Here is a 55054-nt window from a genome sequence, read left to right as displayed (position 1 = left end):
TTGAATCGATTCGGACGGCGCGCACGAACGGCGCGCCGATGGGATCCGCGCGCAGCAATCGCGCGCCGCGGATCAGAAGCGGAAGACCGACGCGCCCCAGGTGAAGCCGCCGCCGACGCCTTCGATCAGCACGTGCTGACCACGCTGGATGCGACCGTCGCGCACCGCGGTGTCGAGCGCCAGCGGGATCGACGCAGCCGACGTATTGCCGTGCTGGTCGACCGTCACGACCATGCGCTCCTGCGGCAGGCCGAGCTTGCGGCAGGTGCTGGTCATGATGCGGATGTTGGCCTGGTGCGGAATCAGCCAGTCGATCTGCTCGGGCGCGAGATTCGCCTTCGCGAGCGCCTCGATCGCGACCTTTTCGAGCACGTTGACGGCGAGCTTGAACACGGCCTGCCCGTCCATGTACAGGAACGCGCTGCCTTCGATCACGCCGCGATTGACGTTGCCCGGCGTGCAGAGGATGTGCGAATAGCTGCCGTCCGCGTGCAGCGCGCTGCCGAGGATGCCCGGCTCGTCCGACGCGGACAGGATCACCGCCCCCGCGCCGTCGCCGAACAGCACGCAGGTCGTGCGGTCCTTGAAGTCGAGAATGCGCGAGAACGTCTCCGCGCCGACCACGAGCGCCGTACGGTGCTGGCCGCTGCGGATGAAGCTGTCGGCCGTCGCCATCGCGTACGCAAAGCCCGAACACACGGCCTGCACGTCGAATGCCGCGCCGCCGTTCTTGATGCCGAGCTTGTTCTGCAGCAGGCACGCGGTGCTCGGGAACACGAAATCGGGGGTCGAAGTCGCGACGATGATCAGGTCGATCGACTGCGGATCGATGCCGGCCGCTTCGATCGCACGACGCGACGCCTCGAGCGCGAGATCGCTCGTCGTGACGTCCGGTGCGGCGAAATGGCGCGCATGGATGCCCGTGCGCGCAACGATCCACTCATCGCTCGTCTCGATGCCTTCCTTCGCAAGGCGATCGGTCAACTGCTGGTTCGTGACGCGGTCGGGCGGCAGATAGCTGCCCGTGCCGAGCACGCGGGAATAGAGAGTCGATTGGGCCATTTATGCTTTAGAGGATTGCGCAGCGGAAGGTTCGGCGTGATGGCCTGCGGCGGGGCTTGCATGACCCGCGCCGCCCGCGTTGTGTTCGCCATCGCCGAGCGACACCGAATTATCCGCCATCGCACGCGTGAGGCGCTCCAGCACGCCGTTTTTGACGGCATCATACCCGCGTTTGATTGCCCACTCAAACGCGTAGGCATCGGCCGAACCATGGCTTTTGATCACGAGGCTCTTCAGCCCCAGCAGCGCCGCGCCGTTGTACTGGCGGTGGTCGACGCGCTTCTTGAAACGCATCAGCACCGGCAGCGCGAGCAGCGCCATCAGCTTCGACATCAGCGAACGGCCGAACTCCTCGCGGATGATGTCGGACAGCATCTGCGCGAGCCCTTCCGACGTCTTCAGCGCGACATTGCCGACGAAGCCGTCGCACACGATCACGTCGACGGTGCCCTTGTAGATGTCGTTGCCTTCCACGTTGCCGCGGAAATTGAGCGTGCTCGCACGCAGCAGTTCACCTGCGCGCTTGATCGTCTCGTTGCCCTTGATGACCTCTTCGCCGATGTTCAGCAGGCCGATCGTCGGGCGCTCCTTGCCTTCGAGCGCGGCCACGAGGGCGTGCCCCATCTCCGCGAACTGCAGCAGGTGCTGCGGTTCGCAGTCGACGTTCGCGCCGAGGTCCAGCATCATCGTGTAGCCGGTCGGATTCGGCAGCGCGAACGCGATCGCGGGCCGCTCGATGCCGGGCAGCGTCTTGAGTACGTAACGGGAAACGGCCATCAGCGCGCCGGTGTTGCCGGCGGAGATACAGGCCTGCGCCGCGCCTTCCTTGACGTGGTTGAGCGCGACACGCATCGAAGAATCCTTCTTCTTGCGCAGCGCCACTTCGACAGGGTCGTCCATCGCCACGACTTCGGTGGCGGGAACGATGGTCAGCGCGGGATCGTCGAGGGCTTTCAGCTTCTTCAGCTGAGCGCGGATCGCGCTTTCGATGCCGACGAGCATCAGGTGCGCATCGGGATGCGCGCGGACGAACTTGACTGCTGCGGGAACGGTCACGGACGGGCCGTGGTCGCCTCCCATGCAATCGATAGTGAGCTTTACGGTCATGGAATGCGACGAATTTCAGGCACAAAAAAGCGGCAGTTGAATGCCGCCTTTTTGTTGCGCCAGGAAAGTGTCAAGCGACCAGTTGTCACGCGAACGACGAGCGTAGCGCGCAACGCGTGACTTGACGCTTAGTCGTTCTTCGTCTTGACGACTTTCTTGCCGCGATAGTAGCCGTTCGGGCTGACGTGGTGACGCAGATGCACTTCACCCGTGCTCGGCTCGACTGCCAGCGGCGCTGCCGTCAGGAAATCGTGCGAACGATGCATGCCGCGCTTCGACGGCGACTTCTTGTTTTGCTGGACTGCCATGACTAACTCCTAAATAATTTTCCGGATTCTAACACAGCCCGATCCGACGCTTAACTACCCTGGCCCAAAGCCCTTACGCCTTCCCGCGCCACAACTGCTTAGTGTTTCTTGGTGCCGTCACCGTCCTTCTTCAGCGCTTCCAGCGCTGCGAACGGATTCGGCCGTTTGCCTTCGTCCCCGGCTTCCTCGGACTCCTCGTCCGTCTCTTCCGTGGGACCGCTCGCACCCGACACGAGGCTTTCGTGGACTGCCGGGCAAACCTCGTGCTTGGGCACGAGCGGCAACGAAAGCAGCAACTCCTCTTCGATCAAGTCGACGAGATCGAACTGGCGTGAGCCCACGATCACATCGGCTTCATCGTCGTCGAGCGGAAATTCTTCAGCTTCTTCTTCGGTCGCGACGACACGGTACGTCATGTCGACGTCGAACGTCTGGTCGTACGGGGTCACGCAGCGCTGGCACGTGAGCCACGCATGGCCATGCACCGCGAGGCGCAGATACGGCTGCTGCCCATCGGCGCCGTCGTCCTGCAATTCCTTCTGCGTGAACCCTTCCGCCTGCCAAGTGAAGACCGTGTCGCGATCTGGCGCGTCCGCCGGCACTTCGTTTAACATGCGCGGCAGTAGCGAAAGGTGCACCGCTCCTGCTGCCTGCCGCCCGCTGCGGGCGAACTCGAACAGGTCGACCGCATGCGGATCAAGCGCCGCCGCAGGTTTGCCAGAAGAAGTGTTCATGTGCGCTCCTGCCTACAGGCTGACTTGCGAATCCGGCTTGGCACCGCTCGCGTACGGCTCATCCGCGGATGACGTACTTTACTTCCGAAGACCCGGCAGGCGCCACCACAACAGAAGCCTGCCGACGAAAAGCGGGAAAGCATACCTGTTTTACCTTTTGCGGTCAATCACTTAAGCTTGCGTCCGCGCAACGCCGCGCCACACCTGACGACTCACCGATCCAACCGACCATGCCGGATACCGTTTGCCGCCCGCCGCGGCTGATTCTCGCCTCCAGTTCCCGCTACCGCCGCGCGCTCCTCGAGCGCCTCGGCGTGCCGTTCGACGTCGTGTCGCCCGACCTCGACGAAACCCCGCTCGACGGCGAAACGCCGGCTGCGACCGCGCTGCGCCTCGCCGACGCGAAAGCACGCGCCGTCGCCGCGACGATCGACGCGCCCGACGGCGTGCTCGTGATCGGGTCGGACCAGGTCGCGACCTTCGACGGGCGCCAGATCGGCAAGCCCGGCACGCACGAGCGCGCACTCGCGCAGCTCCTGTCGATGCAGGGCCGCGCCGTCGAATTCCACAGCGCGCTTTGCCTGTACGACAGCCGGACGGGCGAAGCGCAGGTCGAGGACATCGTCACGCACGTGCGCTTCCGCTCGCTGCCGGAGGCCGAGCTCGACGCCTACCTGCGCGCGGAAACGCCGTACGACGTCGCCGGCAGCGCGAAATCCGAAGGGCTCGGCATCGCGCTGCTCGACGCGATCGATTCCGACGACCCGACCGCGCTCGTCGGCCTGCCGCTGATCGCGCTCACGCGGATGCTGCGCGCCGCCGAATACCCGCTGTTTGCAACCACCCGTGGAGACCGCGCATGACCGCCGGCACGCTTTACCTCGTCCCGAACACGCTTGGCGAAGGCGACGAATCGATGCTCGCCGCGGTGCTGCCCGCGGCCGTCCAGGCGCGCGCCGGCACGCTCGGCTATTACATCGGCGAGAACGCGAAAACGACGCGCGCGTTTCTGAAGAAGATCGGCACGACACGCCCGATCCAGGAAATCGAAATCAGCGAACTGAACGTCAATACGCCGGCTGGCGCGATCGACCGGCTGCTCGCGCCCATACTGGCCGGCGCGGACGCCGGCTTGGTGTCGGAGGCCGGCTGCCCGGCCGTCGCCGATCCCGGCGCGCTGCTGGTGCGCCGCGCGCACGAGCGCGGCGTGAAGGTCGTGCCGCTCGTCGGGCCGAGTTCGATCCTGCTCGCGCTGATGGCGTCGGGCCTGAACGGCCAGAGCTTCGCGTTCAACGGCTACCTGCCGGTCGATGCGGCCGCGCGTGCGAAGCGCTTGCGCGAACTTGAGCAGCTGTCACGCAAGGCGCGCCAGACGCAGATCTTCATTGAAACGCCGTACCGGAATCAGGCGATGCTCGACACGCTGGTCGCGACCTGCGCGCCGTCGACGCAGATTTGCGTCGCGGCCGACCTGACCCTCGCGACCGAGACGATCGCGAGCCGCACCGTGGCCGACTGGAAAAAGGCGCCTGCGCCGAACCTGCACAAGCGACCCGCGATCTTCCTGCTGCTCGCGAACTGACGCCACGATCGGCGATCAGCCACCTGCAAGGCGGGCCATCGCGGCCCGCCGCCGGCCTGTCAGCGCAGGCTGACCGACGCGGCGCCAGCCGTCAGCGCCTTCATCGCGGCGCCGCCGACGGCCGCGCCGAACTTGCGCGCGACACGGTTCGTCAGGCTTTCCTTCACCGTGTAATCGACGAGATCCGGCGCCTTCAGCACGTCGCGCGCGACCGTGTCGGTCGTGCCGTAACCGTCGGCGAGCCCGAGCTCGACGCTCTTCTCGCCCGTCCAGAACAGGCCCGAGAACATGTCGGGCGTCTCGTGCAGCCGCTTGCCGCGGCCATCCTTCACGGCCTTGATGAACTGCGCGTGCACCTGATCGAGCAGCGCCTGCGCGTGCGCATCCATCTTCGGCGTCTCCGGCGAGAACGGATCGTAGAAGCCCTTGTTTTCACCCGACGTATGCAGGCGGCGCTCGACGCCGAGCTTGCCCATCAGCCCGGTGAAACCGAAACTGTCCATCAGCACGCCGATCGACCCGACGATGCTCGCCTTGTCGACGAAGATCTTGTCGGCCGCGGCCGCGATGTAATAGCCGCCCGATGCGCACATGTCGGTCACGACGACGTACAGCGGCTTGTCCGGATGCTTCGCACGCAACCGCCGGATCTCGTCGTAGACCATCCCGGCCTGCACGGGGCTGCCGCCCGGGCTGTTGATCCGCAGCACCACGCCGGCCGTGCCATCGTCGTCGAATGCGGCGTCGAGCGCCGTATTGATGTCGTCGGCGTTCGCATTGACGCCGGCCGCGATCTCGCCGTCGATCGTCACGAGCGCCGTGTGCCGCCCGCTCGACGAAAACTTCGAATCGCTCGAGAAATCGATCAGCGCGAACGCGAACAGCACGAACACGCCGAGGAACGCGAAGCGGAAGAAGATCTTCCAGCGCCGCGCCGCACGCTGCTCCTTGACGGCCGCGAGCGCGATCCGTTCGAGCGCCGCGCGCTCCCAGTTCGGTTCACGGCTGTCGGGACGGGAGGAGGATTCCGGGGAATTCGGTTGGTCGGCCATGCAGTGGTGTCGTCAGTCGGTCGTGGCGGGAGTGGCAGGATGCAGGTCGGCATCCGGCACCCAGAATACCGCACGGCCGTCGGGCGTGTCGCGCTCGTCGACCTCGACCGGCCGCAGGCGGCCGCCGCGGCACGGGCCGCCGACGCACTTGCCGGTATCCGGCGCATAGATCGCGCCGTGCGTCGCGCACATCAGATAGAGGCCCGACGACTCGAAGAACTGCCCCTCGGCCCAGTCGAGCTCCATCGGCACATGCGCGCAACGATTCAGGTAGCCGTAGGCACGGCCGTCGTAGCGCACGAAGAACACGACGGCCTGCTCGCCGCGCAGCGTCGCGTCGACGCGCACGCCGGCGCCGCCGTCGGTCAGCGCGTCCGATGCGCACACGCGCACGGCGTCCGGCGCCGTGCTCATGCGTACTCCCTCAGCCATTCGGCCAGCGCACCGACATCGGGCGCGACGAAGCGCGGCGCGAGCGCCGCCAGCGCATCGGCCGTGTGCGCGCCATACGCGACCCCGACGCCGGCCGCACCGGCGCTCGCGGCCATCTGCAGGTCGTGTGTGGTGTCGCCGATCATCACGGTGCGCGACAGGTCCTGCCCCAATTCCCGCGATAATTCGTGCAGCATCGCCGGGTGCGGTTTCGAGAACGTCTCGTCCGCGCAGCGCGTCGCATCGAACACGCTCGTCAGCTTCGACTGGTCGAGCACGCGGTTCAGCCCCACCCGCCCCTTGCCGGTCGCCACCGCGAGCAAATAGCCCGTGTCGCGCAGCTCGGCGAGCAGTTCGCGCACGCCGGCGAACAGCTCGATGCGCTGGTCGTCGAGCAGATAGTGATAGCGGTAACGCTCGGCGAGTCTCGAGTACTCGGACGGATCGAGGGTCGGAGCCGTAATCTGCAGCGCATCGCGCAGGCCGAGGCCGATCACGTAGCGCGACGCCTCGTCGGACGGCGTGGGCAGTCCGAGATCGCGGCATGCGGCCTGGATGCTGTGCGCGATGTGCGCAGTCGAATCCATCAGCGTGCCGTCCCAGTCGAAGACGATCAGGTCAAATTGCTGTCGAGCCATGCGGTTCAGGCGGTATCGCGCAATGCGCTGAGTTGATCGAGGAAACGCTGGCAGTCATCCGGCAGCGGCGCGTCGAACTGCAGCGCCTCGCCGGTCAGCGGATGGGCAAGCCGCAGCCGGTACGCATGCAGGAACATCCGCTTCAGCGACGGTTGCGCGTTCGCGCGCGCCAGCGCCTTGTTCAGTGCGAAATCGCCATACTTGGCGTCGCCGGCGATCGGCAGGCCGAGATGCGCGAGGTGCACGCGGATCTGATGGGTCCGACCCGTTTTGAGTTCCGCTTCGACGAGCACGTAGTCGGACCAGCTGTCGACGAGGTTGAACACCGTATGCGACGGCTGCCCGTCGTCCTGCACGCGCACGCGGCGCTCCCCTTCCGGGGTCGAATACTTGAACAGCGGCACCTTCACCGCGCGGCGGCGGCCCCAGTCGGGCTGCCATTCGCCGTGCGCACACGCGAAGTAGCGCTTGTCCATCCGGTTCTCGCGGATCTGTTCGTGCAGGCCGACCAGCGCCGTGCGCTTCTTCGCGAGCATCAGGATCCCGGACGTCTCGCGATCGAGCCGGTGCACGAGTTCGAGGAATTTCGCGCGCGGGCGCGCCTGGCGCATCTGCTCGATCACGCCAAACGCGACGCCGCTGCCGCCGTGCACGGCGACGCCGGCCGGCTTGTCGATGACGAGCATCGCGTCGTCCTCGTACAGCACGTTGAAATTCGCGGGCGGCACGATGGGCGTGTCGGCGCGTGCGAGGTCCGCCGCCGCCACACGCACGGGCGGCACGCGGACAACGTCGCCCAGGGCCAGGCGATACTGCGCATCGATCCGGCCCTTGTTCACACGCACTTCGCCGCTGCGGAGGATCCGGTAAATATGGCTTTTCGGCACGCCTTTACAGACGCGCAACAGGAAGTTGTCGATCCGCTGACCGGCCGAGTTTTCGTCGATCTCGATCATCGATACCTGGCCGCTTGCGACTGAATTCTGGGATATTTTGCCTAACTCATTCATACTGAATATAATTTTGCCCAGCCTGACGTTGAGGGTGGCCTGACCGGCCGGCCCCGACCGAGTCGGGCAAGGCGCAAGCGGAAACCGTTATTTTACTTGCGCCGGGGGTCTACTGCTCGCCCCTAATCAAAGAGATGCAGCAAGTTGCACGCACGGCGCTGCCCGTCGGCAAGGATCGCGCCCACAGGCGGATTCGGTCGGCAAGGCGCCGCGGTAACGGAAAGTTGGTTGAAAAGAATTTGATCGGCAGCCCGACGGCGCGAAGTGCGTCCGCAGGCTGCCGGTTGCGAAAATTACGGCGTTGCGCCCGATTTGGTCCCGCGAAGCGTGCGGGACTTGGCGACGTCAAACCAGGGAAGTACACCCCAAGCGGGAAAGTCGGGCTGGATTCGATACTCCCCGCTGCGGCCCAAGCCGCAGCATCTGCCGCCCGTCGGCGCGCGCGACGCATTGCGCGCGCCCGTGGCAATGCCCGGACTCAGGCTTAGCGCGCTTTTGCAGCGTGCGGTGTGTGAACGCCGTGCTTTGAAACCGTATTCGCAGGTGCCCTACGGCCGCCGGCCCCGTCTTTCGGGCCCAAGCGCCTCTTCAGGCAATTCTCCCCGCCATCGTTCCCGCTCCAGCGTGCTTGTGACAACACAACAAGGTGCGGCCTGCCGTCGTTCCCGCCTTCGCGACTGACAACCGCGAGGCGCCGGCAGCGGAGCCGCCTGGAGTCGTTCATGAAACGCATGCTGTTCAATGCGACGCAGCAGGAGGAGCTGCGCGTCGCCATCGTTGACGGGCAGAAGCTCATCGACATCGACATCGAGACAGCCGGGCGCGAACAGCGCAAAGGCAATATCTACAAAGGTGTCATTACCCGCATCGAGCCGTCGCTCGAAGCGTGCTTCGTCAACTACGGCGAAGACCGCCACGGCTTCCTGCCGTTCAAGGAAGTCGCCCGCCAGTACTTCAAGGAAGGCATCGACATGCGCTCCGCGCGCATCCAGGATGCCCTGCGCGAAGGCCAGGAGCTGATCGTCCAGGTCGAGAAGGAAGAGCGTGGCAACAAGGGCGCCGCCCTCACCACCTTCATCTCGCTCGCCGGCCGTTACCTCGTGCTGATGCCGAACAACCCGCGCGGCGGCGGCGTGTCGCGCCGGATCGAAGGCGACGAGCGCCAGGAACTGCGCGAAACGATGGCGCAGCTGCAGATTCCGGACGGCATGAGCATGATCGCCCGTACCGCGGGCATCGGCCGCAGCGCCGAAGAACTGCAGTGGGACCTGAACTACCTGCTGCAACTGTGGCGCGCGATCGAAGCGGCATCGCAAAGCGGCAACGCCGGCCAGCCGATGCTGATCTATCTGGAATCGAGCCTCGTGATCCGCGCGATCCGGGACTATTTCCAGCCCGATATCGGCGAAATCCTGATCGACACGAACGAAATCCACGATCAGGCCCGCGCCTTCATGGATATCGTGATGCCGGACAACGTCGCGAAGGTGAAGCGCTACCACGACGACGTGCCGCTGTTCTCCCGCTTCCAGATCGAGCACCAGATCGAGACCGCATACTCGCGCACGGTGCCGCTGCCGTCGGGCGGCGCGATCGTGATCGACCACACCGAAGCGCTCGTCGCGATCGACGTGAACTCGGCGCGCGCGACCAAGGGCGCGGACATCGAGGAAACGGCGACCCGCACGAACCTCGAAGCGGCCGACGAAGTCGCCCGCCAGCTCCGCCTGCGCGACCTCGGCGGCCTGATCGTGATCGATTTCATCGACATGGAATCGGCGAAGAGCCAGCGCGAAGTCGAGCAGCGCCTGAAAGACGCGCTCAAGCACGACCGCGCGCGCGTGCAGATGGGCAAGATTTCCCGTTTCGGCCTGATGGAACTGTCGCGCCAGCGCCTGCGTCCGGCCCTGTCGGAAGGCAGCCACGTGACCTGCCCGCGCTGTAACGGCACCGGCCACATCCGCGATACCGAATCGTCCGCGCTGCAGGTCCTGCGGATCATTCAGGAAGAAGCGATGAAGGAAAACACCGCGGCGATCCACTGCCAGGTGCCGGTCGAGGTGACCGCCTTCCTGCTCAACGAAAAGCGTCAGGAAATCAACAAGATCGAGTCGCGCTTCAAGGTCGGCATCGTGCTGATCCCGAACAAGCACCTCGATACGCCGCATTACAAGCTCGAGCGCCTGCGTCATGACGATGCGCGCCTCGACGATCCGCGCGCGTCGTGGAAGATGGCCGAGGAAGCGGCCCGCGAACTCGAGTCGGAAACCGGCTACAGCAAGCGCGCAGCGGAAGTGAAGCCGAAGCAGGAAGCCGCGGTCAAGGGCATCACGCCCGAGCGTCCGGCCCCGAGCCCGGCACCGCAGCGTCCGGTCGAACCGGTTGCCGCGCCCGCCCCTGTCGTCGCGGCAAGCGGCGGCTTCATCGGCTGGCTGAAGGGCCTGTTCGGCGTGTCGGCGGCACCGGCACCCGCACCGGTTGCTCCGGCACCGGCCAAGGAACAGGCAGCCCGTCCGGCCCGCGAGCGGACCGAGAAGAGCGAGCAACGCGGCGGCGACCGCAATCGCAACCGTCGTGGCGGCGCGCAGCAGGCGCAAGGCGGCCGCGACCAGGCAGCAGCAGGCCGTGGCCAGCCGCAACGCCAGGAACGCGAAGGCAAGGAAGTGCGCGAACCGCGTGAAGGCCGTGAGCCGCGTGAAGGCCGTGAGCCGCGCGAGGGTCGCGAGCCGCGTGAAGGTCGCGAAAACCGCGAAGGTCGTGAGGGCCGCGAAGGTCGCGAGGGCCGTGGCCCGCGCGAACCGCGCGAGCCGCGTGAAAGCCGTGAACCGCGTGAACCGCGTGAACCGCGCGAGAACCGCGAACCGCGCGAGCGTACCGAGCAGCCGGAAGCCGTCGAGGCAACCGGCCGTGGCGAGCGCCAGGAACGCGGCGAGCGTCGCGAGCGCGGCGAGCGCCGCAAGCCGACCCAGCATGCGGCCACGCTCGAGACCGTCAACCGCGGTGAAAACCATCCGGAACCGGAAGACGACAAGGCCGTTGCAGAGGCCCTGCCCGGCGCCGACCTGGCAGCCGATGCGGAAGCCGGCGCGCGTGACGGCGAAGAACGCCGCCGCCGCCGCCGCGGCCGCCGCGGTGGTCGTCGCGAGCGTGACGAAGACGGTGCAGTCATCGACCAGGCCGAGCAAGGCGCGGATGGCGAAGCGGCCGTGCAAGCCGTGACGCCGGAAGCACCGGCTGCTGTCGAACCGGCCCACACGGCCGCACCGGCAGTCGTCGCGGCCGTGGCAAGCGCCGTCGTCGTGGAAGCAGTCGTCGAGCAGCATGCTGCACCGGCCGCTGTCGAGGCCCAGCCGGCACCGGCACCCGCCGAAGCTGCTCCGGTCGAGCCGGCCGTCGCCGTCCAGGCAGTGGAGGCGGCACCGGTTGCACCGGCCGTCGTCACCGAAGCCGGCCCGGCTCCGGTCGAGGTTTCGCCGACCGACGCGTTCGAAGTACCGGCAGTCCCGGCCGCGGCCCCGACCGTTGTCGAGGCACCGCAGTCCGCGATCGTCGAGCAAGCCGCACCGGCCGTTGCGATCGAAGCCGCTCCGGTGGCTGTCGAGCCGGCACCGGTCGAAGTTGCGCCAGTCGAGGCCGTCGCAGCACCGGCAGCAGCCCCCGCGCAACCGGCAGCCGCGCCCGCTTCGGCGAGCCTGGATGTCGTGCTGGAGCAAGCCGGCCTCGTCTGGGTGAACACGGACGCCAACAAGTTCGCCGCAGCGCAGGAAGCCGCGTCGCAACTCCCGCGTCCGTCCCGCGTGCCGCGTGAACGCAAGGTGCTGCCGCCGGCCGATACGGCCCCGATGCAGCAGGTCGAAACGACGCACCACTAAAACGGCGCATCGCCTGACCAGGAAAAGCCCGCCTCCGGCGGGCTTTTTCATGTCCGCGCTGCGGGTTTCCGCCCACCGGACCAGTCGGCCGCTTGCGGCTAAAATAGAGGTCTGGTTCGCACTTCTTTCAACATGTCCCGACGCAACATTCCTCTCGCCGACGTCAGCGGGATGCCGGACGTCTCCGGCGTCGCGCATGCCCCTGACGGCACGCTGGCCGACACGTTCGCCAGGCCGCTGCGCGACCTGCGCATTTCGGTGACGGATCGCTGCAACTTCCGTTGCGTGTACTGCATGCCGCGCGCGGTCTTCGACAAGGACTACCCGTTCCTGCCGCACAGCGCGCTGCTCACGCACGAGGAAATCGAGCGCGTGGCGCGACTCTTTGTCGCACATGGCGTCGAGAAGATCCGCATCACCGGCGGCGAGCCACTGCTGCGCAAGAATCTCGAATTCCTGATCGAGCGCCTCGCGCGCCTGACGACGCATGCCGGCCGCCCGCTCGACCTGACGCTGACGACCAACGGCTCGCTGCTTGCGCGCAAGGCGCGCGCACTGAAGGACGCCGGGCTCACGCGCGTGACGGTCAGCCTCGATGCCCTCGACGATGCGCTGTTCAAGCGCATGAACGATGCCGAGTTCGCGAGCGCCGACGTGCTCGACGGCATCTTCGCCGCACAGGCCGTGGGCCTCGCGCCGGTCAAGGTCAACATGGTCGTGAAGCGCGGCACCAACGACAGCGAGATCCTGCCGATGGCCGAGCGTTTCCGCGGCACCGGCGTGGTCCTGCGCTTCATCGAATACATGGATGTCGGCACGTCGAACGGCTGGAACATGACCGAGGTGCTGCCGTCGGCCGACGTCGTCGCGCGGATCGCCGAACATTTCCCGCTCGTGCCGCTCGAGCCGCACACGGCGGCCGAGACCGCGCAACGCTGGGGCTATGCGGACGGCAGCGGCGAGATCGGTGTGATCTCGAGCGTCACGCAAGCGTTCTGCGGCGACTGTACGCGCGCACGGCTGTCGACCGAAGGCAAGCTGTACCTGTGCCTGTTCGCGTCGACGGGCCACGACTTGCGCGCGCTCGTGCGCGGCGGTGCGACCGACGCCGAGATCGCGACCGCGATTGCCCGCATCTGGCAGGCCCGCACCGACCGCTATTCGCAGCTGCGTGGCAGCGCGTCGGCCGAAGCCATGCCCGATGGCACCGGCAAGCGTGTCGAAATGTCGTATATCGGCGGCTGACGCACGCCGGCTCTTTCCGCTTTCGCACGATGCCCGTTTCCGCCTCCCCCTCGATCGCCGGCCTGCTGCTCGCAGGCGGGCGCGCCACACGCATGGACGGCGTCGACAAGGGCCTGCAGTTGCTCGACGGCACGCCGCTCGCGCTGCACGTGCTGCGCCGGCTTTCGCCGCAGGTCGACGAGACGCTGATCAGCGCGAATCGTCACGCCGATCGCTATGTGGAGCTCGGTGCACCGTTCGGTGCGCGCATCGTCGCGGACGAAACACCCGACTTCCCCGGCCCGCTTGCGGGCCTGCTCGCCGGCATGCGGGCGGCGCGCGCACCGCTCGTCGCGTGCTCGCCCTGCGATACGCCCTACCTGCCCGACGACCTCGTCGCGCGGCTGCACGCGGCCCTCGACGCGCAACAGGCCGACATCGCGATGGCCGTGACCGTCGATGCGCTGCAGGCGCGCTCGCCGCAGCCGACGTTCGCGCTGCTGCGCACGTCGCTGGCCGACGATCTGGCCGCCCGGCTCGCGGCCGGCGACCGCAAGGTGCGTGCGTGGTACGCACGCCACAAGACGGTCGAAGTCGAGTTTCGCGACGAGCGTGCGTTTTACAATGCCAACTCCTGGCAGGAACTCGCCGCGCTGGCCCGCCGCTGACGGCACACGCGCCGTTCCCGCCCGGCGCCTGCCGCACGCGAAACCCGCGCCCAGGCACCCTCCTCGCGCCACCGGCCACGAACCCGATACGCCTTGCGGCGCAGTCCGACTGATGATCACGCAATCCTCGCCCGCCTCCCGAACCGATTCCGATGCCGCGCTGTCGCTCGCCGACGCACAGGCACTCGCGTGCCGTTTCGCGGCGCCGGTCGACGCGTGCGACACGGTGACGCTGCGCGATGCGCTCGACCGCGTGCTCGCGGCCGACGTGAACGCGCCGTTCGACATCCCCGCGTATGACAACTCGGCGATGGACGGTTATGCATTCGACGGCAGCGCCGGCATGCCCGCGTCGCCGCAGGGTGACATCGGGATGACGGTCGCCGGCACCGCGTTCGCGGGCCACCCGTTCGACGGCGTCGTGGCAGCCGGCTCATGCGTGCGCATCATGACGGGCGCGCCGATGCCGGCCGGATGCGACACGGTGATTCCGCAGGAACGCGTGCGCGTCGACGGCGACACGATCCATTTCGCCGCGCACGACGTCGCACGCGGTGCAAACTGCCGCAAGGCCGGCGAGGATCTCGCGCGCGGCGCCTGCGCGCTCGCCGCGGGCCGCATCCTGCGCCCGTCCGATCTCGGCCTGCTCGCATCGTTCGGTTTCACCGACGTCACGGTGCGCCGCCGCGTGCGCGTCGCCGTGTTCTCGACCGGCGACGAACTGCGCGAGCCCGGCGAACCGCTCGATCGCGGCGCGCTGTACGACAGCAATCGCGGCATGCTGATCGCGATGCTGGAAAGACTGAATGTCGACGCGATCGATCTCGGGATCGTCCGCGACGACCCGGCCGCGCTCGAAGCCGCGTTGCGCGACGCGGTCGCCGCGCAGGCCGACGCGGTGATCACGTCGGGCGGCGTCTCGGTCGGCGAAGCCGACTTCACGCGCGACGTGATGGCAAAGCTCGGCGACGTGACGTTCGCGAGCCTCGCGCTGCGGCCCGGCCGGCCGCTCGCCTGCGGCACGCTCGCACGCGCGACAGGCGGCGCCGGTCACGCGCTGTTTTTCGGGCTGCCCGGCAATCCGGTCGCGTCGGCCGTCACTTTCTACGCGATCGTGCGCCCTGCACTGCTGACGCTGGCCGGCGCGCAAACGCCACCGCCGGCGATGTACCCGGCGCTCAGCACGCTGGCATTGAAGAAGCGCCCCGGCCGCACCGAATACCTGCGCGGCATCGCGACTCGCGCCGCCGACGGCCGCTGGCAGGTCACGCCGGCCGGTTCGCAGAGTTCCGCATCGTTGAGCGGCCTAGCGGCCGCCAACTGTTTCATCGTCCTGGGCCACGATACCGCGGCAGTCGACGCGGGCACCCCGGTCGACATCCTGCCGCTCGACGGCCTGATCTGAATTCCACTATTGGTATATCTCTACGGGGGCAATCCGCACATGAAGAAACAAATCTCGTCGATCGCCGCGGGGCAGACCGCGAAGGCGCTGATCCTCGTCTACCTGACGTTCAGCGTGCCGATCGTGCTGCTCGGCATTCTCGTCGCTTACATCCGCTACGGGATGGTCGAACTGAGCACGATCCTGAGCGCGCTGCTGCTGAACGCGATCCTCGGTTTCGTGCTGCTGTGGATCGCCTGCCACGCGTACAACTGGGTCGCGTCGCGCTTTGGCGGCATCGAGATCGTGCTGTCCGATCCGCCGGAGGAAGCGTGAGCGGCACGCCGCTGATCCGCGCGGCCGAAACACGCGACGTCGGCGCGATCCTCGCGCTGATGCGCGAGCTGGCCGAGTTCGAGAAGCTCACGGATCTGTTCGTCGCGACTGAAGCCGATCTCGCCGACGCGCTGTTCGGCGCACACCCCGCCGCCGAAGCACGGGTGGCCGAGCATGACGGCGCGATCGTCGCGTATGCGCTGTTCTTCCACAACTATTCGACGTTCCTCGGCCGCCGCGGCCTCTATCTCGAGGATCTGTACGTGCAACCGTCGCAGCGCGGCACGGGCCTCGGCACTGCGATGCTGCGTCACCTCGCGGCACTGGCCGTCGAGCGCCGCTGCGGGCGCTTCGAATGGTCGGTCCTCGACTGGAACCAGCCGGCGATCGATTTCTACGAGAAGATGGGCGCCACCGTGCTGCCCGACTGGCGCATCGTCCGCGTGACGGGCGACGCGCTGGACACGCTCGCCGGACATTGAGCGCACGGCGGCCGCACCGGCGGTCGCTTCATGAAAAAACGGGCGCCGCGGCGCCCGTTTTCGTTCCGGCCGGTGCGGCCGCGCGCGTCACGCGTCGTCCGCATCGGCGCCGTCGCTACCTTCCGCGCCGAGCAGCCCGGCCGCCGCGTCGCCCGGCAGCGCCTCGACCTGCTTCAGCTTGCGGCTCATCACGCGCGTACGCTGCTCGGCGGACTCGATCGAGCGCGTGACCGTTTCGAGCTGCGCCTTCGTGCGCGCGAGCACGTCGCCGAACTTGCCGAATTCCGTTTTTACCGCGCCGAGCACCTGCCACACCTCGCTCGACCGCTGCTCGATCGCGAGCGTGCGGAAGCCCATCTGCAGGCTGTTCAGCAGCGCGGTGAGCGTCGTCGGCCCCGCGACCGTCACACGATAGTCGCGCTGCAGCAGGTCGGTCAGCCCCGGCCGGCGCAGGATCTCCGCATAGAGCCCCTCGGTCGGCAGGAACAGCAGCGCGAAATCGGTCGTGTGCGGCGGCGCGACGTATTTCTCGGCAATCGTGCGCGCCTCCAGCCGCACGCGCGCTTCGAGTGCGCGGGCCGCTTCCTCGACCGCCGGCGCATCGGCACGCTCCTGCGCATCGATCAGCCGCTCGTAGTCTTCGCGCGGGAATTTCGCGTCGATCGGCAACCACACCGGCGGTGCGTCGCGCGTGCCCGCATCGCGCCCCGGCAACCGGATCGCGAACTCGACGCGCTCGGTGCTCTTCGGCACCGTCGCGACGTTCTTCGCGTACTGTTCGGGCGTCAGCATCTGTTCGAGCAGCGCCTCGAGCTGGACTTCGCCCCAGGTGCCGCGCGTCTTCACGTTGGTCAGCACTTTCTTCAGATCGCCGACGCCGGCCGCGAGCGTCTGCATCTCGCCGAGCCCGCGATGGACCTGCTCGAGCCGGTCCGACACGAGCTTGAACGATTCGCCGAGTCGCTGCTCGAGCGTCGCGTGCAGTTTCTCGTCCACGGTACGGCGCATTTCCTCGAGCTTCGCCGCGTTGTTGGTCTCGATTTCCTTCAGCCGCTGTTCGAGCGTCGCACGTACCTCGCCGATCCGGCGGTCGTTCGACTCGGTCAGTTGCGTGAGCTGCCGGTTCAACGTGTCGCCGAACAGCCGGAGCGCGCCGGTCTGCTCTTCGCGCGCCTGCTGCGCCTGGCGCTGCACGCTCTCGCGCATCGCGTCGAACTGCTGCGCATTGCCGGCGACGAGCTTGCCGAGCTGCTGCGCGAAGCCCTCGATCTGGCTGTTCTGCACGGTCGCCACGCTGGTCAGCTGTGCGGCGAGCGTCTGCTGAAGCTGCGCGAAGCTGCCGGCCAGCTCGGTGCGCGAACCGCGCGCGTTCTCGACGATCTCGCCGCGCAATTCGCGTTCGAGCCGCTCGACCGCGCGCGCCTGCGCGTGCGCGGCGTCCTCGATCTGGTCGCCGAGTACGGCCGCATCGTCGTGGCGTCCACCGCCGCGCACGAGCGCGACGATTGCCACCGCGAGCGCGACGGCCAGCACGACGACCGCCGCAAGCAACAACGTCATCGTCATGCGCGCGGCTTCCCGATCACGTCAGAGTTGATCGGATTCGGCGGCTGCCCGGCGCGCGGCCCCTCGCCCAGTGCGGCGATCAGGTTGTCGGCGGCAAGGTTCGCCATCGCGCGGCGCGTCTTTTCGGTCGCGCTCGCGATATGCGGCGTCAGCACGACGTTCGGCACCTCGAGCAGCGCCGGATGCACGGCCGGCTCGCCCTCGTACACGTCGAGGCCGGCCGCGGCGATCGTCCCGTCGCGCAGCGCGGCGGCCAGCGCCGCGTCGTCGACGATCCCGCCGCGCGCGATGTTGGTCAGCGTCGCGGTGGATTTCATCTTCGCGAGTTCGGCCGCGCCGATCGTGTGATGGTTCTCCTTCGTGTACGGCAGCACGAGCACGACGTGATCGGCACGCGCGAGCAGTGCATCCTTCGACACGTACTCGGCACTCAGCTCCGCCTCGATCTCGGGCGCGACCCGCGAACGGTTGTGATAGATCACCTGCATCCCGAAGCCGCGTGCGCGGCGCGCGAGCGCCTGGCCGATGCGGCCCATCCCGATGACGCCAAGCGTCGAGCCGTAGATGTCGGAGCCGAGGAAACCGTCGTACGCCCACTTCTGCCAGTGACCGGCACGCAGCCAGTGCTCGGATTCGGCGATCCGGCGCGCGGCGGCCATCATCAGCGCCCAGCCGAAATCGGCGGTCGACTCGTTCAGCACGTCGGGCGTGTTGGTGCCGAGCACGTTCGCCGCGTTGAACGCGGCCATGTCGAAGTTGTTGTAGCCGACCGCCATGTTCGCCACGACGCGCAAGCGCGGGGCCGCCGCAAGCGCCGCCGCGCCGACCGGGTCGCCAGCCGTCAGCGCACCGTCCTTGTCGGCGAGACGCGCGGCGAGCGCATCGGGCGCGAGCGCGTCGCCGTTGTTCCAGTCGACTTCGAAATACTGCTCGAGCCGTTCGATCACGTCCGGAAAGATCGGACGCGCGACCAGGATCTTCTGCATCGCCATCTCCGTATGCCGCGAGCCAATCGCGGTGCGCGCCGCGCCGCCGGGATCGCCCGCGCTGGGTTGAAAGTTGCCCGGTTACGCCGGGAAGAAGATCAGCGACGTCAGCAGGAACACAGGGACCAATATCACGAGTGCCCAGCCGAGGTACGCGAAGAAGCTCGGCATCTTCACGCCGCGCGACTCCGCGATCGCCTTCACCATGAAGTTCGGCGCGTTGCCGATATAGCTGTTCGCGCCCATGAACACCGCGCCCGCGGAAATCGCGGCGAGCGTCGATGCCCCCGTCGTCATCAGCGCCTGCGCGTCGCCGCCCGCGAGGTTGAAGAACACCAGATAGGTCGGCGCGTTGTCGAGGAACGACGACAGGATGCCCGTCGCCCAGAAGTACATCGCGTCGATCGGCTTGCCGTCCGGCCCCGTGACGAGATGGACGATCTGCGCGAACGCACCGTCCGCGCCCGCGCGCAGGATCACGATCACCGGCGCGATCGTCACGAAGATCCCCGCGAACAGTTTCGCGACTTCCTCGATCGGCGCCCAGTTGAATGCATTGCCCTCACGCGCGGAACGCGGCGTCAGCGCGAGCGACGCGAGCGTCACGCCCACGAGCGCGACGTCGCGCACGAGATTCTGCAGTGCCACGTGCGTGCCCCACACGTCGAACGTGATGCCCGGCTTCCACACGCCGCTCATCAGCACGAGGCCGATCACGGCTGCGAGCAGCACGAAATTGATCTTGCCGTCGATGGACAGCGCCGCGCCGTCGGGTGTCGGGTCGAGCGCGGCCGGCCGCTCCTCGCCTCCCTTCCGGTAGAAGTACGTATCGAGCACGAAGAACAACGCCAGCAACACGACGCAGATGAACAGCATCGGCAGCGCGAGATGCGTGGTGGTCCAGAAGAAGCTCACGCCGTTCAGGAAGCCGAGGAACAGCGGCGGATCACCGAGCGGCGACAGCGAGCCGCCCGCGTTCGCGACGAGGAAGATGAAGAAGATCACGACGTGCACGACATGCTTGCGGTTGTCGTTCGCGCGCAAGAGCGGCCGGATCAGCAGCATCGCGGCGCCGGTCGTGCCCATCACGCTCGCGAGCAGCGTGCCGAGCGCGAGGATCGCGGTGTTCAGCTTCGGCGAGCCGTGCAGGTTGCCGTTCACGCAGATGCCGCCCGCGACCGTATAGAGCGCGGTGAGCAGCACGATGAACGGGATGTATTCCTCGAGCAGCGCATGCACGAGCGTGCCGAACGCGGTGCCCGCGCCGAACGCGAACGCGAACGGAATCAGGAACATGACCGCCCAGCCGGCCGCGATCTTGCCGAAGTGGTGATGCCAGAACACGGGCGCGACGAGCGGGAACAGCGCGATCGACAGCAGGATACCGGCGAACGGGATACCCCAGAGTGCGGACAGCGTGGCACCGTCGAGCGTGGCGGCCGATGCGAGCGCGGGAGCCGCGCCAAGCGCGATTCCCGACGCCATGCCCGCCCAGGCGGCATGTCGTTTCATGCAGAACTTCCTTGTTCGAGTGGTAGTGGATGCAGCGGGCGCGTCATGCGCCGCGTACGACGATCGCGTGCACGCGGTACGGGCCGTGCGCGCCCAGTACGATGGTCTGCTCGATGTCGCCCGTGCGCGACGGGCCCGACACGAAATTGACCGCACGCGGCAATTCGCCGCGCTCCGCACGGATCAGCGCGAACGCGTCTTCATGCCCGGCGACGATCCGCGAAGCCGGTACGATCGCAATGTGCGTTTCCGGCAGCAGGCCGGCCGAAGCATAGGTGTCCGGGCCCGACAGCAGCACCAGCGACCCCGTTTCGGCGGTCGCGCAGAAGCAGCCGGTGAGGCCGACGAGATCGCCGTCGCGCGGCTTGCGGCACTCGACCGACAGGCCGGCGCCGGCCCAGTCGAGATCGGCCAGCGTGCGCCACGCGACGGCCTGCGCCGGCAGGCCATGAGCGGAAAGATAGCGGGCGGCGGCGGCAGGCGCGTCGGCCAGCGTCGCGACTTCGTCGACCGTGGTCGACAGGCGCGCGGCCTCGTCGACGAACGCGGCGACGAGGTCGGCCGGCACCGGCGGGCGCGGGCCCTGCGGATGCTGCGCGAGATAGTCGGCGACGCCGTCGCGCTCCGCTGCCTCGGGTTCGGCCGGGCGCCCCTGCGCCGCGCGGATGCGCGCGAGGATCTGGCGACGGGCAGCGGAAGTGTCCATGAACGGTCCTCGTGACGTTGGCGTGCAATACCGTCGGATTATACCGGCCGCCCCTGCCGCCACGCACCTTCGGCCGAACGGCCGGCGCTCACTTCGACGCGCTTTCCTCGACCGGCTGCGCGATGCCGAACACCTGGCGCAGGTACGCGAGATACGCCTTGTCGTCGCACATGCTCTTGCCCGGCGAATCCGACAGCTTCGCGACCGGCTGGCCGTTGCAGCGGACCATCTTGATCACGATCTGCAGCGGCACGTAGCCGAGATCGTTGGTGAGGTTCGTGCCGACGCCGAACGCAAGCTTGCAGCGGCCGCGGAACCGTTCGTACAACTGCATGACCTTCGGGATGTCGAGCGCGTCCGAGAACACGAGCACCTTGGTGCGCGGGTCGCAGCGGTTCGCCTCGTAGTGGCGCAGCATCCGCTCGCCCCATTCGAACGGATCGCCCGAATCGTGGCGCGCACCGTCGAACAGCTTGCAGAAGTACATGTCGAAGTCGTTCAGGAACGCATCCATCCCGTAGACGTCCGACAGCGCGATCCCGAGGTCGCCGCGATATTCCTTCGCCCACATCTCGAACCCGTAGATCTGCGAATCGCGCAGCCGCGGGCCGAGCGCCTGGCACGCCTGCAGGTACTCGTGCGCCATCGTGCCAAGCGGCGTGATGTCGTGCTTCATCGCGTACAGCACGTTGCTCGTGCCCGCGAACTGCGGGCCGAGCCCGTCGCGCAGCGTGAGCGCGACTTCCTCGTGCCAGACCTTCGAGAAGCGCCGGCGCGTGCCGTAGTCGGCGATCTTGCAGTCGGCGAACTCGGGCTTCGCGCCGAGCAGCTTGATCTTCTCGCGCAGCCGCTCGCGGCCCTCGCGATAGTCGGGCTCGCGCTGCGTGTTGCGGAAATAGACTTCATTGACGATCGCGAGCACCGGGATCTCGAACAGGATCGTGTGCAGCCACGGCCCCTCGATCACGATGTCGATCTCGCCATTGCCCCTCGGCGACGGCGTGATCGAGATGTATTTCTCGTTCAGGTGGAACAGCGCGAGGAAGTCGACGAAATCGCTCTTGATGAAGCGCATCCGCCGCAGGTAGTCGAGTTCGACGTCCGAAAAGCGCAGCGCGCACAGGCCGCGCACCTCGTCGCGGATCTCGTCGATGTACGGCACGAGATCGACGCCCGCCGTGCGGCACCGGAAACGGTATTCGACGCTTGCGGCGGGGAAGTGATGCAGGACGACCTGCATCATCGTGAACTTGTAGAGATCCGTGTCGAGCAGCGAAGTGATGATCATGATTGCGGCACCGCCAATATCGTGACAAGGCCCCGGCGCACCGCGCGCCGCCCGGTCTGTCGGCCATGTTACCCGAATGCGGGCCCGACCATCGTGAAACCGCCTGCCGCCCTGCTCCCGTCGCGCCGGCGCGCCATGCGCAGGGTCCCGTCCCGCGCACCCCATAAACTAATCACGAAACGATATAAGCCGGATAGCCGACCACGCCATGCGGGTTTTGCGCTTCAGTTACAATGCCGCTTTTGGCGCAAACGCCACCCCATATATACCGCCAAGCAGGAGCGTTTTAATGACTCACGTTGTGACCGAAGGCTGCATCAAGTGCAAATACACGGACTGCGTGGATGTGTGCCCGGTGGATTGCTTCCGTGAAGGTCCCAACTTTCTCGTCATCGATCCGGACGAGTGCATCGACTGCGCCGTGTGCGTCGCCGAGTGCCCGACCAATGCGATCTATGCCGAAGAAGACGTTCCGGGCGACCAGCAGCAGTTCACCGAGCTGAATGCCGAGCTGGCAAAGGGCTGGCCGTCGATCACGAAGACCAAGCCGGCACCGGCCGACGCGGACGAGTGGAAGGACGTGCAGGAAAAGCTGCACCTGCTCGAGCGCTGATCGCGCGGCGGCCGCAGAAATTTTTTGTGCGTCGCGGCCCAAAAGTATTGACAGGCTAGCGATCACTCCATACAATCTCGTTTCTCTGCTGTTGTTGTTTGTTCCCCGATAGCTCAGTCGGTAGAGCGCCGGACTGTTAATCCGTAGGTCCCTGGTTCGAGCCCAGGTCGGGGAGCCAAAAACACAAAAGCCCGTTGAAAGTGGACGGGTTTTTTGTTGGAACGAACACACGCAGATATACCGATTTATTCCCCGATAGCTCAGTCGGTAGAGCGCCGGACTGTTAATCCGTAGGTCCCTGGTTCGAGCCCAGGTCGGGGAGCCAGACAGCGAAAGGCCCGTCAATCGACGGGCCTTTTGTTTTTCCGGCCGCCCGCTCGCTGTTCCGCCTTTCGTCGCCCGCTCACGCGCATGCTAGAGTCTCTGTCCCGCATTCGCCTCCGGTTTCGTCGATGAAGCATCGCCTCCTCCGCTCCGCCCCGTTCGCCCTCCTGTTTTCCGCATTCGCCGCGGCACCGCTCGCGCACGCGGAGGAAGTCGGCAGCGTCAACACCCATTTCCGCGTCACGGGCTCCGATCGCGTGGTCGTCGAAGCGTATGACGATCCGGTCGTGAACGGCGTGACTTGCTACGTATCTCGCGCGCGCACCGGCGGGATCAAGGGCACGCTCGGCGTCGCCGAGGATCCGAGCGAAGCGTCGATCGCCTGCCGGCAGGTCGGCCCGATCAGCTTCAAGGAACCGCTCAAGCAGCAGACCGACGTGTTCAGCGAGCGCATGTCGTTCATCTTCAAGACGCTGCACGTCGTGCGCGTGGTCGACAAGAAGCGCAACACGATCGTCTACCTGACCTACAGCGACCGCATCGTCAGCGGCAGCCCGAAGAACGCGGTCACCGCGGTACCGATGCCCGCCGGCACGACGATTCCGGTCAAGTAACGCGCACACCGGCCGGGCGCGCGAGCGATACACTGTCGGTTCGACCGCTCCCGCGCCCGATCATGTCCGCCTCCCGCCTTCCCGACGCCGCACGCTACTGGCGCACGCCGCTGCTGCCGGAGGCGGATCTCGTCACGGCGACCTATCGCGACCACACGTTCGCGCCGCACTGGCACGACGCGTACACGATCCCCGTGATTCTCGAAGGCGCGGAGCGCTTCACCTATCGCGGCAACGGCTATGTCGCCGAAACGGGCACCGTGCCCGTGATCAATCCCGGTGAAGTGCATACGGGCTCGCGCGCGGCCGACGAAGGCTGGTGCTATCGCGTCAGCTACATGCCGGTCGAATTCATCCGTGAACTCACGAGCACGATCGCCGGCCGCCCGCAGGATGCGCCGTGGTTTGCCCCCGACGTGATTCGCGATGCCGATCTCGCGGCACGGCTCACACTTGCACACCGGATGATGGAAGCCGGCAGCGAGCGCGCCCTGTCGTCGAATGCGCACGGGCAGCCGGCCAGCGATACGGTGATCGACGCACCGCGCATCTACGATCCGCTCGCCGCCGAAACGGCGATGCTCGACGCGCTGTCGACGCTGATCGTGCGCCATGCCGACGCGCTGCCGCGACCGGCACCGCTCGCGGCGGACGAACCGCGCGTCGACGCGATGCGCGAGCGGCTCGCGGCCGATCTCATGTGCGCGGTGACGCTCGACGACATCGCGCAGGCGGCCGGCCTGTCGCCGTTCCACGCGGCGCGCCTGTTCACGCGCACGACCGGCATGCCGCCGCATGCGTGGCGCAACCAGTTGCGGCTGCAGCGCGCGCTGGCGCCGCTGCGCGCGGGCGTGCCCGTCGCCGACGTCGCGGCGGCCAGCGGCTTCGTCGACCAGAGCCACTTCACGCGCCATTTCAAACGGATGTTCGGCGTGCCGCCCGGACGCTGGCAGGCGAGCTGACGCGGCCGCCTCCGATTCTGCGAGCGCAAGAACATACAAGCCGCCCCGCCACCGGCCCGCTATCCTCCCATCCATGGAGGAAACCCTTTGAACCCGACACCCGCATCGCCCCCTCGCCGCCCGCTCAACGAATGGCTCGACGGCGCGCGCGACACGATTCCGATGATGATCGGCGCCGCACCGTTCGGCGTGATTTTCGGCACGCTGGTCGGCGGCGGCCCGCTCGCTGCATGGCATGGCGCGCTGATGTCGCTCGCCGTGTTCGCGGGCTCCGCGCAGTTCATCGCGCTCGGCCTGATCGCCGGCAGCGCGAGCTTCGTCGTCGTGCTCGCGACCACGCTGATCGTGAACCTGCGCCACCTGCTGTACAGCGCGACGCTCGCGCCCTATGTCGCACACCTGCCGCTGCGCTGGCGCGCGACGCTCGGCGCGCTGATGACCGACGAGGTGTTCGCGGTCGCCTATGCGCACTACCGGCACTTCGCGCCCGGTACGATCGGCCCCCACTACTTCTTCGGCTCCGGGCTCGCGATGTACCTGAACTGGCAGGTCTGGACGCTCGCGGGTATCGGCTTCGGCGCGGCGTTCCCGGGCCTGCAGTCGCTCGGCCTCGATTTCGCGATGGCGGCCACCTTCATCGCGATCGTCGTCCCGCAGCTCGGCACGCTGCGCTATTTCGCGGCGGCCGCGACGGCCGGCACCCTCGCGTACTTCTGGCAGGGCTGGCCGTACAAGCTCGGGCTGCTCGGCGCGGTCGCCGCGGGCGTCGCGATCGGCGTCGCGCTCACGCTGCTGCACGAACGCACGCGCGCCGGCTCGCGCACGGAGGCCGCATCGTGAACTACGCGCTCCTGATCCTCGGGATGGCCGTCATCACGTACGCGATCCGCTCGACGCTGTTCCTGTTCGGCGAACGGCTGACCTTCCCGCCGCTCGTGCGGACCGCGCTCGGCTTCGTGCCCGTCACCGTGCTGACGGCGATCATCGTGCCGATGACCGTCTCCCCGCACGGCGGCACGGCCGAGCTGACCTGGCGCAATCCGCAGCTCGTCGGCGCGCTCGCCGCCGTGCTCGTGTCGGCGGCCACCCGTCGCCCGCTCGTGACGATCGCCGCGGGGCTCGCGGTGTTCTTCCTCTGGCAAGGGGTCGTGATCCCGCACTGGCTGCCCGCCTGAGCGGACGCTCTACCCGCGTGCGCTCAAGTTTTCGCCCGGCGCGCCGATATAGGGAATGAAGACCCGCCACCGGCCTCTGCGCGCACCGGTCAGTCGACACTGCGCCCGCTCCGGTGCGCCGTGCCGGCCGTCGGCTTGCGCGGGCCGCCATCGAGACGATTCATGGGCCAGATCACCCTTTCCCTCAAGGACGACACGCTCGAGTCCCTGCGCAAGGACTACGACGCGTTCGTTCGCGTGTCGCTGAAACTCGACCCGCAGTTCGCGACGCCGTCGTTCGAGGATTTCCTGCGCGCCAAGCTGCTCGACAACATGGTGCCGCTGACCGAACACGCGGTGCAGCGGATGCTGCAGGGCGGCCAGTACGCGTGGGCCAAGCGCACGCTCGACAAGGAATTTCCGGACGTCGTCGCGATCCTGATGCGACAGGCCGGCGAATTCGGCTTCGGCTTCGCATCGCGCTCCGAATGGACCCCCGACGAACTCGCGAAAGCGTGCCGCGACTGGGCGAAGGCGATCGTCGCCGAAGCGCAGGGCGACCCGTCGCTGATCGACCCGCTCGCGTCGCAGATCAAGGGCGCGGCGCAGGACATCCAGACGCTCGAGGAACTGATGCAGACGCCCGCGTGGCGGCTCGCCGAATCGTTGCGCCAGCGCATTTACGAGGCCAAGCTCGCGTGCGAGATGAGCGTCGGCAGCACCGCGCGCGACAAGCTCGGCGAACTGCGCGGGCTGCTGCGGCTCGGGCTCGCGCACGGCTCGTTCCAGAAGCAGGAAGCGCAGCAGATCATGGAATACCTGCGGCTGCTGAAGCCGGAGATCTTCGTCGAGGAACCGTACGACGTCTTCGCGCGGCTTGCCGCGTGGCTGCGCAGCGTGTTCACGCCGGCCGCCGTGCGACCGGCGCAGGGACAACCGGGACAGGGGCAAGGACAGCACCGGCCTTGACCGCGCGCCCATCCCGCTGAAAGCATGAACCCATGAAAACGGCCCGGTTCGCACGCAGCGGACCGGGCCGTCGTACTGCCGCCGGCGCAACGCCCGGGGGGCGGGCGTCACGCGGTGCCAGGCACCGCTTACTGCGCGGCGCCCTGGGCCGATGCACCGCCTTCCACGCCGACCGATGCGCCGCCTTCGGTCGCTTCGCCGGCCTTCGCCTTGGCTGCGCCGACATGGCCCTTGGCCGACTTCGCGGCATGCTTCGTGTGCTTCTTGGCCGAATGGACGGCCGACGTCGCCGAGTCCTTCGCGCCGTCGGCTGCCGCGCCGACCGCATCGGTTGCACCGCCGACCGCGTTGCCCGACGCGTTCGCGCCGGCACTGCCCTGCACGCCTGCGCCGACGCCTGCCGCCGGAGTCTGCGCCTGCACGCCGGCACCGGCTGCACCCTGCGCCGCCGTGCCCGTCTGGGCAAATGCGGCCGAAGTGGCGAACGCCGTCAGCGCGGCACCGATCAGCATCGTACGAATCTTGGACATGGCAATTCTCCTCAATAAGTTGTGAGCCCGAACCGCAGCGATGCGGTCCGTCGCGTCCCCCGCCGCAACACGCAGCAGGTACGACAAAAGACCCGCGGCGCGCCCGGCCGGTTCTCGAATCTCTCAGACTGTTACCCACCGTTTCATTTGCTGACGAATCGCTCACAGTCCTTAACAACTGCATGCCGCGGCGGCCCGCGCTCGCGCGCCGGCCCGCGGTGCCGTATGATGCGGAGCGTTTCCTCCCGCGCCTTGCGCACCTTCTTCGTCATGCCCAACCTGGATTTCACGCTGACCGGCGAATACGTCGAGCTGCACAACCTTCTCAAGATCACCGGCCTCGCGGACAGCGGCGGCACTGCGAAGCTGATCGTCGCGTCCGGCGCGGTGAAAGTCGACGGCGCGGTCGAGCTGCGCAAGACCTGCAAGATCCGCGCGGGCCAGGTCGTGCTGCTCGGCGACACGCGCATCGCCGTGCGCGAGGCCTAGCACCCGCGTCGTTCCCCCTGTCCGCGACATGGCCTTCGGCGCACGCGTTCGACACGGTTTGAATAAAGCCGTAAGCTGAGCGTCTCTCAAAATAAATACATATAGCGCGGGCCCGCACCCGCGCGAGCGCCCATTCCATGTCGCATTCCGGTCTTACGCGGACGGTCGCTGCGCCGCCGTCGCTATCCAGTCACGCCGCCGATACCGCGCGCCTCGCCGCGCCGCTCGCGATCGCGCAACTTTCGCAGATGGCGATGAGCGTCACCGACACGGTGCTGCTCGGTTCGCTCGGCCCCGATTCGCTCGCGGCGGGCGGGCTCGGCGCGAACTTCTTCTTCGTCATCGTGACCATCCTGCAGGGCGTGCTGTCGTCGGTCAGCGTGAGCGTCGCGCACGCGCGCGGCGCGCAGGCCGAGCACCGCGTGCCGCACATCTACTGGACGGGCTTCGCGCTGTCCGTGCTGCTCGCGATTCCCGCGATCGTCGCGCTGTCGCTGTCCGAACCGATCCTGCTGATGTTCCACGAGCCGCCGCTGCTCGCGCATCACGTCGGCGAATACACGGGCATCCTGCGCTACGCGGCGCTCGGCAGCCTGATCGGCGTCGGGCTGATGCGCGCGTTCCTGCCGGCGATCGGCGCGGCGCGGCGGCTGTTGTGGGTGTCGGTCGGCGGCGTCGGCGTCAATGCCGTGCTGAACTACGGGCTGATCCACGGCGCGTTCGGGCTGCCGCGCCTCGGCTTCCTCGGTTCCGCGGTCGCGACGACGATCACGATCTGGCTCACCGCGCTCGCGCTGATCTGGCTGCTGCACGGCCGGCAACGCTTCCGCCATTTCGTCACCGCCGCGCGCCCGAAGCTGCCCATGATGGGCGAACTGATCGGCATCGGCTGGCCGGTGGCGATCACGTACGGGGTCGAGTCGACGCTGTTCCTCGCAACCGGCCTGACCATCGGCGTGCTCGGTGCGACGTCGCTGGCCGCGCACCAGATCGCGCTGAACGTCGCGTCGGTGGCGTTCATGGTACCGCTCGCGATCGGCCAGGCCGCCAACGTGCGGGTCGGCTACTGGGTCGGCGCCGGGGCGCCCGTCGCCGCGCGGCATGCGGGCTTCGTCGCACTCGGCCTCGGTGTCGCGTTCATGACGCTGTCGGGCATCGTGCTGATCGTCGCGCCGCATGCGATCGTCGGCCTGTACCTGAACCTCGACGATCCGTCGAACGCGGCCACCGTGTCGCTCGCCGCGTCGCTGCTCGGCATCGCCGCGGTGTTCCAGATCGTCGACGGCGCGCAAACCGTCGCGTCGGGCGCGTTGCGCGGCCTGAAGGACACGCGCATCCCGATGCTCGCGGCGACCCTCGGCTACTGGGGCATCGGTTTTCCGACCGGCTACTGGTTCGCGTTCCACGTGGGCCTCGGTGCCCGGGGCCTCTGGTGGGGGCTCGCGGCCGGCCTTGCCAGCGTGGCCGTGCTGATGGCGTGGCGCTTTCATCTGAAGAGCGCGTCACTTGCGACGTCGCCGCGCTGAGCGCGACACGACGCGAAATCGCGGCCGGCGCTATGCTTGTCGGTTGTACACCTCGAGACGCCGCGCGAGCGGCGCGACTGCCTCACGATACGTCTGATGCCGCGCGACGACGCGCGGCCTTTCCCCTTTCCAGGAGGAGTGCATCATGAACGAAGCAGTTCGGATGGAACGCGACACGTTCGGCGAAATCGCCGTGCCGGCCGACCGACTTTGGGGCGCGCAAACCGAGCGCTCGCTGCAGAATTTCCGGATCTCGACCGAGAAGCAGTCGCCCGAGCTGATCCACGCGCTGGCGATCGTCAAGCGTGCGGCGGCGGCCGTGAACCAGTCGCTCGGCGTGCTCGCCGACGACAAGGCTCGCGCGATCATCGACGCGGCCGACGAGATCATCGCCGGCAAGCATCCGCGCGAATTCCCGCTCGCCGTGTGGCAGACGGGCTCCGGCACGCAGACCAACATGAACCTCAACGAGGTGATCGCGAATCGCGCGAGCGAACTGATGGGCGGCGAGCGCGGCGAAGCGCGCAAGGTTCACCCGAACGACGACGTGAACCGCGGCCAGTCGTCGAACGACGTGTTCCCGACCGCGATGCACGTCGCGGCCGCCTACGCGATCGTCAACCACCTGCTGCCGGCGTTGCGCACGCTGCGCGCGACGCTCGACGCGAAGTCGAAGGCGTTCGCCGACATCGTGAAGATCGGCCGCACGCACCTGCAGGACGCCACCCCGCTCACGCTCGGCCAGGAGTTTTCCGGTTACGTCGCGCAGCTCGACCAAAGCATCCGTCACGTCGAATCAGCGCTGCCGCACCTGTACGAACTCGCGCTCGGCGGCACCGCGGTCGGCACCGGGCTGAATGCGCATCCGGAGTTCGCGGTACGCGTCGCCGACGAAATCGGCCGGCTCGCAAAGCTGCCGTTCGTGACGGCGCCGAGCAAGTTCGAGGTGATGGCGGCCGCCGATGCGCTGGTGTTCGCGCACGGTGCGCTGAAGACGGTCGCGGCCGGCCTGATGAAGATCGCGAACGACGTCCGCTGGCTCGCGAGCGGCCCGCGCTGCGGGCTCGGCGAACTGTCGATTCCGGAGAACGAGCCGGGCAGCTCGATCATGCCGGGCAAGGTGAACCCGACGCAGTCGGAAGCCGTGACGATGCTGTGCTGCCAGGTGTTCGGCAACGACGTCGCGGTCAACGTCGGTGGTGCGAGCGGCAATTTCGAGCTGAACGTGTTCCGGCCGATGATCGCGCACAACGTGCTGCAGTCGGTGCGGCTGCTCGCCGACGGCGCGCAGAGCTTCAACGATCACTGCGCGGTGGGCATCGAGCCGAACCGTTCACGGATCGACATGTTGCTGAACGAATCGCTGATGCTCGTGACGGCGCTCAATCCGCACATCGGCTACGACAAGTCCGCGCAGATTGCAAAGAAGGCGCACAAGGAAGGCACGACGCTGAAGGCGGCCGCGCTCGCGCTCGGCTATCTGACCGAGGCGGAATTCGATGCGTGGGTACGCCCCGAGCAGATGATCGGGACGCGGTAAAGGCAGGATGGCGGGCGCGGCGCGTCGAGCGCGGCGCCCGTCGCGGTCAGACCGCGCCCTTCGCGACTTCTTCCGGTTTCATCTCGACGATCTTGTCGAGCGCGGCACGCACGTCGGCCGCATATTTCGCGAGCACCTTCTGCTCGTCGGTCTCGGGCACGAACGGCGGCACCGGCACCGGGTTGCCGTTCTCGTCGACCGCGACGAACACGACGAGGCAATCGGTCGTCTGGCGCAGCACGCCGCCCTTCGGGTCCCCTGCGTGCACGGACACATGGATGTGCATGCTGGTGCGGCCCGTCGCCACGACGCGCGCTTTCAGCTCGACCAGATTGCCGACCAGGATCGGACGCTGGAAACGGATGTTGCCGACGCTGACCGTCACGCAATAGCGGCTCGACCAGACGGCCGCGCACGCATACGCGACCTCGTCGATCCACTTCATCAGCGCGCCGCCATGCACCTTGCCGCCGAAGTTCACGGACGAAGGCTCGGCGAGGAAGCGGAATACGGTTTCGGTGCGGTCGAGGGCGGCCGGCACGGGGGACGGTTGGGACATCTTTTGGCTCCAGGCGGCAGGGGCGCTGTAATCGGGCCATTATACGTTGCGCTGCGGCAACGCGTCGCGGCAAGCCCCGTATGACGCGGCTGCGGCGGCCATACCGGGCAAGGCCGCGGATCGGCGCCGGTCAGCGGCGCACCGTGATGCCCTGGTCGATCGTCCCGTACATCTCGATACTGCCGCCCTGCCCGCCGGCGGCGCCCGCGCCGCCCTGCGCACAGGCCGCGCAGACGAGCGCGGCGGCCAGCATACAGAAAATCGTCTTCATCATTGCGTCGAGTCACATGCGGCGGCCCGCTGCCGCCGCGTCCGGCCATTCTACGCGCGCGCCGCAACGGGCCGCAGTCGTGCCTGCCGACGGAACGCCGCCGCATCCGACATTTCATCCAGATGCGAAACATCGAATGCCCCGCACCCACTACACTGCAACTCATCCCGCCTGACGAGAGACGACGATGACCGATCAAGACGACCACCACTTTCCGGGCCTGAGCCGCATCGGCGCACTGATCGCGGACCCCGGGCGTGCCGCGATGCTGTGGGTGCTGATGGACGGCAGCGCACGACCTGCCGGTGAACTGACGATGATCGCGGGGCTGTCGCCGTCGGCGGCAAGCGCGCACCTCGCGCGGCTGACCGAAGGTGGCCTGCTCGCGCTCGACGTGCGCGGCCGGCACCGCTACTACCGCATCGCGTCGGCCGACATCGCAGCGTCGCTCGAAGCGCTCGCAAACGTCGCCCGCGCGGCCGCGCCGCACCGCCCGGTTCCGCCGCCGACGCGCACGGTACCGGCCGAACTGCGCTACGCGCGCACCTGCTACGACCACATGGCCGGCGAACTTGCCGTCCGCATTTTCGACGGGCTCACCGCGCGCGGCTGGCTGCTCGCGGACGGCGACGCGATCGAGACCACCGAGCTCGGCACGCAGGCGCTGGCCCAATGGGGCATCGACGTCGCGCAGCAGCGCACGCGCCGGCGCCGCTTCGCATGCGGCTGCCTCGACTGGAGCGAGCGGCGCTCGCATCTCGGTGGCGCGCTCGGCGCGGCGCTGCTCGAGAGCTTCTGTGCGAACGGCTGGATCGAACGTTCCGCGCGACCGCGCGTGTTGCGCGTGACCGTGCCCGGCCAGCAGGTTTTCGACGGGTGGCTTACGTCTGCTTGACGCCTGGATTGCGTCTGCACGACAACGGCGCGCGATGGACAGGTTTTGTTACATCGCGTGCCATCCGACTTACAAAACATGGGGCATTGAAACAGGCCAAGCGGATATTGTGAACTCATCGGCACGAATCGACGCGCCGCGATAACGACGATGACGCTCACCATGGCCACCCTGTTCACGCTCAAGCGAACCGCCCGCTACACGTTGCTCGCGTTCGCCGCGCTCGCGGCACTGCCGCCCGCATTCGCGCAATCGGCCGATGCGCCGCCGTACGCGGCCGCCGCGCGGCAACCGGGCGGCGACCCGCCCGGCCGCGTCGCGCGGCTCAACTACCTGTCGGGCGCCGTGACGACCGAGCCGGCCGGCACCGATACGTGGTCGTACGCGGCGGTGAACCGGCCGCTGACGACCGGCGACCAGCTCTGGAACGATGCCGGCGCCCGCTCGGAGCTGCACATCGGCTCGACCGCGGTACGGCTCGGCGATTCGACGAGCCTGTCGGTGCTGAATCTCGACGACACGACGACGCAGTTGAAGGTCGGCCTCGGCACCGTATCGACGCACGTGCGCGATCTGCCGCATGGCGGATCGTACGAAATCGACACGCCGAACCTCGCGCTCGGCATCACCGGCCCCGGCGACTATCGCGTCGATGTCGCGCCGAACGGCGCGAGCACGACGGTCACGATGCGCAACGGCAGCGCGACCGTCTACGGCAGCAACGGGCAGTATCCGCTGTCGCCCGGGCAGCAGGTCGTGTTCACGGGCACCGACCTGCAGGTCGCGCAGCAATCGGCGGCACCGGGCCCCGACCCGCTCGACCAGTGGGCCGCCAGCCGCGACGCGGCCGAGGAGCGTTCGGTGTCGGCCCGCTATGTGTCGCGTGACGTTCCCGGCTACCAGGATCTCGACGCGAACGGCACGTGGCGTGAAACGCCGAATTACGGCTCAGTCTGGGTACCGAACGACACGCCGGCCGACTGGGCGCCGTATCACGACGGCCACTGGATCTGGCAGGCACCGTGGGGCTGGACGTGGGTCGATGATGCACCGTGGGGCTTCGCGCCGTATCACTACGGCCGCTGGGCGTACGTGGACGACAGCTGGGCATGGGTGCCCGGCCCGATGGTCGTCAGCCAGCCGCCGGTCTATGCGCCGGCGCTCGTCGCGTTCGTCGGCGGTGGCGGCGGTCCCGACTGGAGCGTCGCGCTCACGGTCGGCGGCGTCGCCGCGGCCGGCTGCGCATGGTTCGCGCTCGGCCCCGGCGAACCCTGGCATCCGGGCTGGGGTGGCTGGAGCCCGCACTACTACGACCGCGTGAACCGCAACGTCGTGGTGAACAACGTCAACGTCAACGTGAACGTGAACAAGACCGTGAACGTGACGAACATCACCAATATCACCAACATCAACAAGACGTACGTGAACTTCCGTGCGCCGCACGCGATTACGGCCGTGCCGGCCTCTGCGTTCGTACATGGCCAGCCGGTCGCGCACTTCTCGCAGCACGTCGATCCGCAGCAATGGCGCAACGCGCACGTCACGCCGGGCACGCCCGGCATCGCGCCGGTGCGGCAGAGCTTTACCGGCGGGCTGCGCAATGCCAGCTACCGTCCGCCCGCGGTGGTCGCGCAGCATCCGTACGTCGCAACGCGCAACCCTGCGGTGCCGGCCGCCTATCGCGACCAGGCAGCCGCCCATCTCGCCCAGCAAGGCGGGCGCGTGCCGGGCGCAGGCGCGCCGGTCGTGAAGACGAGCGTGCCGGCCGATTACCGGGCCCGCCCGGTCCGCGTGCCGGGTAACCCGAGCGGCGGCGCGTGGGCGATGCACAACGTGCAGCTCGTGAATCCGCATGGCCCCGTCGTGCAGCCGTCACGCGCGCCGCGCGAAAGCCAGCCTCCCGCGGTGCAGGCCGGACGGACGGGTGCACCGGGTGCGCCGGTGCCGGGCGGGCCGATTGCCGGGCGGCCGGCGAATGGCGAACCGCCCAACGCACCGCATTTCGCCAACGGCGGCATGCCGCAGGCACCCGGCAACGCGACGCCGCATCAGGCCTTCGGGCCCGGCAACGGTGTCCCGCATCCGCCGGTCGCAAGCAACACGCCGCTGGGCATCGGCAGCGCACACGCAGCCGAGACGCCGTCACCCGCGTGGATGCAGCCGCACACACCGATGGAACGTCAGCGCACCACCCCGCCGACCGCGCTTCACGCGGCGGGCCAGAATGCGCTGCCGCCCGTGCGCAGCGCAGCCGTGCCGCGTCCGGAAGGCGTACTGACGCCGCAAGGCATGCAGCCCGGCGGCCGGAACGAAGCGCCACGAGCGCTGCCGCAACCGAGGATCGACAACACGGCGCAGATTTCGCAGCCGCGACCGCGCCCCGATTTCCAGACGCCGGGCCAGCACGCGCAGCCGCAACCGGAACGGGCCGCCCCGACGCCGCAACCGCGCCCCGAATTCGCGCAACCGGCGCCGCACCGCGACATCGCACCGCCGCGCGTGAACGAGTACCGGCCGCCGGCGCCTGCCGTGCACGACATGCCGCGCCCGCAGCCGCAGGCGCCGCGCATGGAGCCTCGGCCCCAACCCGCGCCTCGCATGGAACCGCGTCCGCAGCCGGCGCCACGCATGGAACCGCGCCCGTCGATGCCCGCTCCGCGCATGGAACCGCGGCCGCAACCGGCACCGCACGTCGAGGCGCCGCGCCCGAGCAGCCCGCCGCCGCAAGGCGGTCACGAAGAGCGGCATCGCCAGTAAGTGCCGCAAACGTGAAACAAAAAGGCCCGACCGGTTTCAGCCGGTCGGGCCTTTTTTCTGCGGAGCGCGGATCGATGAAACCGCGCGACGCGTACCGCGCGCTCAGACCGCCATCGGCGCAGTCAGCGGCTCATGGTGTCGATAACCGACCAGCGAGAAATCGAACGGCTCGATCTTCTCGAGCCATTCGGGCGCATAAACGCCCGTCTTCGCGTATTCAGGCACGCGCTCGGCAATCTCGAGCCGCGGGCTTTCGTACGGCTCGCGCGTGAGCTGCTGCTGCAGCATGTCGAGCTGGTTCTCGTAGATGTGCGCGTCGCCGATGAAGTACGTGAACCAGCGCGGCGTATAGCCCGTCAGCCGGCCGACGAGCGCCAGCAGCGCGGCCCCCTCCGTCAGGTTGAACGGCGTGCCGAGGCCGACGTCGTTGCTGCGGATGTACAGGCACAGCGAGATTTCGCGCTTCGTCGCGTTCGGCAGGAACTGGTACAGCAGGTGGCACGCGGGCAGCGCGATCTGGTCGAGCACGGCCGGATTCCACGCGTGAAACAGGATGCGGCGGTCGGACGGGTTCTCCATGATCGTGTCCAGGCACTGGCGCAGCTGGTCGATCGCCTTGTACAGCAGCACCTTCGGCGCGCCGTCTTCGTCGAAACGCGTGACGATCCGGAAACCGCGGCCCGTCGCGTCGGCGATCTGCGCGTCGGCGCCCGCGTCGAGCACCTTGTAGCCCGGCCACTGGCGCCATTGCACGCCGTACACGTCGCCGAGATCGTCGACGCCCTGGCGATACGGGTTCGCGAGCCACTGCGCGTTCTCGTTCGCGTTCGCGTCCCACACCTTGCAGCCGAGCGCGCGGAAATCGGCCGCGCTGCGCGACGCGCGCAGGAAACCGACCAGTTCGCCGATCGCCGACTTGAACGCGAGCTTCTTGGTCGTCACGGCCGGAAAGCCTTGCTGCAGGTCGAAGCGGAGCATCGCGCCCGGCATGCTGATGGTGCGGATCCCCGTGCGGTTCTCCTGCCAGGCGCCGGTATCGAGAATGGTACGAACGAGATCGAGATACTGTTTCATGCGGGTTCCTTCGGCCGCGAGGGCGGCCGTACCCGCCAATTTTAGCAAGCGTGGTGAGGAAGCTCCGGCAACGGCGCCGAAAACCCTGCCAGCGTGTCGCCGCGATCGCGCATCCCGTGTGCGCACATCAGCCGGTAGAGCGTGACACGCGACACGCCGAGCTCACGCGCGGCATCCGCGAAACGGCCGCGGTGGCGCAGCAGCGCCTGCTCGATCGCCTGCCGCTCGGCCGCTTCCCGCGCCTCCAGCAGCGACACGGGCGCAAGCGTCGCGAAGTCGTTCAGCTCGAGATCGGCCGCGGTGATCATCCGGCCCTCCGACATCACGATCGCACGGCGCACGCGATTGATCAGCTCGCGCACGTTGCCCGGCCACGAATAGCCGTACAGCGACGCGACCGCGTCAGGCGAAAAACCGCGCAGGCGGCGATGTGCATCGCCCTTGAAACGCTCGAGCATGTGGCGCGCGAGCACCTCGATGTCCTTGCCGCGCGCGCGCAGCGGCGGCTCCTCGATCTTCAGCACGCACAGGCGATGGAACAGGTCCTCGCGGAACCGCCCTTCGCGCAACGCGACTTCCATGTCTACGTGCGTCGCGCAGATCACGCGCACGTCGACGGGCACCGACACATGCGCGCCGAGCCGCTCGATCTTGCCTTCCTGCAGGAAGCGCAGCAGGCTTGCCTGGCTTTCCAGCGGCAGATCGCCGATCTCGTCGAGAAACAGCGTGCCGCCGTTGGCGGCCTCGACGCGGCCGATCTTGCGCTGGTTCGCACCGGTGAACGCGCCACGCTCATAGCCGAACAGTTCGGCCTGCAGCAGCGTCGACGGAATCGCCCCGCAATTGATCGCGATGAACGGCGCCTGCGTGCGCGACGAACGCTCGTGAATCGCGACCGCCGTCAGTTCCTTGCCGGTACCCGATTCGCCGGAGATGAACACCGGTGCATCGGTCGCCGCGACGCGGCGGATCGTCCTGAAGAGCCCGAGCATCGCATCGCAGGTACCGACCATCTCGCCTTCGCTGCGCCCGGCGCCGACGGGCGGCGCAACGGGTTCGGTCAGCGCGACCATGCCGTGCGCATGACCGACGGTCTCGACGATCCGCGACGTCTCGTACGGCATCGTCACATAGTCGAAGCAATAGTCGCGAATGAGATGGCGCAACGTCGCGTCCTGCAACTGGCCGCGACGCGTCGCGGCGATCCAGCCGATGTGCTGGATGCTCAGGCAGGATTCGAGTTCGCGCAGGTCCGAGGGCTTGAAGCCCGGCGAGAAATCGAGCAGGCCGGCGGTTGCCACACCGTGCTGCACGACGCGCCGTACGTCGCGTACGGTCTCCGCGAGATCGACGCGCCAGCCGCATTCGTCGAAATGGCCGCGCAACGCGTCGTTCGGTTCGCGCGAATAGTAGATCACGTGCCGCTGATCGGCTCCCATATGCTCACCCCGTTCATCAACCGTCTAACGATTGCCGCGCACGTCAGGTCTCGTGCGAAAAGGATCGAATCGGGTCAGCCAGAGGTGGCTCGATTCGCCATGCCGATGCTCGGCAACGACAAAGCCTCGCATGATGGCGCTTATCTTGCGTCCAGTTATATTTTGGTCAAGACAGCTTAGTTATAGGCACCGAATACGACAAACCCGTTTCAGCGCCGACGGCGATGCGGCCCGATCGCTCAGGAGGTCGATGCAAGTCAATCATCTGCACATAGCACATGCGCAGCGAAGTGTTCATTCATCAACACACGGGCCGATTTTCATCCTTGAAGCGTATCGATTGAATCCGCAGTATTCCCAAGCCCCCTCGTTTCAGGCCTGAAACATTTTCAGGCTTTTTCGGCCACAATTCGCAACGCTTGAGCGCGAATCGCCGTCGCGACAACGGTCCCGGCACGGTGGCATGTATTTCGCTGAATACGTAAACGACCGGAGACAGCAACCATGCGCAAACATCTTTTACTTTCTTTCGTGCCGATAGCGCTTGCGCTCTCGGCCGCCGGCCCGCCTGCGCCGGCCCGCGCGGATGAAATCGCAAAACCGGATCGCGCGATACTGCTGGCCGAAAACGCACCGAGCCTGCAGCACGGCAACGGTTTCGGCATCGTGACCGTGTCGGCACCGCAACCGCTGCCAACCGGCAAGGCGACCGTCACGCTGTGGGACGAGATCCCGCCACCGCCCCAACTCCCGATGCCGCTTCCGGTACCGCAATCCGGTGACGCGCAGCACGCAATGGAAGGCCATGCGCAGAGCAATACGCGCCAGTGAGCGTGCGCCGGCCCATTCAATAAGGATTGCGTATTGATTTGACGATTCGAGCAGGCCGGACGGCACCGATCCGTGCCGACATCGCCGCTCCCGCAACACGAAAAGGTTTTGTGCTCCGTCCCCCGGCGGGCACTCTTTTTATTCGGTCCGTCGCCGCGACGCAATGCCTCGAGCGTCGCGGCGCGCAGCACGCGAAAGCCGATGCGCGCCGCCGTTCCGGTAGAATCGGCGCCATTCCGGTTTTCCTCTTCCCCGACCTTCATGACGACGTTGACCCTGATCGTCGCGCGTGCCCGCAACGGCATCATCGGCCGCGACAACCAGTTGCCCTGGAAACTTCCCGAGGATCTCGCGTTCTTCAAGCGCACGACGATGGGCGCGCCGATCGTGATGGGCCGCAAGACCCACGAATCGATCGGCCGGCCGCTGCCCGGCCGCCGCAATATCGTCGTCACGCGCGACGCAGCGCGGCGCTTCGACGGCTGCGACACGGTCACGTCGCTCGCCGATGCGCTGACGCTCGCCGCGCACGACGGCGTGCCCGAGGCATTCCTGATCGGCGGTGCGCAACTCTATGCGGAAGGCCTCACGCTCGCCGACAAGCTGGTCGTCACCGAGATCGATGCCGACTTCGACGGCGATGCGTCGTTCCCCGCACCCGACGCCGCACACTGGCAGGAAGTGTCGCGCGATGCGCACCAGGCTGCCGCGCCGAACACGTTCGGCTATGCGTTCGTCGTCTACGCGCGCAAGCGCGGCTGACGCGCTTCGCAGTCACGCACGATGAAAAAAGCCCGACCGGCTTGCGCCGGTCGGGCTTTTTCGTTGGATCGCGGCTGACGCCGCGCGTCGCTTACTGCCCTGCGATCGTCATCTGCTCGATCAGCACCGAGCCCGTTTCCTTCGTGCCGCGCACGATCGAATCGGCACCGATCGCGACGATGTGCCGGAACATTTCCTGCAGCGTGCTCGCGACGGTGATTTCCTCGACCGGATACTGGATCACGCCGTTCTCCACCCAGAAACCTGCCGCGCCGCGCGAATAGTCGCCCGTCACGTAGTTCACGCCCTGCCCCATCAGCTCGGTCAGCAGCAGGCCCGTGCCGAGCTTCTTCAGCATTGCTTCGAAGTCGTCTCCCGCCTGCGTGTTCGAGCTGCGCAGCGCGAGGTTGTGCGAACCGCCCGCGTTACCGGTGGTCTGCGTGCCGAGCTTGCGTGCCGAATACGTCGACAGGAAGTAGCCTTCGACGACACCGTCCTTCACGACGCTGCGCGCGCGCGTACGCACGCCTTCCTCGTCGAACGGTGCGCTGCCCATCGCGCGCGGTACGTGCGGATCCTCGACGACCTGGATATGCGGTGCGAACACCGGCTTGCCGAGGCTGTCGACGAGGAACGACGTCTTGCGGTACAGCGCGCCGCCGCTCACGGCCTGCACGAATGCGCCGAGCAGGCCGGCCGCGAGCGGCGCCTCGAACAGCACGGGCACCTTGCGGGTGTCGAGACGGCGTGCCCCCATCCGCGCGAGTGCGCGCTCGGCCGCGTAACGGCCGACCGCTTCGGGTGCCGCGAGATCGATCGCGCTGCGCTTCGACGAATACCAGTCGTCGCGCTGCATGTGACGGCCGCTGCCCGCGATCGGCGCGCAGGCGATGTAGTGGCGCGAGTACGGGTAGCCGGACAGGAAGCCGCGCGACGTCGCAAGCACGAACTGCGAATGCTGCGCCGACACGCTCGCGCCTTCCGAATTGCGGATCTGCGGGCTGACCGCGAATGCGGCATCTTCCGAACGGCGGGCCAGCTCGACGGCCTCGTCGGCCGTCAGCGCCCACGGGTGGTACAGATCGAGGTCGCGCGGGTCGGTTTCGAGCAGCTCGGACTCGGCGAGGCCGGCTGCTTCATCCTCGGCCGTGAAGCGTGCGATGTTGTACGCGGCCGCGACGGTATCCTTGATCGCGGCCGGCGAGAAATCGGACGTGCTTGCGTTGCCGCGCTTCTTGCCGATGAACACGGTCACGCCGACCATCTTGTCGCGGTTGTGCTCGATCGTTTCGACTTCGCCGCGGCGCACCGACACCGACAGGCCGTCGCCTTCGGAGATTTCGGTCGCGGCGTCCGACGCGCCGAGTGCCTTCGCATGGCGAAGGATGTCCGACGCGATTTCTTTGAGCTGGTCCTGCGTGTGCGGGAAATAGCGCGCTTGTACGTCGAGATTGGCTGCCATCGTCTTGGTATCCGGTGGCGGGCGGGCGCCCGCATGGTCAAAATGTTGCGTATCCCGCGATCATAGCAAGGTCCGGGGCCGGACACAGACAAGCTTGGGGTGTCCGCGCCGCGATACAATGCCGCCCATGACACGCAAAACCCGAATCCAGCCGATCGAGCATGCCGTCGAAGACGACGACAACGGCTACGATCGCCCCAGCAAATCCCAGTTGAAGCGCGAGATGCACGAGTTGCAGGTGCTCGGCCAGGCGCTCGTCGATCTGCCGAAAGACGCCCTCAAGCGCATGCCGATGCCCGAAAGCCTTGCGGACGCCGTCCGTGAGGCACGCCGGATCACCGATCACGAAGGCAAGCGCCGCCAGCTCCAGTACGTCGGCCGCGTGATGCGCTCGCTGACCGACGACGAAACGGCCGCGCTGCGCACCGCGCTCGACGCGCAACGCGGCGTGAACAAGGCCGCGACGGCCCGCCTGCACTGGATCGAGCGTACGCGCGACCAGTTGCTCGCCAGCGACGACGCGCTGACCGAATTCCTGCGCCAGCACCCGGACGCAGACATCCAGGAAGGCCGCACGCTGATCCGCAACGCCCGCAAGGAAGCGCAGCAAGGCAAGCCGCCGCGCTATTTCCGCGAGTTGTTCCAGTGGATCAAGACCTCGAGCGGCACGCCCGACGCGGCTGACGACGCGCCGGACGACACCGAAGACGACCATGACGACGAAGCGTAATCACCCGGACGAGCTGATCGTCGGCCTCGTGTCGATCAGCGACCGCGCGAGCACGGGTGTCTACGAAGACAAGGGTATTCCGGCACTGCAGGAATGGCTCGCCGGTACGCTGGTCTCGCCGTGGCGCGCCGAAACGCGCCTGATCCAGGACGATGCGCCCACGATCTCCGCCACGCTCGCCGAGCTCGTCGACGTCGCGGGGTGCGACCTCGTGCTGACGACCGGCGGCACGGGCCCCGCGCGCCGTGACGTGACGCCCGAGGCCACGCTGGCCGTGGCGACGAAGGAAATGCCGGGATTTGGCGAGCAGATGCGGCAGATCAGCCTGAATTTCGTGCCGACCGCGATCCTGTCGCGGCAGGTCGCGGTGATCCGCGAGACGGCCGACCATGCGGCGCTGATCATCAACCTGCCCGGCCAGCCGAAGTCGATCCGGGAAACGCTCGAAGGGCTGCGCGACGCCGACGGCAAGTCGACCGTGCCCGGCATCTTCGCCGCGGTGCCCTACTGCATCGACCTGATCGGCGGCCCGTACATCGAGACCGACGCCGCGGTGGTCGCGGCGTTCCGGCCGAAAAGCGCGCGGCGCTGAGCGCTTGCCGGGCGCCGAACGCGTGCCGGCCCGCTCAGGCGGCCGGCGCGGACTCGCCTGCCGGCGCCGACGCGGCCGGAATCAGGAAATGCTCGCGGTAGTACTTCAGCTCGTCGATCGACTCGTGGATGTCCGCGAGCGCCGTATGCATCGCACGCTTCTGGAAACCCTTGTAGATCGCGGGCTGCCAGCGGCGGCACAGCTCCTTGAGCGTGCTGACGTCGAGATTGCGGTAGTGGAAGAACCGCTCGAATTCCGGCATCCAGCGCGCCATGAAGCGGCGGTCCTGGCAGATCGAGTTGCCGCACATCGGCGACTTGCCGGGCGACACGTACTGCGCGAGGAACGCCTGCAGTTGCGCGGCGGCGTCCGCCTCGGTCACGGTCGATGCGCGCACGCGGTCGATCAGGCCCGAGCGGCCGTGCGTCGACTTGTTCCAGTCGTCCATCTTCGCAAGCGTTTCGTCGCTCTGGTGGATCGCGAACACGGGGCCTTCGACCGCGATATCGAGCGTGGAATTGGTCACGACGACCGCGATCTCGATGATGCGGTCGTTATCCGGGTCGAGGCCCGTCATCTCCATATCGAGCCAGACGAGGTTCAACTCGTTGCGCACGAGCGCGGGCTGGCTGGCGGAAGCGGCGGTATCGGTCATGAATCATCCTGGAAAATGGCGGACGGCGCGCGGCGCCGCCCGGACGGCCGGCATCGCATCAGCGGGGCCGGTCCGCAAGAACATATAATTCTCGCATAGAACCCTTTGGCGCCTTCGATGTCACCCTTTTCGTTCACCCTGCTGTTCGCGATCGCCGTACTCGCGATGGTCGTCACCAAGCTGTGGCTCGCGTCGCGGCAGATCCGCTTCGTCGCGGCGCACCGCAACGGCGTGCCCGCGCAGTTCAGCGCGACCATCCCGCTGACCGCCCACCAGCGTGCGGCCGACTATACGGTCGAGCGCACCCGGCTGACGATGCTCGAGATCGTCGTCAGTGCGGCCGTGCTGGTCGGCCTGACGCTGCTCGGCGGCGTCGGCGCGCTCGACACGCTGCTGACCGGCTGGCTCGGCCGCGGCTACGGGCAGCAGGTCGCGCTCGTCGCCGCGGTGCTCGTGATCACGAGCGTGATCGACGTCCCGTTCGAGTACTACCGCCAGTTCGGGATCGAGCAGCGGTTCGGCTTCAACCGGATGACGAAACGGCTGTTTTTCACCGACATGCTGAAAAACTCGCTGCTCGGCGCCGCGCTCGGCCTGCCGCTGCTGTTCGTCGTGCTGTGGCTGATGAACCAGGCCGGCAGCCTGTGGTGGCTGTGGACCTGGATCGTCTGGGTCGCGTTCCAGATGCTCGTGCTGCTGATCTACCCGACCTTCATCGCACCGATCTTCAACAAATTCGAGCCGCTGAAGGACGACGTGCTGCGCTCGCGCATCGAGTCGCTGATGAAGCGCTGCGGCTTCGCGGCAAAGGGACTGTTCGTGATGGACGGCAGCCGCCGCTCCGCGCACGGCAACGCGTACTTCACGGGCTTCGGTGCATCGAAGCGCATCGTGTTCTTCGACACGCTGCTCGCGCGCCTGTCCGGCCAGGAAATCGAGGCCGTGCTCGCGCACGAACTCGGCCATTTCAAGCGCCGCCACGTGATGAAACGGATGCTCGTGTCGTTCGTGCTGAGCCTCCTGCTGCTCGCGCTGCTCGGCTGGCTCGCGCAACGCACGTGGTTCTATACCGGGCTCGGCGTCATACCGTCGCTCGACACCAGCAACGCCGGCGCCGCGCTCGTGCTGTTCTTCCTCGCGATTCCGGTATTCCTGTTCTTCGCGACGCCGTTCAGCAGCCTCACGTCGCGCAAGCACGAATTCGAGGCCGACGCGTTCGCGGCCAGCCAGACCGACGCACAGGATCTCGTCAGTGCGCTCGTGAAACTCTACGAGGACAACGCGTCGACGCTGACGCCCGACCCCGTCTACACGGCCTTCTACTACTCGCATCCGCCTGCTTCGCAGCGGATCGACCGCCTGCTGCAACACGCATGAGCCGCCCGACTTCCCGCAAGCCGGCCCCGCGCGCGTCGAGCGCGCAACGGGTCGAAGGCCGCGTGATCGCGGCGCACGGGCGCCACTATATCGTCGCGCCCGACGACGGCGGTCCGATGCTGCAGTGCTTCCCGCGCGGCAAGAAGAGCGACATCGCGGTCGGCGACCGCGTCGTGTACGAACTCGCCTCGGCCGACCAGGGCGTGATCGTCGAGATCGGCGAACGGCGCAACCTGCTGTACCGCTCCGACCAGTTCAAGTCGAAGCTGTTCGCGGCCAACCTCGACCAGTTGCTGATCGTGCTCGCGACCGAGCCCTATTTCAGCGAGGACCTGCTCGGCCGCGCGCTGATCGCCGCCGAGGCGAACGAGCTGAAGCCGCTGGTCGTGCTGAACAAGATCGACGTCGAGGCCGCGCTGCCGGTCGCGCGCGAACGCCTCGCGCCATACCGCGCACTCGGCTACGACGTACTCGAGCTGTCGGTGAAGGGCTCACCCGACGACGCGCGCGCGCAACTGATGCCGCGCCTCGCCGGTCATTCGACGATCCTGCTCGGCCAGTCCGGGATGGGCAAGTCGACGCTGGTGAACCTGCTCGTTCCCGATGCCGAAGCCGCGACGCGCGAGATCTCGGCCGCGCTCAACAGTGGCCGCCACACGACGACGTTCACGCGCCTCTACCCGCTGGAAGGCGGCGGTGCACTGATCGATTCGCCCGGCTTCCAGGAATTCGGCCTCTACCACTTGACGGAAGGCCGTCTCGAACGTGCGTTTCCGGAGTTCCGGCCGCTGCTCGCGGACTGCCGTTTCTATAATTGTCATCATCTGCACGAGCCCGGCTGCGCGATTCTCGAAGCCGTCGCCGACGGCCGCATCGGGCCGACGCGGCATGCGCTGTACGCGCAGCTCGTGCACGAGGCGAGCCAGATCGTCCGCTAAGCGCGACATGCGCGCGGCGCCGGCCGGCACGCTGCGGGCCGGCCTTCACCGACAGGAGCCGCGATGCGCTTCAAGGCACCCAATCTCGCGACCGCGCAGCATTGGGCCAACGTGCTTCGGGTGGCCGGCATCGGTTGCGAGCTGCACAACTGCTACGCGACGGGCGCGCTCGGCGGCCTGCCGGCCGATGCGTGCTCGCCCGAGCTGTGGCTCGACGACGAACGCGACGACGCACTCGCGCGCCGGCTCCTCGATGCCGCATCGCACGGGCCGTCGGCCGGCGCAGCACCATGGCGTTGCCGGCAGTGCGGCGAAGCGCTTGAAGCGCAATTCACCGCGTGCTGGCAGTGCGGTGCCGTGCGCGACCCGCGCGACGATTGACCCCACAGCAAAAAGGCCGGCATCGAGCCGGCCTTTTCTTTCATCGAATCCTGCACTGCTTCGTTACGACACCCAGACGGCAAGCGTCAGCATCAGCAGCAGGATCATCCACAGGATCACCGCGCGCCAGACGAGGCCGACCGCCGATTGCAGCGTACGCGGCGTGCAATCGTCGCCGACCGTCAACGGACCGCTGTCGCCGACCGCCAGCGCATCGAGGCTCGACGGTTCCGCAAGCGGCCCCGCGAGACGTGCGCCGAGCGCCCCGCTGCCGGCTGCCAGCAGCACGCCGTCGTTCGGATCGGGCCACTGGCGCGTGTGATTGCGCCAAGCGTAGATCGCATCCTCGAAATTGCCGACGATCGCGAAGCCGAGTGCGGTCAGTCGCGCGGGAATCCAGTCGATCACGAAGAACGCGCGCTGCGCGAACGTCGAGAACGCGGCCGTGCGGTCGTCGCCCGGCGTCGACCAGCTGCGCGCGAGATATTCGGAAATCCGGTACAGCACGGCACCGGCCGGGCCGATCGGCAGCACATACCAGAAGAACACGCCGAACACGTGGCGATGCGATGCGACAACCGCGTGAATCAGCGTATGGCGGACGATTTCGCCGACCGGCATGTCGACCGTATCGATGCCCGTCCACTCATGGAGGATTTCGCGCGCACGCGGCACGTCGTCGTTGTTGAGCGCGAGGTGGATATCGGTGAAGTAATGGCTGAACTGGCGGAAGCCGAGCGTGAAATACACGACGACGACGTTCCACAGGAACGCGAGCACGAAGCTCACCTTGTACAGCAGGAAATAGATCAGCGCGACGATCAGCACCCACGGCAGCACGACCGCGAGCCATGCGAGGATGCCGTGCTTCTGCTTGCCGGCGTCGAGGCCATGCGCAACGGTTTCCGCATGAAACTGGAACAACGCAAACACCGGATTGCTCGGTGATAACGCGCGGACCTGTTCGATGATGAGTGCGAGGAGAACCGAAAAGAAAGTCATGCGTGGCGCCGTCTTCGGAGTTATGTCATTTTTCGCATAACGATAGCACAGCGTAAGCCCCGCATGGCTGCCGGCGCGGTCGCCCGGCGGCCGGCCGCGCGCGCCGGCCGGTGCATGCGCCTAGCCGGCGGCCAAGAAGCGGTAGAGATTGCGAAACATGCCGGCAGTTGCGCCCCAGATGAAGTAATGCCCGCCCGGTTCGCCATTCGGATAGGGCATCGCAAAAAAACGACGCTCGCCGCCTTCCCAACGGAACACGCGGACCTGGTGGTTTGCTGGATTCATCAGGAACGCGAGCGGCACTTCGAAAATCTCGGCGACTTCGAACGTATCGGCCTGCACGGTGAACGGCGGATGCACGAGGCCGACCACCGGCGCCACGCAGAAGCCCGTGCCGGTCAGGTAGTCGGGCAGCGCACCGAGAATCTCGACACGTTCGTCGGCCAGCCCGATCTCTTCCTTCGCCTCGCGCAACGCGGTGGCCGTTGCATCGCGATCGAACGGCTCGCGACGGCCGCCTGGGAAGCTGATCTGCCCTGCATGGTCGTTCAGGTGGTCGGCGCGCTGGGTCAGCAGCACGGTCAGGCCCGGCTCGCGGACGACGAGCGGCATGAGGACGGCCGCGCTACGCGGATCGACGCCCTCCTGAAGCCTCGCCTCGCCGGGCTCGACACTCCATTCGAGCGTGCGCGCGAAACGTTCGCGCAAGCCGGACGGCGTCATCAGCCGGGGATCGATAACAGGCAGGCCGGCACCGGTGCCTTCGACCGGCAGGACTTCGGGATCGATGATGGGGCGGCGATTCAATGGGGCTCTCGGGTTCGTGTCGTATCGAGCATATTGTCGCGCCAGAATGAAAAAAGCACCCGGGTGGGTGCTTTTTCCTTACAGCTCTTACTCTTGGGAAGCTGCTGCGGCGCGATCCTTCGACACCAGCTTTTCCTTGATACGAGCCGACTTGCCCGAACGCTCGCGCAGGTAGTACAGCTTCGCACGACGCACATCACCGCGACGCTTCACGACGATGCTTGCCAGCAGCGGCGAGTACGTCTGGAACGTACGCTCGACGCCTTCGCCCGACGAGATCTTGCGGACGATGAAGTTCGAGTTCAGACCACGGCTGCGAATCGCGATCACGACGCCTTCGTAAGCCTGAACGCGCTTGCGGGTACCTTCAACCACGTTCACGTTCACGATCACCGTGTCGCCCGGGGCGAATTCGGGGATCGTCTTGCCGGCGAGCGCGCGCTCGATTTCTTCCTGCTCAAGTTTTTCGATCAGATTCATGACTGACTCCTTATGCCATCGTGTCGGCGTTGGCACCCGCCTGCTTCCAGGCCTGGCCCCGATAGAGGATGGATTCACATCAGGCACCGCACACGCATGCACGGCACCGCCAATTCCCGCCCGCGCAGCCGCCTCAGGAGGCGTTCTTCGCTTCGCGTGCGAGGTTCGCAAGCCACGCCTCGTCGGCACGGCTCAACAACTTCTCGCGGCGCGCCCGGACGATCAGGTCCGGCCGCTTCCGCAACGTATTCCGCAATGCTTCCTGCCGCCGCCACCGCTCGATCTCGGCATGATGCCCGCCGAGCAGCACGTCCGGCACGCGCACGCCATCGTATTCCTCCGGGCGCGTGTAGTGCGGACAATCGAGCAGCCCGTCGGCGAAACTGTCCTGCACGGCCGACAGCGAATCGTTCAGCACGCCGGGCAGCAACCGCACGACGGCATCCATCATCGCCATCGCCGGCAACTCTCCGCCGGACAGGACAAAATCGCCGAGGCTGATTTCCTCGTCGACGCACCGATCGAGCAGGCGCTGGTCGATCGCTTCATAGCGACCACACAGCACGACGACACCGGGTTCCTGCGCCATCCGCACCGCGCGATCGTGCGTGAGCGGTGCACCTTGCGGCGACATCATCACGACACGCGTGCTCGCGATGCCCTGTTCCGCCTGCGCCGCTTTCGCGGCATCGATCGCGGCTTCGAGCGGCCTGGCCAGCATCACCATGCCCGGACCGCCGCCGTACGGACGATCGTCGACCGTGCGGTAGTTATCCGTCGTGAAATCACGCGGGTTCCAGGTGCGCAACCCGAAGCGCCCTTGCTTGACGGCCCGGCTGGTGATCCCCCAGTCGGTCAGTGCACGGAACATCTCGGGGAAGAGCGTGACGACGTCGAACTGCACCGCGCTCTCGGTAACCTGGTTCATTTCAGTAATCGGCTTCCCAGTCGACGACGATGCGACGCGCCGCCTGGTCCACCGTTTTGACGTATACGCCGACGAACGGAATCAACCGCTCGTCGGTGGTCGGCTGACCGTCTTTGCCAGTCGCCGGATACTCGACACGCATGATCGAATGCACGCCATTGTCGATCATCCCGCTCACCTTCCCGAGCGCCACCGATTGCTCGTTGACGACGTCGAGACCGATCAGGTCGACCCAATAGAATTCGTCCGCGGCCAATGCCGGGAAATCTTCCCGACGCACGAACACGCGAAAGCCGCGCATGGCCAGCGCGGCATCGCGGTCGCTCACGCCCTCGAGTTGCGCAACGACAGTGTCGCTGTGCGTCTTCGACTGCATGATGCGGACGGAAAGCCGCTCCGCGCCGCGCTCCAGCCACCAGCGCCGCGCCTTGAGCAGCGCATCGCCGCCGCGACCGGCGTCGGCGTGTGCCGCCACCTTGACCCAGCCCTTCAGGCCATAGGCGTCGACTACCGCCCCGACCTCGACGGCATCGTCGGGCCAGGCTTGCGTCGCTTCGAGACCACCTTGCTCGGCAGCCTCACCGGCGCTCGCGACAACGTCGCGCTCGACCGGCTTGCGGACGAATGCGCCAAACGACGCACGCCCGCGCCTTGCATTACCGGAATCGTGACCCGCCATCAATGCACCTCACAGCCGGCACGACCGGCACACCGTGCCATGTTAGGCAGCCGGTTGCGCCTTTTGCGCTTCCTTCACGAGACGCTGGACGGTCGGCGACAGTTGCGCGCCCACGCCTTGCCAGTACGTCAGGCGATCCTGAGCGATACGCAGCGATTCGCCCTTCGTGGCGACCGGGTTGTAGAAGCCGACGCGCTCGATGAAGCGGCCGTCACGACGGTTGCGCGAATCGGTAGCGACGATGTTGTAGAACGGGCGCTTCTTCGAGCCGCCACGAGCCAGACGGATGATAACCATATGATGTCCTTCGGAAAACCGGGTTCGAAACTACTGAAACACGCGATTATAGCCGGAAACCAGAGGTACAACAAACACTTACGCGCAAAAAATCCGCGGACGGCCTGTCGGGCAGGCATACAATCGTCGTGTCCAGGACGTTCCCCACCGTCATGCCGCCCCTTCGCGCCGCCTCGACGCGCCGCGCGCAGCACCGTTTCACGGCGCTGCTTGCCGGCCTTGCCTGCCTCGCGTCCGCACCGGTGTTTGCCGCGCCGTTGCCGGTGAGCGAACTCGTCGTCCCGCCCGGCTTCCACGTGGAAATCCTGACCGACGCAGTACCGGCCGCGCGCGAAATGGCCTGGTCGCCGCGCGGCATCCTGTATGTCGGCACACGGGAAGGCCGCGTGCATGCGTTCGTGATGCACGAGGGCCGGATCGGCGCGCGCTACGTGATCGCGTCCGGGCTCGACATGCCCGTCGGCGTCGCCTACCGCGATGGCGCCCTCTATATATCCGCCGTATCGCGCATCCTGCGCGTCGATCATGTCGACGACCGGCTCGCCAACCCGCCCGCCCCCGTCGTCGTGACCGACGCGCTGCCGACCGAACACCATCACGGGTGGAAATTCATCGCGTTCGGCCCCGACGGCAAGCTGTACGTGCCGACCGGCGCACCGTGCAACGTCTGTCTCGCCGATCGCAGCCGCTACGCGATCATCGCGCGGATGAAGCCGGACGGCAGCGGAAACGAGGTAGTCGCACGCGGCGTGCGCAATACGGTCGGCTTCGCATGGCACCCCGATTCGGGCGAGCTGTGGTTTACCGACAACGGGCGCGACATGATGGGCGACGACGTGCCCGACGACAAGCTGAACCGTGCCCCGCGCGCCGGGCTCGACTTCGGCTTTCCTTATTGTCATGGCGGCGATACGCCCGACCCCGAATTCGGCAGTGCCGACGTGTGCCGCCGCTACGTACCGCCCGTATTGAAGCTCGGCGCGCACGTTGCCGCGCTCGGCATGCGCTTCTATACCGGGCCGATGTTTCCGGCGTCGTATCGCAATAACGCGTTCATTGCCGAACACGGCTCGTGGAACCGCAGCACGAAGGTCGGCTACCGCGTGATGCGTGTGGTCGTGTCGGCGGATGGCAGCCAGGCGCGCCAGACGCCATTCGTCACGGGCTGGCTGCGGCCCGACGGCGCGGTATGGGGACGCCCGGCCGACGTACTGCCGCTACCGGACGGCTCGCTGCTCGTCAGCGATGATTACGCCGGCGCCATCTACCGCGTGACCTATGCGGCACCTTGACGCAGGCAAGGGGTGACCGGGCCTGACCGAGCATCGTAGAATGCGTGCCGGGCCGCGCGCCCGCGCCGGCCCGCCGGCCGCCCATGCCAACGACAATACGCCGCCATCCATGTCCAGCAGCACCGCACCGTCCCGCCGCTTCCGCTCCAAGACGCTCACCGCCGCCCTCGCGTTCCTGTTCGGATCGCTCGGCGCGCACCGCTTCTATCTGTATGGCATTCGCGACGTGTACGGCTGGGCACACCTCCTTGCGACGATCGTCGGCATCCCGGGCTTCCTTCTGCTCGCGGCGACCCAACGCAGTGCCGGCCTCGGCTGGTGGCTCGCGCTACCCGGCGCGATCTCGCTGCTGGCGGCATTCCTCGCCGCACTCGTCTACGGGCTGCGCCCCGACGAGAAATGGGATGCGCAATTCAACGCGGACACCGGCAAGCACAGCAAGTCGGGCTGGACCGTGATCTTCGTCGTGATCTTCTCGCTGCTGATCGGCGCGTTCCTGCTGATGACCGCACTCGCGCTGTCGTTCCAGACGTATTTCGAATCGCAGGTCGAAGCCGCGAAGCAGATTTCGCAGTAAGCGCAACGAACACGGCACCGGCGCCTTGCGCCCGGTGCCGACACGCGACAGCGTTGTTCGCGTGTCAGAACAGGTTCAACTGCATGTCGTCGCGCGGCTTCGCGCCGACCGAACGCACGGCAACACGCGGCGCCGGCGCAACCGTGGCCGGCGCACCGCTAAACTGCGACAGATCGAGAATGCCATTCGTGCGCTCGTTCAGCCCGAGCCGCTTGACGGCCTGGCGAAAGCGCTGCCGCAACAGATCGGCCCAGATCCCCTCGCCCTTCATCCGTTTCGAGAAATCCGAGTCGTAGTCCTTGCCGCCGCGCATGTCGCGCACGCGGTTCATCACGCGCTCCGCACGATCGGGAAAATGCGCGGCGAGCCAGTTCTTGAACAGCGGCGAGACCTCCCACGGCAGCCGCAGGATGATGTAGCTCGCATGCGTCGCCCCGGCTTCCACGCACGCTTCGAGCACGCGCTCCATGTCGGGCTCGGTCACGAACGGGATCACTGGCGCAATGCTCACGCCGACCGGCACGCCTGCATCGCGCAGCGCGCGGATCGTGCGCAGCCGCCGCGCCGGCGTGGCCGCGCGTGGCTCGAGCGTGCGAGCGAGATCGGCATCGAGTGTCGTGATCGTGACCGCCGCCATCACCTGCCCGCGCTCGGCCATCGGCGCGAGCAGGTCGAGATCGCGCTCGATCAGCGACGACTTCGTGATCGCCGCGAACGGCAACCCGCGATCGTGCATCACCTGGATCACGCTGCGCGTGATGCGCAGGTCGCGCTCGACCGGCTGGTACGCGTCGGTGTTGACGCCGAGCGCGATCGGCTCCGGCACGTAGCGCTTGCGCGAAATCTCGCGCTCGAGCAGCTCGGCCGCGTTGACCTTCGCGTAGATGCGGCTTTCGAAATCGAGCCCCGGCGACAGGCCGAGATAGCTGTGCGTCGGCCGCGCGAAGCAGTAGATGCAACCGTGCTCGCAGCCGCGATACGGATTGAGCGATACGCTGAACGGAATATCGGGCGACTGGTTGCGCGTCAGGATGCTCTTCGCGCGCTCCTCGAACACCTGCGTGCGCAGCGGCGCGGGGAAGTCGGCATCATCCGACTCGTGCGTCCAGCCGTCGTCGACCGCTTCGCGCTGCGCGATTTCATACCGCCCCGGCAGGTTGTCGACCGCCCCGCGCCCCTTGCGGGGCACGGGCGGCGCTACCGGAAATTCGTTGTCGGATCGATCGTCCATGTGCCCACCCATTCGCCTGCGCCCAATACTGTACATTTATACAGTATTGGGCGCAGCGTGCCAAGAGCGGGATACGGGGTCCGACAACGGGCCGCCGGCGCGTCACTCATCGACGGCGATCGTCAGCGTTTCCTTGATTTCTTCCATCACGACGTAGCTCTTCGACTGCACGGCGCCCGGCAACTGCAGCAGGATGTCGCCGAGCAGCTTCCGGTAGTCGGCCATCTCGCCGATCCGCGCCTTGATCAGGTAGTCGAAATCACCGGACACGAGATGGCATTCGAGCACCTCGTCGATCTTCATCACTTCCCGGCGGAATTGCTCGAACATGTTGCCGCCCTTGTGGCCGAGCGTGATCTCGACGAACACCAGCAGCGAGGCCCCCAGCTGGTGGGGATCGACGCGCGCGTGATAGCCGGTGATCACGCCATCCCGCTCCATGCGCCGCACACGCTCGATGCACGGCGTGACGGTCAGTCCGACCTGTTCCGCGAGGTCCTTCATCGCCATCCGGCCGTCGTCCTGGAGCAGTTTCAGGATGCGCCGGTCGAGCTTGTCGAGCGAGCGTACGGGCTGACGTTGCGTTCTCATTTGTTTATGCTGAAAACCTGAAAAATACGATAACAAAACCTGCACATTCGACAATACCATAGCGCAAAAAACTAGATCAGCTAGAGGTTACACGGAGCCGCACATGCGCCCCGCCTCGACCTGGTCCCTTCCATCTGGAGCAGCTATGCGAGTCGTCATTCTGGGCAGTGGTGTGGTGGGCGTGGCAAGCGCGTATTACCTTGCACGCGCGGGCCATGAAGTCACCGTGATCGACCGGGAAGCCGGCCCGGCGCTCGAGACGAGCTTCGCGAATGCAGGCCAGATCTCGCCCGGCTATGCCGCACCGTGGGCCGCGCCCGGCGTGCCGCTGAAGGCCGTCAAGTGGATGTTCGAAAAGCATGCGCCGCTCGCGATCCGCCTCGACGGCACGCGCTTCCAGCTCCAGTGGATGTACCAGATGCTGCGCAACTGCACGGCCGAGCGCTATGCAGTCAACAAGGGCCGCATGGTCCGCCTCGCCGAATACAGCCGCGACTGCCTGCAGGCGCTGCGCGCCGATACCGGTATCGAATACGAAGGCCGCACGGGCGGCACGCTGCAGCTGTTCCGCACGCAGCAGCAGCTCGACGGCGCGGCGAAGGACATCGCCGTGCTGCAGGAAGCGAACGTGCCGTTCGAACTGCTGTCGCCGGCCGAGCTGAAGCATGCCGAACCGGCGCTCGCGGCCGTCTCGCACAAGCTGACGGGCGGCCTGCGCCTGCCGGGCGACGAAACGGGCGACTGCCAGCTGTTCACGACGCGCCTTGCCGCGCTCGCCGAATCGCTCGGCGTCAAGTTCCGCTACAACACGCCGATCGACGCGCTCGCGATCGCGGGCGGCAAGATCGCCGGCGTGCAGTGCGGCAGCGAGACGGTGCGTGCCGACGCGTACGTCGTCGCGCTCGGCTCGTATTCGACGAACTTCATCTCGAACCTGATGAAGATCCCCGTCTATCCGCTGAAGGGCTATTCGATCACCGCGCCGATCGTCAACGAAGCGGCCGCGCCCGTGTCGACCGTGCTCGACGAAACCTACAAGATCGCGATCACGCGTTTCGACCAGCGCATCCGCGTCGGCGGCATGGCGGAAATCGTCGGCTTCGACAAGAAGCTGCGCGCCGCGCGTCGCGAAACGCTCGAAATGTGCGTGAACGACCTGTTCCCGGGCGGCGGCGACACGTCGAAGGCCACGTTCTGGACGGGCCTGCGCCCGATGACGCCGGACGGCACGCCGATCGTCGGCCGCACGCCGGTGTCGAACCTGTTCCTGAACACCGGCCACGGCACGCTCGGTTGGACGATGTCGTGCGGCTCGGGCCAGCTGCTCGCGGACCTGATCTCGGGCAAGATGCCCGCGATCCAGGCCGACGACCTGTCGGTGCATCGCTACCTGAAGGACGTGCCCGGCCAGACGCGCCCGGCCTACGCGTAAGCCGCGACGGCCTGCAACGCGGGCCGGTCGGTTTCAAACAGAAAGGCGCCCCTCGGGGCGCCTTTTTTCATTTCGCGATAGTGTTGCGCGCGGTCAGAACTGGTCTTCCGTCAACGCGAGCACGCCCTCGTTGCCCTTCGTGCCGACGATCGACGCTTCGAGCGCTCCGGCCTGCACGAGAATGTGCTCCGCATAGCATTGCGCGATCGCGATCTTCGCGTCGAAGAACGCCGGGTCGCTCGCGCGGTTCGCCTGCGCCGCCACCAGCGCGCGCGCCATCTGCCAACCGCACAGCACCACGCCCGCCAGCTTCAGGTACGGCACGCTGCCCGCGAACACCGCGTT

The 55054-nt window shown here is 67.2% G+C and carries 58 protein-coding genes and 2 tRNA genes; 31 read left to right on the top strand and 29 right to left on the bottom strand.

The window, feature by feature from the left end; genetic code table 11:
* Window positions 1-72 precede the first annotated feature (72 nt).
* The 4 genes from HWX87_RS09080 to HWX87_RS09065 form a co-directional block, all read right to left on the bottom strand.
* The gene (locus tag HWX87_RS09080; protein ID WP_176046838.1) at window positions 73-1062 is read right to left on the bottom strand and encodes a beta-ketoacyl-ACP synthase III; all 990 of its coding nucleotides are present in this window, start codon (window positions 1060-1062) and stop codon (window positions 73-75) included.
* On the bottom strand, window positions 1063-2169 hold the full coding sequence (gene plsX / locus HWX87_RS09075) for a phosphate acyltransferase PlsX (protein ID WP_042975164.1): 1107 nt from the start codon (window positions 2167-2169) through the stop codon (window positions 1063-1065).
* Between the two features lie 128 nt (window positions 2170-2297).
* The gene (gene rpmF, locus HWX87_RS09070; RefSeq protein ID WP_006051932.1) at window positions 2298-2477 is read right to left on the bottom strand and encodes a 50S ribosomal protein L32; all 180 of its coding nucleotides are present in this window, start codon (window positions 2475-2477) and stop codon (window positions 2298-2300) included.
* Window positions 2478-2575: 98 nt separating this feature from the next.
* The gene (locus HWX87_RS09065) at window positions 2576-3211 is read right to left on the bottom strand and encodes a DUF177 domain-containing protein (RefSeq protein ID WP_176046837.1); all 636 of its coding nucleotides are present in this window, start codon (window positions 3209-3211) and stop codon (window positions 2576-2578) included.
* A 230-nt stretch (window positions 3212-3441) separates the two neighbouring features.
* On the opposite strand from HWX87_RS09065, the gene HWX87_RS09060 reads away from it, so the two are divergent.
* Both HWX87_RS09060 and HWX87_RS09055 read left to right on the top strand, forming a co-directional pair.
* On the top strand, window positions 3442-4074 hold the full coding sequence (locus tag HWX87_RS09060; RefSeq protein ID WP_176046836.1) for a Maf-like protein: 633 nt from the start codon (window positions 3442-3444) through the stop codon (window positions 4072-4074).
* Complete coding sequence (locus HWX87_RS09055; RefSeq protein ID WP_089455834.1) at window positions 4071-4793, top strand: SAM-dependent methyltransferase; 723 nt, start codon at window positions 4071-4073, stop codon at window positions 4791-4793. Before HWX87_RS09060 ends, HWX87_RS09055 begins: the two co-directional genes overlap by 4 nt.
* A 59-nt stretch (window positions 4794-4852) precedes the next feature.
* On the opposite strand, the gene HWX87_RS09050 is transcribed toward HWX87_RS09055, so the two are convergent.
* From HWX87_RS09050 to HWX87_RS09035, 4 genes are read right to left on the bottom strand one after another with little or no spacing between them, the layout of a single operon-like run.
* Entirely contained in the window at window positions 4853-5845 is a 993-nt protein-coding gene (locus HWX87_RS09050) for a S49 family peptidase (protein WP_176046835.1), read from the bottom strand.
* Window positions 5846-5857: 12 nt separating this feature from the next.
* Window positions 5858-6259, bottom strand: coding sequence for a Rieske 2Fe-2S domain-containing protein (locus tag HWX87_RS09045; RefSeq protein ID WP_176046834.1), 402 nt, complete (start codon window positions 6257-6259; stop codon window positions 5858-5860).
* Complete coding sequence (locus HWX87_RS09040) at window positions 6256-6915, bottom strand: HAD-IA family hydrolase (protein WP_176046833.1); 660 nt, start codon at window positions 6913-6915, stop codon at window positions 6256-6258. Before HWX87_RS09040 ends, HWX87_RS09045 begins: the two co-directional genes overlap by 4 nt.
* Window positions 6916-6920: 5 nt before the next feature.
* The gene (locus HWX87_RS09035) at window positions 6921-7925 is read right to left on the bottom strand and encodes an RluA family pseudouridine synthase (protein WP_176046832.1); all 1005 of its coding nucleotides are present in this window, start codon (window positions 7923-7925) and stop codon (window positions 6921-6923) included.
* A 722-nt stretch (window positions 7926-8647) separates the two neighbouring features.
* Between HWX87_RS09035 and HWX87_RS09030 the strand changes: the two genes are divergently transcribed.
* From HWX87_RS09030 to HWX87_RS09005, 6 genes are all read left to right on the top strand, one after another.
* Window positions 8648-11797: an Rne/Rng family ribonuclease gene (locus HWX87_RS09030; RefSeq protein ID WP_176046831.1), complete on the top strand. Its 3150-nt coding sequence runs from the start codon at window positions 8648-8650 to the stop codon at window positions 11795-11797.
* 132 nt (window positions 11798-11929) lie between these two features.
* Complete coding sequence (gene moaA / locus HWX87_RS09025) at window positions 11930-13042, top strand: GTP 3',8-cyclase MoaA (RefSeq protein WP_176046830.1); 1113 nt, start codon at window positions 11930-11932, stop codon at window positions 13040-13042.
* Between the two features lie 29 nt (window positions 13043-13071).
* Window positions 13072-13689 carry a molybdenum cofactor guanylyltransferase MobA gene (mobA, locus tag HWX87_RS09020; RefSeq protein ID WP_176046829.1) on the top strand — a complete coding sequence of 206 codons (618 nt, stop codon included), beginning with the start codon at window positions 13072-13074 and terminating at the stop codon, window positions 13687-13689.
* A gap of 112 nt (window positions 13690-13801) precedes the next feature.
* Window positions 13802-15094: a gephyrin-like molybdotransferase Glp gene (gene glp, locus HWX87_RS09015; RefSeq protein WP_176046828.1), complete on the top strand. Its 1293-nt coding sequence runs from the start codon at window positions 13802-13804 to the stop codon at window positions 15092-15094.
* Between the two features lie 39 nt (window positions 15095-15133).
* A complete protein-coding gene (locus tag HWX87_RS09010; RefSeq protein ID WP_006476519.1) occupies window positions 15134-15409 on the top strand; it encodes a hypothetical protein in 276 nt (91 codons plus the stop codon).
* On the top strand, window positions 15406-15891 hold the full coding sequence (locus HWX87_RS09005; RefSeq protein ID WP_176046827.1) for a GNAT family N-acetyltransferase: 486 nt from the start codon (window positions 15406-15408) through the stop codon (window positions 15889-15891). The genes HWX87_RS09010 and HWX87_RS09005 overlap by 4 nt, the downstream gene beginning before the upstream one ends.
* 87 nt (window positions 15892-15978) lie before the next feature.
* Here the strand turns inward: HWX87_RS09005 and HWX87_RS09000 are convergent, their stop codons facing one another.
* From HWX87_RS09000 to pncB, 5 genes are all read right to left on the bottom strand, one after another.
* Window positions 15979-17457 (bottom strand): DNA recombination protein RmuC, encoded by a 1479-nt coding sequence (locus HWX87_RS09000; protein WP_176046826.1) that lies wholly within the window; start codon window positions 17455-17457, stop codon window positions 15979-15981.
* Window positions 17454-18443: a D-glycerate dehydrogenase gene (locus HWX87_RS08995; protein ID WP_176046825.1), complete on the bottom strand. Its 990-nt coding sequence runs from the start codon at window positions 18441-18443 to the stop codon at window positions 17454-17456. The genes HWX87_RS09000 and HWX87_RS08995 overlap by 4 nt, the downstream gene beginning before the upstream one ends.
* 81 nt (window positions 18444-18524) lie before the next feature.
* Window positions 18525-19955 (bottom strand): sodium:proton antiporter, encoded by a 1431-nt coding sequence (locus HWX87_RS08990; RefSeq protein WP_176046824.1) that lies wholly within the window; start codon window positions 19953-19955, stop codon window positions 18525-18527.
* A 43-nt stretch (window positions 19956-19998) separates the two neighbouring features.
* Window positions 19999-20661, bottom strand: coding sequence for a lactate utilization protein C (locus tag HWX87_RS08985; RefSeq protein ID WP_176046823.1), 663 nt, complete (start codon window positions 20659-20661; stop codon window positions 19999-20001).
* An 88-nt stretch (window positions 20662-20749) separates the two neighbouring features.
* Entirely contained in the window at window positions 20750-21949 is a 1200-nt protein-coding gene (pncB, locus tag HWX87_RS08980) for a nicotinate phosphoribosyltransferase (RefSeq protein ID WP_176046822.1), read from the bottom strand.
* 289 nt (window positions 21950-22238) lie between these two features.
* Between pncB and fdxA the strand changes: the two genes are divergently transcribed.
* From fdxA to HWX87_RS08940, 8 genes are all read left to right on the top strand, one after another.
* Window positions 22239-22562, top strand: coding sequence for a ferredoxin FdxA (gene fdxA, locus HWX87_RS08975; protein ID WP_176046821.1), 324 nt, complete (start codon window positions 22239-22241; stop codon window positions 22560-22562).
* A gap of 102 nt (window positions 22563-22664) precedes the next feature.
* Window positions 22665-22740: transfer RNA gene (locus tag HWX87_RS08970), tRNA-Asn, on the top strand.
* A gap of 71 nt (window positions 22741-22811) precedes the next feature.
* Window positions 22812-22887 (top strand) — tRNA-Asn (locus HWX87_RS08965).
* 127 nt (window positions 22888-23014) lie between these two features.
* A complete protein-coding gene (locus HWX87_RS08960) occupies window positions 23015-23500 on the top strand; it encodes a CreA family protein (RefSeq protein ID WP_175843089.1) in 486 nt (161 codons plus the stop codon).
* A gap of 62 nt (window positions 23501-23562) precedes the next feature.
* The gene (locus HWX87_RS08955; RefSeq protein WP_176046820.1) at window positions 23563-24462 is read left to right on the top strand and encodes an AraC family transcriptional regulator; all 900 of its coding nucleotides are present in this window, start codon (window positions 23563-23565) and stop codon (window positions 24460-24462) included.
* 87 nt (window positions 24463-24549) lie between these two features.
* Window positions 24550-25302, top strand: coding sequence for an AzlC family ABC transporter permease (locus HWX87_RS08950; protein WP_176046819.1), 753 nt, complete (start codon window positions 24550-24552; stop codon window positions 25300-25302).
* Window positions 25299-25637 (top strand): AzlD domain-containing protein, encoded by a 339-nt coding sequence (locus tag HWX87_RS08945; protein WP_175975429.1) that lies wholly within the window; start codon window positions 25299-25301, stop codon window positions 25635-25637. Before HWX87_RS08950 ends, HWX87_RS08945 begins: the two co-directional genes overlap by 4 nt.
* A gap of 162 nt (window positions 25638-25799) precedes the next feature.
* Window positions 25800-26585, top strand: coding sequence for a DUF4088 family protein (locus tag HWX87_RS08940; RefSeq protein WP_176046818.1), 786 nt, complete (start codon window positions 25800-25802; stop codon window positions 26583-26585).
* A 128-nt stretch (window positions 26586-26713) separates the two neighbouring features.
* Here HWX87_RS08940 and HWX87_RS08935 read toward each other — a convergent pair whose 3' ends face one another.
* Window positions 26714-27115 (bottom strand): hypothetical protein, encoded by a 402-nt coding sequence (locus tag HWX87_RS08935; RefSeq protein ID WP_176046817.1) that lies wholly within the window; start codon window positions 27113-27115, stop codon window positions 26714-26716.
* 270 nt (window positions 27116-27385) lie between these two features.
* On the opposite strand from HWX87_RS08935, the gene HWX87_RS08930 reads away from it, so the two are divergent.
* The 3 genes from HWX87_RS08930 (at window position 27386) to fumC (ending at window position 30670) form a co-directional block, all read left to right on the top strand.
* Entirely contained in the window at window positions 27386-27604 is a 219-nt protein-coding gene (locus tag HWX87_RS08930; RefSeq protein ID WP_006486208.1) for an RNA-binding S4 domain-containing protein, read from the top strand.
* Between the two features lie 137 nt (window positions 27605-27741).
* On the top strand, window positions 27742-29130 hold the full coding sequence (norM, locus tag HWX87_RS08925; protein WP_176046816.1) for a multidrug efflux MATE transporter NorM: 1389 nt from the start codon (window positions 27742-27744) through the stop codon (window positions 29128-29130).
* Between the two features lie 145 nt (window positions 29131-29275).
* Window positions 29276-30670, top strand: a complete 1395-nt coding sequence (gene fumC / locus HWX87_RS08920; RefSeq protein WP_176046815.1) for a class II fumarate hydratase — start codon at window positions 29276-29278, stop codon at window positions 30668-30670.
* A gap of 46 nt (window positions 30671-30716) precedes the next feature.
* Here the strand turns inward: fumC and HWX87_RS08915 are convergent, their stop codons facing one another.
* Entirely contained in the window at window positions 30717-31229 is a 513-nt protein-coding gene (locus tag HWX87_RS08915; protein ID WP_012328135.1) for an acyl-CoA thioesterase, read from the bottom strand.
* A gap of 130 nt (window positions 31230-31359) precedes the next feature.
* A complete protein-coding gene (locus tag HWX87_RS08910) occupies window positions 31360-31503 on the bottom strand; it encodes a hypothetical protein (protein ID WP_176046794.1) in 144 nt (47 codons plus the stop codon).
* A 184-nt stretch (window positions 31504-31687) separates the two neighbouring features.
* On the opposite strand from HWX87_RS08910, the gene HWX87_RS08905 reads away from it, so the two are divergent.
* Window positions 31688-32395 carry a helix-turn-helix transcriptional regulator gene (locus HWX87_RS08905; protein WP_176046814.1) on the top strand — a complete coding sequence of 236 codons (708 nt, stop codon included), beginning with the start codon at window positions 31688-31690 and terminating at the stop codon, window positions 32393-32395.
* A 150-nt stretch (window positions 32396-32545) separates the two neighbouring features.
* Window positions 32546-35152, top strand: a complete 2607-nt coding sequence (locus tag HWX87_RS08900) for a DUF6600 domain-containing protein (protein WP_244137646.1) — start codon at window positions 32546-32548, stop codon at window positions 35150-35152.
* 102 nt (window positions 35153-35254) lie between these two features.
* Here the strand turns inward: HWX87_RS08900 and HWX87_RS08895 are convergent, their stop codons facing one another.
* Entirely contained in the window at window positions 35255-36226 is a 972-nt protein-coding gene (locus tag HWX87_RS08895; RefSeq protein WP_176046813.1) for a thymidylate synthase, read from the bottom strand.
* Between the two features lie 41 nt (window positions 36227-36267).
* Entirely contained in the window at window positions 36268-37665 is a 1398-nt protein-coding gene (locus HWX87_RS08890; protein ID WP_176046812.1) for a sigma-54 dependent transcriptional regulator, read from the bottom strand.
* Window positions 37666-38169: 504 nt separating this feature from the next.
* Between HWX87_RS08890 and HWX87_RS08885 the strand changes: the two genes are divergently transcribed.
* Window positions 38170-38496: a hypothetical protein gene (locus HWX87_RS08885; protein WP_176046811.1), complete on the top strand. Its 327-nt coding sequence runs from the start codon at window positions 38170-38172 to the stop codon at window positions 38494-38496.
* 261 nt (window positions 38497-38757) lie between these two features.
* Window positions 38758-39258, top strand: a complete 501-nt coding sequence (locus HWX87_RS08880; RefSeq protein WP_176046810.1) for a dihydrofolate reductase — start codon at window positions 38758-38760, stop codon at window positions 39256-39258.
* Window positions 39259-39349: 91 nt separating this feature from the next.
* Here the strand turns inward: HWX87_RS08880 and pmbA are convergent, their stop codons facing one another.
* On the bottom strand, window positions 39350-40720 hold the full coding sequence (pmbA, locus tag HWX87_RS08875; protein ID WP_176046809.1) for a metalloprotease PmbA: 1371 nt from the start codon (window positions 40718-40720) through the stop codon (window positions 39350-39352).
* 127 nt (window positions 40721-40847) lie between these two features.
* Between pmbA and yjgA the strand changes: the two genes are divergently transcribed.
* On the top strand, window positions 40848-41450 hold the full coding sequence (gene yjgA / locus HWX87_RS08870; RefSeq protein WP_279612956.1) for a ribosome biogenesis factor YjgA: 603 nt from the start codon (window positions 40848-40850) through the stop codon (window positions 41448-41450).
* Window positions 41434-42042, top strand: a complete 609-nt coding sequence (gene mog / locus HWX87_RS08865; protein ID WP_176046807.1) for a molybdopterin adenylyltransferase — start codon at window positions 41434-41436, stop codon at window positions 42040-42042. Before yjgA ends, mog begins: the two co-directional genes overlap by 17 nt.
* A 34-nt stretch (window positions 42043-42076) precedes the next feature.
* Here mog and orn read toward each other — a convergent pair whose 3' ends face one another.
* Window positions 42077-42697, bottom strand: a complete 621-nt coding sequence (orn, locus tag HWX87_RS08860; RefSeq protein ID WP_057928086.1) for an oligoribonuclease — start codon at window positions 42695-42697, stop codon at window positions 42077-42079.
* A gap of 117 nt (window positions 42698-42814) precedes the next feature.
* On the opposite strand from orn, the gene HWX87_RS08855 reads away from it, so the two are divergent.
* From HWX87_RS08855 to HWX87_RS08845, 3 genes are all read left to right on the top strand, one after another.
* On the top strand, window positions 42815-44074 hold the full coding sequence (locus HWX87_RS08855) for a M48 family metallopeptidase (RefSeq protein ID WP_176046806.1): 1260 nt from the start codon (window positions 42815-42817) through the stop codon (window positions 44072-44074).
* Window positions 44071-45012, top strand: a complete 942-nt coding sequence (gene rsgA, locus HWX87_RS08850) for a ribosome small subunit-dependent GTPase A (RefSeq protein ID WP_176046805.1) — start codon at window positions 44071-44073, stop codon at window positions 45010-45012. The genes HWX87_RS08855 and rsgA overlap by 4 nt, the downstream gene beginning before the upstream one ends.
* Before the next feature lie 63 nt (window positions 45013-45075).
* Window positions 45076-45393: a DUF2007 domain-containing protein gene (locus HWX87_RS08845; RefSeq protein WP_176046804.1), complete on the top strand. Its 318-nt coding sequence runs from the start codon at window positions 45076-45078 to the stop codon at window positions 45391-45393.
* A gap of 63 nt (window positions 45394-45456) precedes the next feature.
* On the opposite strand, the gene HWX87_RS08840 is transcribed toward HWX87_RS08845, so the two are convergent.
* From HWX87_RS08840 to rpsP, 6 genes are all read right to left on the bottom strand, one after another.
* Window positions 45457-46395 carry a CobD/CbiB family protein gene (locus HWX87_RS08840; RefSeq protein WP_176046803.1) on the bottom strand — a complete coding sequence of 313 codons (939 nt, stop codon included), beginning with the start codon at window positions 46393-46395 and terminating at the stop codon, window positions 45457-45459.
* Window positions 46396-46515: 120 nt separating this feature from the next.
* Window positions 46516-47202: a CoA pyrophosphatase gene (locus HWX87_RS08835; protein WP_176046802.1), complete on the bottom strand. Its 687-nt coding sequence runs from the start codon at window positions 47200-47202 to the stop codon at window positions 46516-46518.
* Between the two features lie 87 nt (window positions 47203-47289).
* Complete coding sequence (rplS, locus tag HWX87_RS08830) at window positions 47290-47682, bottom strand: 50S ribosomal protein L19 (protein WP_174915607.1); 393 nt, start codon at window positions 47680-47682, stop codon at window positions 47290-47292.
* Between the two features lie 133 nt (window positions 47683-47815).
* Window positions 47816-48610, bottom strand: coding sequence for a tRNA (guanosine(37)-N1)-methyltransferase TrmD (gene trmD / locus HWX87_RS08825; RefSeq protein ID WP_043181891.1), 795 nt, complete (start codon window positions 48608-48610; stop codon window positions 47816-47818).
* A 1-nt stretch (window position 48611) separates the two neighbouring features.
* Window positions 48612-49289: a ribosome maturation factor RimM gene (rimM, locus tag HWX87_RS08820; protein ID WP_176046801.1), complete on the bottom strand. Its 678-nt coding sequence runs from the start codon at window positions 49287-49289 to the stop codon at window positions 48612-48614.
* A 42-nt stretch (window positions 49290-49331) separates the two neighbouring features.
* Window positions 49332-49586 carry a 30S ribosomal protein S16 gene (gene rpsP, locus HWX87_RS08815; protein ID WP_006476550.1) on the bottom strand — a complete coding sequence of 85 codons (255 nt, stop codon included), beginning with the start codon at window positions 49584-49586 and terminating at the stop codon, window positions 49332-49334.
* Between the two features lie 152 nt (window positions 49587-49738).
* Between rpsP and HWX87_RS08810 the strand changes: the two genes are divergently transcribed.
* Together HWX87_RS08810 and HWX87_RS08805 are read left to right on the top strand one after the other, a co-directional pair.
* Window positions 49739-50878 carry a PQQ-dependent sugar dehydrogenase gene (locus tag HWX87_RS08810; protein ID WP_176046800.1) on the top strand — a complete coding sequence of 380 codons (1140 nt, stop codon included), beginning with the start codon at window positions 49739-49741 and terminating at the stop codon, window positions 50876-50878.
* Window positions 50879-50987: 109 nt separating this feature from the next.
* On the top strand, window positions 50988-51455 hold the full coding sequence (locus HWX87_RS08805; RefSeq protein WP_176046799.1) for a TM2 domain-containing protein: 468 nt from the start codon (window positions 50988-50990) through the stop codon (window positions 51453-51455).
* Window positions 51456-51519: 64 nt separating this feature from the next.
* Here the strand turns inward: HWX87_RS08805 and HWX87_RS08800 are convergent, their stop codons facing one another.
* Both HWX87_RS08800 and HWX87_RS08795 read right to left on the bottom strand, forming a co-directional pair.
* Window positions 51520-52698 (bottom strand): PA0069 family radical SAM protein, encoded by a 1179-nt coding sequence (locus HWX87_RS08800; protein WP_176046798.1) that lies wholly within the window; start codon window positions 52696-52698, stop codon window positions 51520-51522.
* Window positions 52699-52788: 90 nt separating this feature from the next.
* Entirely contained in the window at window positions 52789-53277 is a 489-nt protein-coding gene (locus HWX87_RS08795) for an Lrp/AsnC ligand binding domain-containing protein (protein WP_176046797.1), read from the bottom strand.
* A gap of 145 nt (window positions 53278-53422) precedes the next feature.
* On the opposite strand from HWX87_RS08795, the gene HWX87_RS08790 reads away from it, so the two are divergent.
* Window positions 53423-54709, top strand: coding sequence for a D-amino acid dehydrogenase (locus tag HWX87_RS08790; RefSeq protein ID WP_176046796.1), 1287 nt, complete (start codon window positions 53423-53425; stop codon window positions 54707-54709).
* Window positions 54710-54802: 93 nt separating this feature from the next.
* On the opposite strand, the gene HWX87_RS08785 is transcribed toward HWX87_RS08790, so the two are convergent.
* Window positions 54803-55054, bottom strand: a 252-nt coding sequence (locus tag HWX87_RS08785) for an acyl-CoA dehydrogenase C-terminal domain-containing protein (RefSeq protein WP_176046795.1), incomplete at its 5' end; no start/stop codon positions are given.

This window comes from Burkholderia sp. BCC1644 (assembly GCF_902833225.1).
In the GTDB taxonomy this organism is placed as follows: domain Bacteria; phylum Pseudomonadota; class Gammaproteobacteria; order Burkholderiales; family Burkholderiaceae; genus Burkholderia.
Note: the sequence above shows the minus strand (reverse complement) of the source record. Positions and strands in the feature narration are given on the sequence as shown.

Coding starts and splice junctions, on each gene's coding strand:
- HWX87_RS09080 (WP_176046838.1), bottom strand. CDS start 1,062: ATGGCCCAATCGACTCTCTATTCCCGCGTGCTCGGCACGGGCAGCTAT.
- plsX (WP_042975164.1), bottom strand. CDS start 2,169: ATGACCGTAAAGCTCACTATCGATTGCATGGGAGGCGACCACGGCCCG.
- rpmF (WP_006051932.1), bottom strand. CDS start 2,477: ATGGCAGTCCAGCAAAACAAGAAGTCGCCGTCGAAGCGCGGCATGCAT.
- HWX87_RS09065 (WP_176046837.1), bottom strand. CDS start 3,211: ATGAACACTTCTTCTGGCAAACCTGCGGCGGCGCTTGATCCGCATGCG.
- HWX87_RS09060 (WP_176046836.1), top strand. CDS start 3,442: ATGCCGGATACCGTTTGCCGCCCGCCGCGGCTGATTCTCGCCTCCAGT.
- HWX87_RS09055 (WP_089455834.1), top strand. CDS start 4,071: ATGACCGCCGGCACGCTTTACCTCGTCCCGAACACGCTTGGCGAAGGC.
- HWX87_RS09050 (WP_176046835.1), bottom strand. CDS start 5,845: ATGGCCGACCAACCGAATTCCCCGGAATCCTCCTCCCGTCCCGACAGC.
- HWX87_RS09045 (WP_176046834.1), bottom strand. CDS start 6,259: ATGAGCACGGCGCCGGACGCCGTGCGCGTGTGCGCATCGGACGCGCTG.
- HWX87_RS09040 (WP_176046833.1), bottom strand. CDS start 6,915: ATGGCTCGACAGCAATTTGACCTGATCGTCTTCGACTGGGACGGCACG.
- HWX87_RS09035 (WP_176046832.1), bottom strand. CDS start 7,925: ATGAATGAGTTAGGCAAAATATCCCAGAATTCAGTCGCAAGCGGCCAG.
- HWX87_RS09030 (WP_176046831.1), top strand. CDS start 8,648: ATGAAACGCATGCTGTTCAATGCGACGCAGCAGGAGGAGCTGCGCGTC.
- moaA (WP_176046830.1), top strand. CDS start 11,930: ATGTCCCGACGCAACATTCCTCTCGCCGACGTCAGCGGGATGCCGGAC.
- mobA (WP_176046829.1), top strand. CDS start 13,072: ATGCCCGTTTCCGCCTCCCCCTCGATCGCCGGCCTGCTGCTCGCAGGC.
- glp (WP_176046828.1), top strand. CDS start 13,802: ATGATCACGCAATCCTCGCCCGCCTCCCGAACCGATTCCGATGCCGCG.
- HWX87_RS09010 (WP_006476519.1), top strand. CDS start 15,134: ATGAAGAAACAAATCTCGTCGATCGCCGCGGGGCAGACCGCGAAGGCG.
- HWX87_RS09000 (WP_176046826.1), bottom strand. CDS start 17,457: ATGACGATGACGTTGTTGCTTGCGGCGGTCGTCGTGCTGGCCGTCGCG.
- HWX87_RS08995 (WP_176046825.1), bottom strand. CDS start 18,443: ATGCAGAAGATCCTGGTCGCGCGTCCGATCTTTCCGGACGTGATCGAA.
- HWX87_RS08990 (WP_176046824.1), bottom strand. CDS start 19,955: ATGAAACGACATGCCGCCTGGGCGGGCATGGCGTCGGGAATCGCGCTT.
- HWX87_RS08985 (WP_176046823.1), bottom strand. CDS start 20,661: ATGGACACTTCCGCTGCCCGTCGCCAGATCCTCGCGCGCATCCGCGCG.
- pncB (WP_176046822.1), bottom strand. CDS start 21,949: ATGATCATCACTTCGCTGCTCGACACGGATCTCTACAAGTTCACGATG.
- fdxA (WP_176046821.1), top strand. CDS start 22,239: ATGACTCACGTTGTGACCGAAGGCTGCATCAAGTGCAAATACACGGAC.
- HWX87_RS08960 (WP_175843089.1), top strand. CDS start 23,015: ATGAAGCATCGCCTCCTCCGCTCCGCCCCGTTCGCCCTCCTGTTTTCC.
- HWX87_RS08955 (WP_176046820.1), top strand. CDS start 23,563: ATGTCCGCCTCCCGCCTTCCCGACGCCGCACGCTACTGGCGCACGCCG.
- HWX87_RS08940 (WP_176046818.1), top strand. CDS start 25,800: ATGGGCCAGATCACCCTTTCCCTCAAGGACGACACGCTCGAGTCCCTG.
- HWX87_RS08935 (WP_176046817.1), bottom strand. CDS start 27,115: ATGTCCAAGATTCGTACGATGCTGATCGGTGCCGCGCTGACGGCGTTC.
- HWX87_RS08930 (WP_006486208.1), top strand. CDS start 27,386: ATGCCCAACCTGGATTTCACGCTGACCGGCGAATACGTCGAGCTGCAC.
- norM (WP_176046816.1), top strand. CDS start 27,742: ATGTCGCATTCCGGTCTTACGCGGACGGTCGCTGCGCCGCCGTCGCTA.
- fumC (WP_176046815.1), top strand. CDS start 29,276: ATGAACGAAGCAGTTCGGATGGAACGCGACACGTTCGGCGAAATCGCC.
- HWX87_RS08915 (WP_012328135.1), bottom strand. CDS start 31,229: ATGTCCCAACCGTCCCCCGTGCCGGCCGCCCTCGACCGCACCGAAACC.
- HWX87_RS08910 (WP_176046794.1), bottom strand. CDS start 31,503: ATGATGAAGACGATTTTCTGTATGCTGGCCGCCGCGCTCGTCTGCGCG.
- HWX87_RS08905 (WP_176046814.1), top strand. CDS start 31,688: ATGACCGATCAAGACGACCACCACTTTCCGGGCCTGAGCCGCATCGGC.
- HWX87_RS08900 (WP_244137646.1), top strand. CDS start 32,546: ATGACGCTCACCATGGCCACCCTGTTCACGCTCAAGCGAACCGCCCGC.
- HWX87_RS08895 (WP_176046813.1), bottom strand. CDS start 36,226: ATGAAACAGTATCTCGATCTCGTTCGTACCATTCTCGATACCGGCGCC.
- HWX87_RS08890 (WP_176046812.1), bottom strand. CDS start 37,665: ATGGGAGCCGATCAGCGGCACGTGATCTACTATTCGCGCGAACCGAAC.
- HWX87_RS08885 (WP_176046811.1), top strand. CDS start 38,170: ATGCGCAAACATCTTTTACTTTCTTTCGTGCCGATAGCGCTTGCGCTC.
- HWX87_RS08880 (WP_176046810.1), top strand. CDS start 38,758: ATGACGACGTTGACCCTGATCGTCGCGCGTGCCCGCAACGGCATCATC.
- pmbA (WP_176046809.1), bottom strand. CDS start 40,720: ATGGCAGCCAATCTCGACGTACAAGCGCGCTATTTCCCGCACACGCAG.
- yjgA (WP_279612956.1), top strand. CDS start 40,848: ATGACACGCAAAACCCGAATCCAGCCGATCGAGCATGCCGTCGAAGAC.
- mog (WP_176046807.1), top strand. CDS start 41,434: ATGACGACGAAGCGTAATCACCCGGACGAGCTGATCGTCGGCCTCGTG.
- orn (WP_057928086.1), bottom strand. CDS start 42,697: ATGACCGATACCGCCGCTTCCGCCAGCCAGCCCGCGCTCGTGCGCAAC.
- HWX87_RS08855 (WP_176046806.1), top strand. CDS start 42,815: ATGTCACCCTTTTCGTTCACCCTGCTGTTCGCGATCGCCGTACTCGCG.
- rsgA (WP_176046805.1), top strand. CDS start 44,071: ATGAGCCGCCCGACTTCCCGCAAGCCGGCCCCGCGCGCGTCGAGCGCG.
- HWX87_RS08845 (WP_176046804.1), top strand. CDS start 45,076: ATGCGCTTCAAGGCACCCAATCTCGCGACCGCGCAGCATTGGGCCAAC.
- HWX87_RS08840 (WP_176046803.1), bottom strand. CDS start 46,395: ATGACTTTCTTTTCGGTTCTCCTCGCACTCATCATCGAACAGGTCCGC.
- rplS (WP_174915607.1), bottom strand. CDS start 47,682: ATGAATCTGATCGAAAAACTTGAGCAGGAAGAAATCGAGCGCGCGCTC.
- trmD (WP_043181891.1), bottom strand. CDS start 48,610: ATGAACCAGGTTACCGAGAGCGCGGTGCAGTTCGACGTCGTCACGCTC.
- rimM (WP_176046801.1), bottom strand. CDS start 49,289: ATGGCGGGTCACGATTCCGGTAATGCAAGGCGCGGGCGTGCGTCGTTT.
- rpsP (WP_006476550.1), bottom strand. CDS start 49,586: ATGGTTATCATCCGTCTGGCTCGTGGCGGCTCGAAGAAGCGCCCGTTC.
- HWX87_RS08810 (WP_176046800.1), top strand. CDS start 49,739: ATGCCGCCCCTTCGCGCCGCCTCGACGCGCCGCGCGCAGCACCGTTTC.
- HWX87_RS08805 (WP_176046799.1), top strand. CDS start 50,988: ATGTCCAGCAGCACCGCACCGTCCCGCCGCTTCCGCTCCAAGACGCTC.
- HWX87_RS08800 (WP_176046798.1), bottom strand. CDS start 52,698: ATGGGTGGGCACATGGACGATCGATCCGACAACGAATTTCCGGTAGCG.
- HWX87_RS08795 (WP_176046797.1), bottom strand. CDS start 53,277: ATGAGAACGCAACGTCAGCCCGTACGCTCGCTCGACAAGCTCGACCGG.
- HWX87_RS08790 (WP_176046796.1), top strand. CDS start 53,423: ATGCGAGTCGTCATTCTGGGCAGTGGTGTGGTGGGCGTGGCAAGCGCG.